General features: G+C 41.6%; 47 protein-coding genes and 3 pseudogenes. 10 read left to right on the forward strand and 40 right to left on the reverse strand.

Annotation, left to right across the window (positions count from 1 at the left end):
* Window positions 1-388 (reverse strand): MBL fold metallo-hydrolase (locus DSOL_RS18865; RefSeq protein WP_139314529.1); only part of this gene is annotated, 388 nt, incomplete at its 3' end.
* A 339-nt stretch (window positions 389-727) separates the two neighbouring features.
* Window positions 728-2,797, reverse strand: a complete 2,070-nt coding sequence (locus tag DSOL_RS18870; RefSeq protein WP_075366361.1) for a sigma 54-interacting transcriptional regulator — start codon at window positions 2,795-2,797, stop codon at window positions 728-730.
* A gap of 477 nt (window positions 2,798-3,274) precedes the next feature.
* Between DSOL_RS18870 and DSOL_RS18875 the strand changes: the two genes are divergently transcribed.
* Window positions 3,275-3,991, forward strand: coding sequence for a transposase (locus DSOL_RS18875; RefSeq protein WP_075366362.1), 717 nt, complete (start codon window positions 3,275-3,277; stop codon window positions 3,989-3,991).
* A gap of 769 nt (window positions 3,992-4,760) precedes the next feature.
* Here DSOL_RS18875 and DSOL_RS18880 read toward each other — a convergent pair.
* The 20 genes from DSOL_RS18880 to DSOL_RS30135 all read right to left on the reverse strand — a co-directional run bounded on the left by DSOL_RS18880 (window position 4,761) and on the right by DSOL_RS30135 (window position 25,512).
* The gene (locus tag DSOL_RS18880; RefSeq protein WP_075366363.1) at window positions 4,761-6,089 is read right to left on the reverse strand and encodes an amidohydrolase; all 1,329 of its coding nucleotides are present in this window, start codon (window positions 6,087-6,089) and stop codon (window positions 4,761-4,763) included.
* 38 nt (window positions 6,090-6,127) lie between these two features.
* Window positions 6,128-6,979, reverse strand: coding sequence for an energy-coupling factor ABC transporter ATP-binding protein (locus DSOL_RS18885; RefSeq protein WP_075366364.1), 852 nt, complete (start codon window positions 6,977-6,979; stop codon window positions 6,128-6,130).
* Between the two features lie 13 nt (window positions 6,980-6,992).
* Window positions 6,993-7,835 carry an energy-coupling factor transporter transmembrane component T family protein gene (locus tag DSOL_RS18890; RefSeq protein WP_075366365.1) on the reverse strand — a complete coding sequence of 281 codons (843 nt, stop codon included), beginning with the start codon at window positions 7,833-7,835 and terminating at the stop codon, window positions 6,993-6,995.
* Window positions 7,832-8,659, reverse strand: coding sequence for an energy-coupling factor ABC transporter ATP-binding protein (locus DSOL_RS18895; protein ID WP_075366366.1), 828 nt, complete (start codon window positions 8,657-8,659; stop codon window positions 7,832-7,834). Before DSOL_RS18895 ends, DSOL_RS18890 begins: the two co-directional genes overlap by 4 nt.
* A 56-nt stretch (window positions 8,660-8,715) precedes the next feature.
* Window positions 8,716-9,336, reverse strand: coding sequence for a hypothetical protein (locus DSOL_RS18900; protein ID WP_075366367.1), 621 nt, complete (start codon window positions 9,334-9,336; stop codon window positions 8,716-8,718).
* Window positions 9,337-9,536: 200 nt separating this feature from the next.
* Window positions 9,537-10,301 carry an IclR family transcriptional regulator gene (locus DSOL_RS18905; protein ID WP_075366368.1) on the reverse strand — a complete coding sequence of 255 codons (765 nt, stop codon included), beginning with the start codon at window positions 10,299-10,301 and terminating at the stop codon, window positions 9,537-9,539.
* 739 nt (window positions 10,302-11,040) lie between these two features.
* Window positions 11,041-12,033, reverse strand: a complete 993-nt coding sequence (gene hypE / locus DSOL_RS18915; RefSeq protein WP_075366370.1) for a hydrogenase expression/formation protein HypE — start codon at window positions 12,031-12,033, stop codon at window positions 11,041-11,043.
* Between the two features lie 79 nt (window positions 12,034-12,112).
* Window positions 12,113-13,372 (reverse strand): hydrogenase formation protein HypD, encoded by a 1,260-nt coding sequence (gene hypD, locus DSOL_RS18920; RefSeq protein ID WP_075366371.1) that lies wholly within the window; start codon window positions 13,370-13,372, stop codon window positions 12,113-12,115.
* Between the two features lie 38 nt (window positions 13,373-13,410).
* Entirely contained in the window at window positions 13,411-14,193 is a 783-nt protein-coding gene (locus DSOL_RS18925) for an ATP-binding protein (RefSeq protein WP_075366372.1), read from the reverse strand.
* Between the two features lie 95 nt (window positions 14,194-14,288).
* Window positions 14,289-16,196, reverse strand: a complete 1,908-nt coding sequence (gene cooS, locus DSOL_RS18930; RefSeq protein WP_075366373.1) for an anaerobic carbon-monoxide dehydrogenase catalytic subunit — start codon at window positions 16,194-16,196, stop codon at window positions 14,289-14,291.
* A 14-nt stretch (window positions 16,197-16,210) separates the two neighbouring features.
* Window positions 16,211-16,783 carry a 4Fe-4S dicluster domain-containing protein gene (locus tag DSOL_RS18935; protein WP_075366374.1) on the reverse strand — a complete coding sequence of 191 codons (573 nt, stop codon included), beginning with the start codon at window positions 16,781-16,783 and terminating at the stop codon, window positions 16,211-16,213.
* 22 nt (window positions 16,784-16,805) lie between these two features.
* Window positions 16,806-17,147 (reverse strand): hydrogenase maturation nickel metallochaperone HypA, encoded by a 342-nt coding sequence (gene hypA, locus DSOL_RS18940; RefSeq protein WP_075366404.1) that lies wholly within the window; start codon window positions 17,145-17,147, stop codon window positions 16,806-16,808.
* A 19-nt stretch (window positions 17,148-17,166) separates the two neighbouring features.
* Window positions 17,167-18,249: a hydrogenase large subunit gene (locus DSOL_RS18945; RefSeq protein ID WP_075366375.1), complete on the reverse strand. Its 1,083-nt coding sequence runs from the start codon at window positions 18,247-18,249 to the stop codon at window positions 17,167-17,169.
* Complete coding sequence (locus DSOL_RS18950; RefSeq protein ID WP_235838896.1) at window positions 18,242-18,781, reverse strand: NADH-quinone oxidoreductase subunit C; 540 nt, start codon at window positions 18,779-18,781, stop codon at window positions 18,242-18,244. Before DSOL_RS18950 ends, DSOL_RS18945 begins: the two co-directional genes overlap by 8 nt.
* Window positions 18,757-19,290, reverse strand: coding sequence for a 4Fe-4S dicluster domain-containing protein (locus DSOL_RS18955; RefSeq protein ID WP_075366377.1), 534 nt, complete (start codon window positions 19,288-19,290; stop codon window positions 18,757-18,759). The genes DSOL_RS18950 and DSOL_RS18955 overlap by 25 nt, the downstream gene beginning before the upstream one ends.
* An 11-nt stretch (window positions 19,291-19,301) precedes the next feature.
* Window positions 19,302-19,736, reverse strand: coding sequence for an NADH-quinone oxidoreductase subunit B family protein (locus DSOL_RS18960; protein ID WP_075366378.1), 435 nt, complete (start codon window positions 19,734-19,736; stop codon window positions 19,302-19,304).
* A 31-nt stretch (window positions 19,737-19,767) separates the two neighbouring features.
* Window positions 19,768-20,739 (reverse strand): respiratory chain complex I subunit 1 family protein, encoded by a 972-nt coding sequence (locus tag DSOL_RS18965; protein ID WP_075366379.1) that lies wholly within the window; start codon window positions 20,737-20,739, stop codon window positions 19,768-19,770.
* Window positions 20,732-24,544 carry a proton-conducting transporter transmembrane domain-containing protein gene (locus tag DSOL_RS18970; protein WP_083642762.1) on the reverse strand — a complete coding sequence of 1,271 codons (3,813 nt, stop codon included), beginning with the start codon at window positions 24,542-24,544 and terminating at the stop codon, window positions 20,732-20,734. The genes DSOL_RS18965 and DSOL_RS18970 overlap by 8 nt, the downstream gene beginning before the upstream one ends.
* Before the next feature lie 78 nt (window positions 24,545-24,622).
* Window positions 24,623-25,288, reverse strand: a complete 666-nt coding sequence (hypB, locus tag DSOL_RS18975; RefSeq protein WP_075366380.1) for a hydrogenase nickel incorporation protein HypB — start codon at window positions 25,286-25,288, stop codon at window positions 24,623-24,625.
* Window positions 25,285-25,512: a hydrogenase/urease maturation nickel metallochaperone HypA gene (locus tag DSOL_RS30135; protein WP_075366381.1), complete on the reverse strand. Its 228-nt coding sequence runs from the start codon at window positions 25,510-25,512 to the stop codon at window positions 25,285-25,287. The genes hypB and DSOL_RS30135 overlap by 4 nt, the downstream gene beginning before the upstream one ends.
* Window positions 25,513-25,523: 11 nt before the next feature.
* On the opposite strand from DSOL_RS30135, the pseudogene DSOL_RS26840 reads away from it, so the two are divergent.
* Window positions 25,524-25,914: pseudogene (locus DSOL_RS26840) on the forward strand (IS110 family transposase); the annotation flags it as partial.
* A 644-nt stretch (window positions 25,915-26,558) separates the two neighbouring features.
* Here the strand turns inward: DSOL_RS26840 and DSOL_RS29055 are convergent.
* The 10 genes from DSOL_RS29055 to DSOL_RS19040 form a co-directional block, all read right to left on the reverse strand.
* Window positions 26,559-26,819, reverse strand: a complete 261-nt coding sequence (locus DSOL_RS29055) for a hypothetical protein (protein WP_075366383.1) — start codon at window positions 26,817-26,819, stop codon at window positions 26,559-26,561.
* Window positions 26,816-27,094, reverse strand: coding sequence for a hypothetical protein (locus DSOL_RS29060; protein WP_235838897.1), 279 nt, complete (start codon window positions 27,092-27,094; stop codon window positions 26,816-26,818). The genes DSOL_RS29055 and DSOL_RS29060 overlap by 4 nt, the downstream gene beginning before the upstream one ends.
* Window positions 27,095-27,317: 223 nt before the next feature.
* Complete coding sequence (locus DSOL_RS19000) at window positions 27,318-27,806, reverse strand: PIN domain-containing protein (RefSeq protein WP_075366384.1); 489 nt, start codon at window positions 27,804-27,806, stop codon at window positions 27,318-27,320.
* Complete coding sequence (locus tag DSOL_RS19005) at window positions 27,803-28,099, reverse strand: UPF0175 family protein (protein WP_075366385.1); 297 nt, start codon at window positions 28,097-28,099, stop codon at window positions 27,803-27,805. Before DSOL_RS19005 ends, DSOL_RS19000 begins: the two co-directional genes overlap by 4 nt.
* Before the next feature lie 103 nt (window positions 28,100-28,202).
* Window positions 28,203-28,568 carry a hypothetical protein gene (locus tag DSOL_RS19010; RefSeq protein WP_075366386.1) on the reverse strand — a complete coding sequence of 122 codons (366 nt, stop codon included), beginning with the start codon at window positions 28,566-28,568 and terminating at the stop codon, window positions 28,203-28,205.
* Between the two features lie 100 nt (window positions 28,569-28,668).
* On the reverse strand, window positions 28,669-28,848 hold the full coding sequence (locus DSOL_RS19015; RefSeq protein ID WP_075366387.1) for a BRO family protein: 180 nt from the start codon (window positions 28,846-28,848) through the stop codon (window positions 28,669-28,671).
* 91 nt (window positions 28,849-28,939) lie between these two features.
* Entirely contained in the window at window positions 28,940-29,212 is a 273-nt protein-coding gene (locus DSOL_RS19020; RefSeq protein WP_075366388.1) for a hypothetical protein, read from the reverse strand.
* A gap of 358 nt (window positions 29,213-29,570) precedes the next feature.
* Entirely contained in the window at window positions 29,571-30,602 is a 1,032-nt protein-coding gene (locus DSOL_RS19025; RefSeq protein ID WP_075366389.1) for a DUF7309 domain-containing protein, read from the reverse strand.
* Between the two features lie 297 nt (window positions 30,603-30,899).
* Window positions 30,900-31,370 (reverse strand): UPF0158 family protein, encoded by a 471-nt coding sequence (locus DSOL_RS19030; protein ID WP_075366406.1) that lies wholly within the window; start codon window positions 31,368-31,370, stop codon window positions 30,900-30,902.
* 668 nt (window positions 31,371-32,038) lie between these two features.
* Window positions 32,039-32,155: a LysR family transcriptional regulator gene (locus tag DSOL_RS19040; protein WP_235838899.1), complete on the reverse strand. Its 117-nt coding sequence runs from the start codon at window positions 32,153-32,155 to the stop codon at window positions 32,039-32,041.
* A gap of 212 nt (window positions 32,156-32,367) precedes the next feature.
* Here DSOL_RS19040 and DSOL_RS26850 point away from each other — a divergent pair.
* The 8 genes and pseudogenes from DSOL_RS26850 (at window position 32,368) to nrfD (ending at window position 39,104) form a co-directional block, all read left to right on the forward strand.
* Window positions 32,368-33,089: pseudogene (locus DSOL_RS26850) on the forward strand (SLAC1 family transporter).
* A gap of 227 nt (window positions 33,090-33,316) precedes the next feature.
* Entirely contained in the window at window positions 33,317-34,492 is a 1,176-nt protein-coding gene (locus DSOL_RS19055; RefSeq protein WP_075366393.1) for an SAM-dependent methyltransferase, read from the forward strand.
* Window positions 34,493-34,971: 479 nt separating this feature from the next.
* Window positions 34,972-36,792, forward strand: a complete 1,821-nt coding sequence (locus tag DSOL_RS19060; protein ID WP_075366394.1) for an FAD-dependent oxidoreductase — start codon at window positions 34,972-34,974, stop codon at window positions 36,790-36,792.
* A 141-nt stretch (window positions 36,793-36,933) separates the two neighbouring features.
* Window positions 36,934-37,287, forward strand: a complete 354-nt coding sequence (locus tag DSOL_RS19065) for a chromate transporter (protein ID WP_075366395.1) — start codon at window positions 36,934-36,936, stop codon at window positions 37,285-37,287.
* Between the two features lie 9 nt (window positions 37,288-37,296).
* The gene (locus tag DSOL_RS19070) at window positions 37,297-37,707 is read left to right on the forward strand and encodes a chromate transporter (RefSeq protein WP_075366396.1); all 411 of its coding nucleotides are present in this window, start codon (window positions 37,297-37,299) and stop codon (window positions 37,705-37,707) included.
* On the forward strand, window positions 37,708-37,941 hold the full coding sequence (locus DSOL_RS30140; RefSeq protein ID WP_083642764.1) for a transposase zinc-binding domain-containing protein: 234 nt from the start codon (window positions 37,708-37,710) through the stop codon (window positions 37,939-37,941).
* A 325-nt stretch (window positions 37,942-38,266) separates the two neighbouring features.
* Entirely contained in the window at window positions 38,267-38,467 is a 201-nt protein-coding gene (locus DSOL_RS19080) for a hypothetical protein (RefSeq protein ID WP_075366397.1), read from the forward strand.
* Between the two features lie 217 nt (window positions 38,468-38,684).
* Window positions 38,685-39,104 carry an NrfD/PsrC family molybdoenzyme membrane anchor subunit gene (gene nrfD, locus DSOL_RS19085; protein WP_075366398.1) on the forward strand — a complete coding sequence of 140 codons (420 nt, stop codon included), beginning with the start codon at window positions 38,685-38,687 and terminating at the stop codon, window positions 39,102-39,104.
* Window positions 39,105-39,270: 166 nt separating this feature from the next.
* Here nrfD and DSOL_RS19090 read toward each other — a convergent pair whose 3' ends face one another.
* From DSOL_RS19090 to DSOL_RS19120, 8 genes and pseudogenes are all read right to left on the reverse strand, one after another.
* On the reverse strand, window positions 39,271-39,639 hold the full coding sequence (locus tag DSOL_RS19090) for a rhodanese-like domain-containing protein (protein ID WP_075366399.1): 369 nt from the start codon (window positions 39,637-39,639) through the stop codon (window positions 39,271-39,273).
* Window positions 39,640-39,841: 202 nt separating this feature from the next.
* Window positions 39,842-40,045 (reverse strand): annotated as a pseudogene (locus tag DSOL_RS29065) (glutaredoxin family protein); the annotation flags it as partial.
* Between the two features lie 141 nt (window positions 40,046-40,186).
* The gene (locus DSOL_RS19100; protein WP_075366400.1) at window positions 40,187-40,558 is read right to left on the reverse strand and encodes a DUF1634 domain-containing protein; all 372 of its coding nucleotides are present in this window, start codon (window positions 40,556-40,558) and stop codon (window positions 40,187-40,189) included.
* An 8-nt stretch (window positions 40,559-40,566) separates the two neighbouring features.
* Window positions 40,567-40,896 carry a TSUP family transporter gene (locus DSOL_RS19105; protein WP_345788405.1) on the reverse strand — a complete coding sequence of 110 codons (330 nt, stop codon included), beginning with the start codon at window positions 40,894-40,896 and terminating at the stop codon, window positions 40,567-40,569.
* Window positions 40,841-41,254 carry a thioredoxin domain-containing protein gene (locus DSOL_RS29780; protein ID WP_139314533.1) on the reverse strand — a complete coding sequence of 138 codons (414 nt, stop codon included), beginning with the start codon at window positions 41,252-41,254 and terminating at the stop codon, window positions 40,841-40,843. Before DSOL_RS29780 ends, DSOL_RS19105 begins: the two co-directional genes overlap by 56 nt.
* Before the next feature lie 68 nt (window positions 41,255-41,322).
* On the reverse strand, window positions 41,323-41,508 hold the full coding sequence (locus tag DSOL_RS19110) for a hypothetical protein (protein ID WP_075366402.1): 186 nt from the start codon (window positions 41,506-41,508) through the stop codon (window positions 41,323-41,325).
* A complete protein-coding gene (locus DSOL_RS19115) occupies window positions 41,495-42,184 on the reverse strand; it encodes a response regulator transcription factor (RefSeq protein ID WP_075366403.1) in 690 nt (229 codons plus the stop codon). Before DSOL_RS19115 ends, DSOL_RS19110 begins: the two co-directional genes overlap by 14 nt.
* 77 nt (window positions 42,185-42,261) lie before the next feature.
* The gene (locus DSOL_RS19120) at window positions 42,262-42,429 is read right to left on the reverse strand and encodes a peroxiredoxin family protein (protein ID WP_083642769.1); all 168 of its coding nucleotides are present in this window, start codon (window positions 42,427-42,429) and stop codon (window positions 42,262-42,264) included.
* Between the last annotated feature and the right edge of the window lie 9 nt (window positions 42,430-42,438).

Here is a 42,438-nt window from a genome sequence, read left to right on the forward strand (position 1 = left end):
CCTTTTGGTGGACGTAAACATCTGCATGCTCAAATAAGTGCATATTGCCTGCATGATCAAGATGGAGATGGGATAAGACGACCGTTTTGATGTCTTCCGGTTTCGTTCCAGTCAAAGCAAGTTGTGTAGCAAAGTCTTGTGATTCTTCGAAATAGTAAGGGAAAACTCCTTGCAGCCCGGCAGGCCAGTATCCCTTCATTGCATCCGGGTGACACCCTAAATCGTATAATATTTTGCCTTGGGGATGATCAATTAAGACCGCGTAGACAGGTATCTTGATCCAATTGACTTGGGGTGTCTTATTGCCCAACGAACCGAGCACTGATTGAGCAACCATCCAGTTCTCATCACATTCCAGCCATCCATTATTTAGAACATATACTTTCATTTTCTCTTCCTCCATTTTTTTGAGATTAATTTTTCAGAGAACTCGCTTCCTTCTTAATTCGTCAGGAGTTTGGAATCACTGAACGATAAGGTGTTTGAGTTTGGAACTTAATCATGAATCGTTAATATACACCTCCTTAGGCATACAAATACTTTCGATATATTCTAGAATATTGCAATAATGATACCAAATAAAATAACCCCTCTATTGAGGGGTTATTAGGATTAATTAATAATTTAATTGTCGCAGAATTGCATTCTAAATTTTCCGAATATGGTCTTTGATTGCTTAAGTAGCTCCTTTCGCAATATTGCAACTAAGTCGCAATATTGCGATGATTTACTTTAGTAATCCATGTTTTAAAGCTTTACGATATATGGTACTTTTGTTCACTCCGAGTATTTCAGCTACTTTAGTCCATGATTTCCATTCTTCATACGTCTTAGAGATAAGATATGCTTCTGCTTGGGCAGCAGCATCTTGAAGCTGTGTACCATATTCCGGAAGTACATCTTTTCGATAAATAGTTTCTGGTAACAGATCTACGGATAACTCATCTTCATTTGTCGTAATCATTAAACGTTCAATGATATTTGACAATTCGCGAATATTTCCAGGCCACGGATAATCAGATAATACATTGAGTAGTTGAGCAGAAGCGTGGTATTTGTAATCATAGCGATTATTTAGCGTATCGACGAAATGTTTCACCAATAGCGGAATATCTTCTTTTCGATCCCGTAAAGGCGGTAGTTCAATGGGGATAACCATCAAGCGGTAGTAAAGATCTCCTCGGAAATTACCTTCTTTGACCATCTTTGGAAGGTCACGATTGGTAGCAGCGATTATTCTTACATTAACATCAAGCGGTTTTGTTCCACCTACTCTTATGATTTGTCTTTCCTGAAGCACCCTCAAGAGCTTAGACTGGAGCAGAAGCGGCATTTCAGCTACCTCATCAAGAAAAAGAGTACCGTTGTGGGCCAATTCAAAAAGACCAGGTTTTCCTTCTTTTTTCGCGCCCGTAAAGGCCCCGGAATCATACCCGAACAACTCCGATTCTAAGAGCTGTTCCGGTATTGCTGCACAATTAATCTTAATAAATGGTTTGTTTATACCTTTTCCATGTTTGTGAATTAACTTTGCTAATAATTCTTTTCCAGTGCCGGATTCCCCGGTAATTAATACTGTAGAATCGACGTTAGCTAGTTTCAGACTCAATTCTATAATCTTGCTCATACATATGCTGCGATAAATAATTCCCGTATCCTCAGCCTGTTGTGAACGTAAATGTCTTAATTCCGTTTCATACAATAATGTTTGTTCCTTCGATTTTTGGAGTTGATTTTGCAAATTATAAAGTTCTGTAACATCACGCACATTGGTAACTATACGGAATATATAACCATTTTCGTCAAATATTGGGTTTCCAGTTACCAAAACTTGTTTATTGGTCTTCTTTATAGTTTGTGTAATAGTAATGTTCTTTCTTCCTTCCATTACCAAGATAGATACCGAATGGTCAAAAATTCCTGCTTCGACTAATTCATGCATCGTTCTTCCTACGACTTCGCTAGCGGAAATTCCGGTAATTCGCTGATAGGCTTCGTTACAATTAAGAGTTAAACATTCACCATCGGTAATATATATACCGTCATATGAAGAATTTATAATAGATCCTAACTCTCTAGTAAGTTTTTTTACTGAGTCAAGTTCGCTGTGAATTGCATCCATACTCGATAAGTCCTGAAACACACAGACAGCGCCTGTAATAACATCATTCTTTTTAACAGGAGAATAGTTCGCAAGTATTGGTGTCGTATTTAGTACAATTTTTTCACCGTAGAGAGATTGTCCCGATAATAAGATCTTTGGCATTAAAGAGTTTGAAATATATTCAATTACCGGATGACCAATCAGTTGATCTACCGGGATTTCAAGAATCTCGGCAACGACACGATTGGCAAGAATTATGTTTCCACTTAGGTCAACTGCAAGTATACCATTATGGGCTGATTCAATAACAGCATACATACGGTCTTTGAGATCATCAATATCCGAACGGAAAGCACGGAGAAAATCAATATTTCTAATAATACCCTTAACCTGGTTATCACTATTTAACACCACTGCACCGTTGCTACAAATAGGCATTATTTCTAATTCAGTGTCAGACCATACACAGGGTATGTATTGAGCAAGACAACCCTTTATACTGGCGTTATGAGTTAAACCGTTTAGGACTTCTTTCAGTAAAGAGTCCTTTGAAACTATACCCACGTATTTTTCTTCTTCATCAATAACCGGGAGAAAATCTGTATCGCTCTTTTGTAAAATATCATTTGCTTCTTTAATATTACATCGTATTGGCAATGGGTTTATCTTGTGCATTATGTCAGAAGCTTTCATTTTAACCAACTCCTTTGTCATAATGAAAAAATTATCCAACCGTCCGCAAGTATTTAGACTGAATAACAATTTATTTCAACTGCACGATTCTGATAAGGCGCATCCATGTTCATTTCGCATATGTTAACATCATATCACTATATCCGCACTCCTACCATTGCCTCGTTTGGTCAGTGTTCGTATCGCTCCGCTCGGAATCAGGAGGTATAAGAGGCTCGCCGAGATTTTGTCCAAGAGCCTTTTCGATCTATTCAGCGGAAAGAAAAAAGCGCTCCCATCGGAACGCCTTTTCTTACTAATATTAACTTTTGTTAAGTACATACTTTTTTCGTGGAAGCAATAACCTTGCCAAGCAATTTCATGGTTTCGTATACAAATATTATATTCCATATTTACCATATTCTATCTGAAGCTTAGCGGCTAAAACGAACTTACCTGTGACGTTCGATAACGCGAGCGTGACCGGGTACGGTAATTTTGGTCTTTTCGAGACTTTCAAAAAAGTGGTTTGGGCTTCAGGAACTCATACAAGAGCACACTGACATCAAACGCCCTCACAATTGCCTCTACACAGCCCACGAAATCATCGATACGATGGTGGATGCCGCAGCCCTCGGACTCTTACGATTCTCGCACATGGAAGCACTCAAACAAGACCCCGGATACCAAACGATTAAAGATCACGACACCGTCCCAGATGAACGCACGTTACGCTATTTGTTGGCCAAATTAACCGAGAAATTACGCAAAGTAAACGATGCTCTTCTTTCGCTCAAAGCCGATTTGGACGGCCCTCGTAGCGTTTGGTTGGATTTTGATGACTCTGTGATTACTGTCTTCGGAAACCAAGAAGGCTCCGAAGTCGGCTATAATCCCCGTTACCATGGTCGTTCCTCTTACAAAGTCAAAGTAACCTTTGTCTCTGGGAGTGCTGAATTGTTCAATGCTGACCTCTGTGGGGGTAAAACAGCCAGTAACGGCGGATTTCTAGAATTTCTAAAAGAAACGCTGGCAAAAATTGATCCCCGTAAAACAGTGGTTGAGGGAATACGCATTGATCGTGGATTTTTCGACGAAGCCAATTTTATCTATCTTGAAGACGAGGGGTTGCAATACGTCTGCAAAGGGAAAATGACAGGGGGTATGAAGAAAATCCTTGATTACCTCAATGAGCAGACGCATCGGAGTCCTTAGGCAAGACCTATGCAACAGCGGAAATAAGGATCCCCTTGCCAGAACTCCACTAGGATATTAAAAAGCAGAAAAACAAAATAAACCTACAGTTAGCAGGTCTATTTTGGAAGCATATATTTGCCAAATTAAATTGGAAGCATAACCTTGCCACCGTGGCAAAATTATGGGTTAAGTAACACTTTCTGACTGTCCTAATCGCCTATGTATGGCGGAGGCGAACTTACAGAAAACCCCAACAGTGAAGCTGTGATATCAAACCAACTCCACTGTTAGGGTTTTGGTATCTGTAATGGATTAGTATTATTCTTGATGCCATGAATATCCTAAGAGTCCTTACTGAATCCCCCCTGCTTATGTACATCAGAAACAGGAATTCATGTGAAGCATCATATTATTTTAGAAAACATTAGAAAATTTCCTTCTCGATAGATCAATTTTGGGAGATTGCGAGCCCCGCCTGTCCTTCCTTGCAGTTTTCTTTCTCTCAACTACAAGGGTAAGACTTATATTAAGTGCCGGCAATGACCATTAATATTGGGGATTTCACCGTTGCAAAAGTGGGGAATTTTAATTTGAAACTTTGTCCATTCCATAATGCAATAAGAAGGGCGGCGGATGCTAACCTAAAATAAGTGATAAGGACTTTCCAAAGAGGTAGACATCATAGGAGCCAAAGCCATCTACTTAATAGACATCTGACGTATGATCCTATGTTATTGGTATATTGAGATATTTAAACACATTATTTACTCCACATTAACACCTTAGGTTATATCCCGGCCCGTTCCCCGATTACCTTTAACCTTTTTTTTGCCTCAAACATTATCTTCTCTTCATCCAGTGTGAGTACTTCCCTGTTTTTCATGACTAACCGCCCATTGATAACAACATCAGTAACATCGTGAGCGGTAACCGCCTCTACCAATGTTTTTAGGATATTATGAGTCGGCAAAATATGGGGCTGTTCTAAATTTATCAATGATAAATCAGCCTTTTTCCCGATGTCAATAGAACCTAGGTCACCCAACCCCACAGATTTTGCCCCGCCTTGGGTTATCATAAGGATCAGTTGTTCTGCTGTCAAAACAACCGGATCGAAGATTGGCAAACCCCAGTATGCATGGATACCAGAACGAAATACTTTCATCTCGTCAAAAAGGCTTAGACTGGAAGTTGCCGACCCATCACTTCCTAATCCCACTGTCATACCCATTTGTAGCATTCTAGGCGTCTTTGGAAAACCATGGCTATCAAAATTATTCCTCGGACAATGAACAATTTTGACTTGATGTTTATTTAGTAGTTCCAATTCTTTCTCCGATAAAGCAACACTATGGGCTGCTAATAAATTGGGTCCTAGTGCATTCAAACTCTCTAATAATTCTGCAGGACGTAATCCATAGTTTTGCAGACAGAAACTAACTTCGTCCCTGTGTTCCGCTAAATGCATATGTATCCCAGTGTTTAGCTGTCGGGCTAGCTCAGAAATCTCTTTAATAAGTGTAGGTGAACATGTCATTACCTGCCTTATACCGCACCAAATACTGATTCGCCCATCACCGGCACCGTTATATTCAGCGAATAACTCTTCAGTTCTCTTTAAGTTATCTTCAATAGTATCTTTCATACTATCCGGTATAAATGCACCCATATCCATTGTCGATCGTGCTATAAATGCTCTCATTCCAGCATCGATCGTCGCTTCAACGGCCTGTTCCATATATCTTCCACCTGCGTCGGCAAAAGACGTCGTCCCAGATTTTATCATTTCGAGACAGGCAAGTTGAGTACTCCAGTAAACGTCTTCTGGTTCAAGATTACTCTCAAAGGGTATTAAGATTCGAGCCCAAATCATCGGAAATTCATCCAAAGTTCTGCCACGTAAAAATTGCTGACATACATGGGTATGCCCATCTACCAACCCCGGTATAACCAACTTACCCTGACCATCAACAATTGTATCTCCGCTTATATCAGTCCCTGAATCTGCAATGTCCGCTATAATGCCATTAGTAATGCCTATATCTTTAGATGACTCAACCATTAAATCTGAACGTAGGCAGGAACAGTTTCGAACGATGAGATCATATTTTTTCATCTTAAATTAACTACCTCTCTTCGAAAATCTTGCTTTTTCTAACGACTTAAATTAATCAACTTTATCGCCTCTTCTACGGTTAAAGGATATGGGCGCTGACCCCATACATTATACTCCTTATCCAGAATTTCAATAACCTCAGTCACTTGTGGTACATTTAATCCTGTCTGACGAACTATTTCTGTTGAACGAAATACACACGATGGGGTTCCGTCTAGAACAATCTCACCCTTGTTCATTAGTAAAATTCTATTCGCAAATTCTGCCAACAATTCGACTTCGTGTTCAACCATGACTACAGTTATGTGTTGCTCTTCGTTAAGGCTTCTCACTGCAGCGAATACCTCTGCAGTTCCTTGTGGATCAAGATTAGATGTAGGTTCGTCCAACACTAGAATATCCGGTTGCATTGCCAGTACCGAGGCAATCGCGACTCTTTGTTGTTCGCCTCCCGAAAGAGTAAACGGGGATTTGTTTCGCAGTCCTTCTATCTTCAAAAGAGCTACTAATTCTTCCACTCTTTTTAAAATTTCAACCTTTGGTATTCCTAAATTTGCAGGACCAAAAGCTATTTCCTCCCAAACTGTATTTTGAGATAATTGTGCTTCAGGATCAGCAAATACCATTCCCACAAATTTGGCTAACTCTACAGTCTTTACTTCCTGAGTCTTGTAACCTTTAACTATGATTTCTCCATCGAGCTGGCCGCTGTAAGAGTGGGGAATCAAACCACTTATGGCTCGGCAAATGGTACTTTTACCAGAGGAATTAGGACCTACGATACCAACGAATTCTCCTTCTTCCACTTCTAAGCTGACTTTTCTAAGCGCTGGGACATCGTTCTCTAAATAAGTATATGAAACGTTTTTAAATTCTATGGCTTTATTCATAGAACCTTACCTCCTATGTCCATAGCACATTGGTCCAGCTATGAAGATTATTTATCCAATTGAAATTACCAAGTTTAATCCGAATAATTACCGCGATAACCACTATCAAAACTGATAAAATTATTGAGACTATATCTTTAAGCCCAAAAGAAGTATCCAATAAGGAAGTTGGATTTTTACTGATACCAAATGCCCTTGCTTCCAAAGCCATCGCAGTTGTCTCCATTCGTTCCATTGAACTTACTGCCAGAGGTACAAAAAGCGGTATTAAACCCTTGATTTTGTCCAAAATGTTTCGTTCTACCAAGCCTCTGGACCTCTGTGCGGCAATAATTATTTGGCTTTCTCTAGCACTTATCGGTATTAGTTGAAGGGACATCAGAATCATAAAACCTATTTTATGCGATAGACCGAGCTTTTCTAAACCACGAACAAGGTCAGACGGATGAGAAGTTGAAACATATAATAAGCCTATCAGCGCGACGGCCATAACCCGAAATCCAGAAGTTAAACCAAAATAAGCTCCTTCAAGTGTAAACGGGCCGAAATAAGGTAACGAAATAACATGCCCCAAAAATAAAGCTGGTGTTTTCCCTAAGGGATTGGCAAATCCATGAATGATCGTAAAAGAAATCACCATTAAGATAAACATTTTTGTTAGGGTATTAGTAATCGCATATCTTCCTGTAGCGATTATATTTATGCTTAAACTAACTAATAAAAGGCAAAATGGGAAAACGGGATTGAAGAACAGGAACGCTAGGACCAAGCCGCATATTAACCATACTAATTTGCTGCGGCTGTCAAACTTGTGTATAACTGATTTTCCTGGTCGATATAACGTTGGAGAATTCATGAAACCATCCCTTCCGTAACGAGCAACTTCGCCATTTTTGGGGGATCTAAATCATTTTGTTTATCGTTAGCAATTGCAAGGCGTTGAGCCAAAGAAAAAACTTGCGGTGGGTGTAAATGAGCCTTTTGCATGACTTTAGTATTAGTAAAAAGCTTTGCTGGGCTACCGTCTTGAATAATCTCACCTTTAGCCATAACGATTACCCTTGTAGCAAACTTAGCTACAAAATTCATATCATGGGTAATAACAATGTAAGTGTGCCCCGCATTGGCTAACTTTTGAAGCAACATCCCGACTTTTTCCTTTCCTAGATGATCCTGACCGGTTGTCGGCTCATCTAGGATTAACAGTTGAGGCCGCATTGCGTAAACTGAGGCCAATGCAATAAGCTTACGGACTCCACTACTGAAAGATAAAGGTTGGCGTTCCCTATCTTTTGATAGGTCAAAATAATCCATTGTCTCCACAATTCTTTTGGTTAATTCATTACCTTTAAGGCCTATATTTTTTAACCCGAATTTAATTTCCTCTTGAACAGACCTACTAAATAACTGATAAGAAGGGTTTTGAAAGACATAACCAATAAAACTCGATAATTCACCTGTCGAAGTATTACATATATCCCTACCGTTAACTAGAACCTGCCCACAAGTGGGCCGAAGAAGGCCATTAAAATGTTTGGATAATGTTGTTTTACCACTGCCATTTTGCCCGACAATTGCAATCTTTTCACCTTCCTCGATACAAAGGTCAATCGATTTAAGTGCTTGTGTCCCATCGGTATAAGTATGATTTAGTTGTATTGTTTCAATGATTTTAGCCATAGTTCTCCTTCCTAGGAAGATGGGAGAAATAGTTTCTCCCCGTTAGTCCCTGTTCCTTAACTAGCAATTTTATTGTCCTTTGTTTTGCCGAAAGGTGTAAGTATCTGATATTGGACTGGTAATGCTCTGAGGATTGCCACATCTATAGCCAACAATATTCCCTTATCAACCCATGATGTCAGCATTTGAGAGATAAAAAGTCCCTTGAATATCGACCCAGTCGATTTGATAAATACAGCCGATAGTATATCGATTGCTGAACCCGAAAAACCGCCATAGATATAGGCATAAACGAAAGCACTAACTACTGACATAAAAGGGACCATGACAAATAATGTTAAAAGGAGTCCCAGCCAACTACGAGTAATACTATATCGTGCAGCATATCCGACGATAAGAGCACAAACGACACCAACTGGAAAGATAAAGATCATCATTGGGTTTAAAGTTATTGCACGAACGATTGCAGACAAAATAGCAACAAGTGCACCATACCATGGTCCGGCAATCAATGAAACAAGAATTGTACCACCGGTATCTAAAAATAGAGGAATTCCTACAGCCTGACGAATTGCTGTACCGGCAAAATTAAGAGCTACCGCGGTCGGAACTAGTGCTGCTAAATAAGTTGGATTAACTTTGGGAAAGTCTACTTTCTTAAGGGTAAGTAAACTCACGATAAATGACCTCCTTAAAATAATTTAATTATCACAAGTTGCTACCGAACGCCAACTTATTATGCTGTGCCAAGATGTTTGCTAGCGCAGGGCTTTTCTCATATATGTCGTATAACCTTGACTCGAAATGGACAAACAGAAGCGTTCACATGCCAAATCGCCTCCTTTCTGCGGTATTAACCCCACCGTGTGTTCTAAACTTAAACGCCTAACCACCCAAGACGACGTGATACCTGATCGCCCGTTTCGCAACACAAAGTAATATATTGGTTTAATTTTGGCTCAATGCGAAATTGTGGACCGACAATAGCAAGTGTTCCAATAACTGTATTTGTGTAATCACGAAGGGGTACTGAAACTCCTACCGAGCCTTCGTCCATCTCCCCATAAGTTAAGCTATAACCAATCTGCCGAATTTCTTCGATTTGCTTCTTTAATATGTTTGGATCTGTAGGAGTCTGTTTAGTGAACTGAATTAACCCCGAATTAATTACCAAGTCAGTACTTTCCTGGGGCATATGAGCTAACAGAAGCTTGGTATACCCAGCATTTAATGGAACCCTTTTCCCCACCCGTGAGGTACACTTAAGTCCTTCGGAGCTCTCAATCTTTTCAATACAAATCCCCGTTAATCCATCGACGATTGCTAAAAGAACGGTTTCTCCCGTTTCTTTAAATAATTTTTCCATAAAAGGTCGAGCCTCAGTACGAAGATCCATACTCTCATTTACGACCATTCCAAGTTCTAATAGTTTTACTCCCAGACGGTACTTTTTAGTTACAACGTTTTGGTTGACGAAACTATTGCTGTGTAGAGTATAAAGCATTCTGTGAACAACACTTTTGTGTAAACCGAGTTCTTCAGCCAGTTCCGTGATACCCCATTCCGGTTTGTCAACAGTAAAAAGGCTCAGTAAATTCAATGTCCGTTGAACTGTTTCTAAACCTTTATTAGCTTCTTTCATGTTACCTCCTTTGTTCCGCATATAGGAACAATGTTCTTATATGCAATATATTCTACAAGTTAATATGAAATTCCTTCTTCCAGTAAAAAAATCTGCCAAATTTGGCAGAGTGTTGTTTCCTATTGCAATTCCCAAGTTTTTAACATCGATGAAGAATTCTCCGTTACGCAACCAGATTTTCGGCCTAAAAAAGAGACAAAAAACTGCAAAAATCCGCATGAACACTACGTTTTTGGTATAATTAAGATGTCAATCCAAATCAACCAAAAATGAGGTGTTATCATGCGGAAACCTATCAAAGAAATTGAAAACGTGCTCCAAAATCATGGTTATTCGATTAACAAATGACCAGATGAACCTTTTTTCCTATATATTATGATAACCTCTTTATCACCGCTTGTTAGCAAGATATATCCGGATATCTTCTATTAGCTAATTCATACTCAGGCATTCTGCGATATACAGCCAATTTCCTGCTCTAGGCAAAAAAAGCGGGGAAACCTTACGAAAACTGTTTCAGAACTTTCATAAATATGTTACTGAGAAGAATGAAATACTGGATCAGCACTTGTCGTTAGCAGCCTAAACAGCGCAACGGTCAACTGTATAATCTTGTAAAATGCCTATCGATAGGTAGTTAGTTTGCTATTCTCTTTTTACAGCTTAGTTACATTGCCCCCAAAACAGGATCCGCCTCCCCTATTTGCCCAAGGAAATTTGTTTTCGAATCTACTCTTTCTCAACAAATACGGGGAAGGTGTTCCCCTTCAAGCATGCCAACAATCCGTTTTCCCCCGAGAGGGGTTTCTAATAGAACGAGCCCAAACTTTCCTTCTTGAACTTGCCCGATACGAGCAGCATTGCGCCCCAGTGGGTGTGCTTGCATGTTCAGGAGAACTTCCTCCGCCACTTCCGGGGCCACGATGACCAATACTTTTCCTTCGTTCGCTAAGTATAGGGGCTCCAGACCCAACATCTCACAAGCACCTTCTACGCTAGGAGAAAGTGGAAATTGTTCTTCTACTAAGAGCATACTTACTCCAGCCTGCCCAGCCAATTCATTGAGTGTTGTCGCTACACCTCCACGGGTAGGGTCTCTCATGCATTTGACTCCTGGCAAATAAAAGGCGTCGATAAGTCCATTTAAAGGCGCACAATCGCTCACAACCGGGGTTTGAAATTCAAGCCCTTCTCGCTCAGATAAAATCGTAATCCCATGATCCCCAATCGTTCCAGTAATGAGGATCTCATCACCTGGCCGAATCTGCTCTGGACCTACTAAACGATCTGTAATATACCCAATCCCAGTCGTATTTATGAAAATTTTGTCCGCACTCCCGCGTTCCACAACTTTCGTATCCCCACAGACAATCGCGACGCCTGCTTCGGTGGCTGTCTCAGCAATACTCTCAATAACTCGTTCCAACTCATCCATGGGTAAGCCTTCTTCTAAAATAAGTGCGAGCGTTAAAAACTTGGGGATCGCTCCACTAACAGCTAGGTCGTTGACCGTACCACATACTGCAAGCTTGCCGATATTCCCTCCGCGAAAAAACAAAGGTGAAACCACGAAAGAATCAGTTGTGACTGCCAATTGCTCTCTACCTGGCAATAAAGAAGCATCATTCATCTGATCGAGGTAAGGATTTCCTAAGTATTTTTGGAAAAGAGTACGAACTAATTCATGACTAAGCCGCCCACCGCTTCCATGGGCCAACATAATGCGTTCCATTAACCCACACTCCTTTGTGCGTATTGATGATAAGCTGCACAAGACCCTTGAATTTATAGGACTTCTCTCTAACCTTTTGTTACCTAGGATAACTAGCATATCGTATTTTGCAGGCACCTTCTGTAGTAGTCATACAGGGACCTTTAGGTTTTTCCGGTGTACACTCCTTATCAAAATAAGGACAATCTTTTGGTTGCTTTTCTCCTCGTAAAACTTCAGCACAGCAGCAAGTTTCCTCTGTTTCAGGCACAACTTGAGACTTTTGTAGACCAAACTTACTTTCTGCATTAAACTTTTCATAAATATTCTTTAAAACCAGACGGGACTCCGGCAATGTTGGCAGACCCCGCCAGGGAGCATTTTCCGCTTGGAAAACTTGAGCCAGTATCTGTTTGGCGGTTGGGTTTCCAGTATTCCTTACTACCCTGGAATACTGGTTTTCTAATGAACTGGCATTTTCGCGTAACTGACATACTACCTTTAGCACCGCTTCTATGACATCTATGGGTTCAAAGCCGGTAATAATCAAAGGTAATCGATATTTTTCAAAGATTTTTTCAAAGGGTTCGGAACCTGTAACCATGGCTACGTTTCCGGGACAAATTACAGCATCAATACTACTCGTACTCAGTACATATTCCATCGCCGGTAGAGTTAGTCTATGGGACGAAATAATTGAGAAATTGGTCATATCGGTTGCTTCCATGATCGCAGCACCCGTACTGGGTGCGGTGGTTTCAAATCCAACAGCAAAGTGAACTACTTGTTGTTTTACTTGCCTAGCTAATTGCAAGGCCTGATTTATATCACTGACCAATCTAATGTTGGCACCCTCTGCTCTCCATTGTTCTAATGAACCCCGGGGTGTGGGGATAGTTAACATATCACCATAAACAGTTAGAATTACATCATACTTTTGACACACATCCATAGCCAAGTAAATTTCACTAATGGGCGTAACACAAACGGGACAACCTGGCCCGCTCACCAAATTAATATTGTCCGGTAACAATCCTCGTAAACCAAATTGAGTGATAGTATGCTCATGAGACCCACAAAAATTCATAATCCGTATCGGACGTCCCTGTAGCTCAATGCATTTTGTTGCAATGGCGTCCAGCAATTGTCTTGCGTAGGCATCCGTGGCAACTGTATTCCGATAGTAACCAGGCAAGTCTTTCAAGATTTCCGTAGCGAATCCGGCATGTACCACCACATAATGTCCAACTTCCACTTTGGGAACCAGGACAATGGAGGTCTCCTTCATGGCACCGCGAAAACTACATAGCGCTCTTGTCCCTTTAATCTCCATCACTTGGCCAATCGCTGCAACACACACCTTTAGTCACCTACTTTATAAAATCAGAACATTTATTATTAACTTGTTGCTCTCAAATTTTGGATTAATTTATCTCTAATGTAGCCAACTTCTTGCACCACAGGTCCACCCAAATCAAAAGCGGAAACCCCTAACACATCTGACTCAGCTATCTCCTTACTCTTCGACATAATACCTAATACAGTTAGTTCGGGGATATTTTCTTTAATAAATTTCACATCAGAATCTCCGGTAACCTTATTACCCACTACAAACACCTGTCGGATACCCAAATCTTTGGCTAATTGTTGAATGTGCTTAGCTGTCTGGATACTCCTTAAACCAGGTTCCACCACCACAATTAAGGCCTCAACCATGCCGGCTGTTCCTCTACCTAAATGTTCTATGCCCGCCTCCATGTCCATGATTACTACTTCTTCTCTTTGCACAAGCAGGTGTTGCATCAAGCGTTTGAGTATAGTATGCTCCGGACAAACACAACCCGTTCCCCCTTGTTCAACAGTACCCATGACCAAGAGCCGAACACCTTCATGTTCTACCCAAAACATCTCGGGGATGTCATCCACTTTTGGGTTTAAGATAAATAGTGAGCCGTATCCGTCCTCGGCACCTGTTCGTTCTTTAGCTAGCTCTTTCATTTTAGAAACAGGTGTTATTTCTTTGAAGATATTCTCTGGGATACCGATGGAAGAAGCTAGATTAGCATCGGGATCAGCATCAATGGCTAAAACCCGATATCCGGATGAAGCAAACTGCCGAGCCAAAATCCCCGCCAATGTTGTTTTACCTACGCCACCCTTACCCGTAATCGCGATTTTCATGCTATATACCCAATCTCTTCCTCATTTAATTTCTTCCTGAAATATCTTGCTTCACAGATTAAGATTTATACTCTTACGATGCCTTCTTTTCTAGATTAAATGTTTAAACCCTTACGTTTTTCCTCAATGACAGACAGTAATTTTTCTGCAGCCTTTTCCGGGTCTGTCTCTACCAGGAAGTATCCGCCCACAAGGTCTTTCAGTTTATCAGTGAGAATTTCCGTTACCACTTTTGACCCGGTTACTTGGGGGATAGTACCTAAATGAGTCGTTAATCCTAAAGAAACTGCACAGGTTCCGATAGCCATTGCTTTTTCTGACATTGTCTCCGGTGCTGATACTACTAGCGGCAATTTGTTCAGGTCGACTCCCAGCTTTTGGGCCACGGCCACAGCGACGGAAATGGCCCGTGTATTATCAACACAGGATCCCATATGCAATACTAGCGGTAACGGACCATTGAGCCCATTCGCTTCCCCTATGGCAGTTAGAACTGCTTTCAAACCTTCGCCGGCATACTTTAGCGTAGCCTCCTGAGTCATCAGGCCATGTTTGGAGAAAGCACCGGCACCACAACCGGTTGCTAATAACAGAACATTATTAGCCGCCAACCGTTTGGCTATTTCTATGAAGTTTTGGTCCTGCACCACATTGGTACTATTACAACCAGCGAACAGGGCAATCCCCTGAATATTTCCATTCACAATGTTGTCCAGTAACGGTTTTAAGGGGTCTTCAGGGTTAAGCTTGCTTAATGCACCAATGATAGCCTCAGCACTAAAGCCGACTACCGCTGTCTCCTTGTATTGAGGAATGTTAATTCGTTTTGGATCTCTACGTTGGTAGGCTTCTATGGCAAGTTCCAAAATCTGCTTAGCTGCATCCATGGCCTTCTCTTCGGTAAATTCCACATGAGTGGCGCCAGGAATTTTGGTGGTGGGCATGGTAGTGATTAATTCAGTGTGGAAACACTCTTTGATTACTCCCAAGGAGGGCATGATACATTGGACATCCACCACCATAGCATCCAGGGCCCCTGTTAAAATCGGCATCTCCTGAGAGAGATAATTAGTAGCCAGAGGTACTCCGTGCCTCATCATCACCTCAGTACCCGTACAACAAATACCTACAATGTTAAACCCTTCAGCGGCCCCAGCCTTTTTAGCGGCATCATTTAGTAATAGTGCAGCATCACAGACTATCTCACTGAGCAGGGGATTATGACCGTGTACCGCGATGTTAATAGCATTTTCTTTGATAACTCCCAAATTGGCTGAGGTTACCGACGGTTGAGGTGTACCAAATAAGACATCCGATAATTCGGTTGACAAATACATTCCGGTATAATCCGCCAGGGCACCTTTTAAACCTCCCAATAGGATATTAACCGGATCAGCATCACAACCCACATGGGTTCTGCTCATAATCTCTGCTACAGCGGCATCGATATTATGGGGCATGACACCGAGATTACTTAACTTTTCGGCACGTTCTTTGGTCATGGTAGACACTGCCCACTGACAAGGCACTTTGGCGTTTTGCCGTGAGAAGTCATCTAAGCTAACTGTAGCCACTTCCTTAGCTATTTGTTGCAAGTTCTTACCATCGGTTTTGATACCGAGACGTTTAGCCACTTGCTGTAATTTGGCTTCATCCTTTATTTTGTAGGCCGATGCATGCCCCTCGCCTACTTCAAATAGAGCCATGGCAATATGACGGCCATGATCGGAGTGTGATGCCGCTCCGGCTGCTATACCTCTGATCAGATTGCGCGCCACAATGGTATGTGCATCTGCTCCACATACTCCCCGCTGGGGACCATTACCGAAGGGATCTACCCGGCAGGGGCCTTTCCAACAAATCCTGCAGCACACACCTAGCTTTCCAAAACCGCACTGGGGTTGTTGAGCTTTAAATCTATCCCAAACCGTTTGTATATTATTTTTTTCTGCAACAGGTAAAAGTTGTTGAACTGCTCTATCAATTGAAAATTTAAAGTTCATAAATTTTCTCCTCCTTACGTCCTAATTGACCCGATAGCCCTTGATTTGGCTATTTCTTGAACTCTAGCTGCTAAAACCATTTGCCGGTAACTTTCATAATCCACTAAGGCCAGAGCCTGTGTAGGGCAAGCTTGCACGCAGGCACAGGCCTCTTCGGTAACTTTTTCATGCCGACTGAAGCAAAGATCACATTTCAGGGCTCTAGCCTTGTTAGTTCTTTTTCCTTCAGTTTTTTGTACCGTTTCAGTTGTCATTACTATAGATCCAAAAGGACAAACCATAGCACATATTTTGCATCCTACACAATTTTCACGATTTAGCTTAACTAAACCATCTTCCTGGCACAACGCACCGACAGGACAAACATGGGCACAGGGAGCATCATCGCATTGGCGACACTGGATGGGTACCACGGTAGCTTCGACCTGTACTACAATGTTTCTGGGCTTCAATTGCATTTGTTTGGCTACTGCTGTCTCTAAATCACAACCGGCATAGGCCAAGGCACAGGCAATTTCACAACTCTTGCAGCCCAGACATTTATTAGGGTCAGCGTAAATAAAATTATTTTCTTTTAGATTTGCCATTAGGCGCCACCTCCTTTAAAGCTCATTCCGCTAACAAACTGTCAATATAAAACTCCTTCCCGGAAATCACCTCCACCGCATTGTCACTACACTCGGGGCAGATAAATCTATAATTTTTTACTTTGAAAGTATGTCCACACTGCCGGCACTTGCCGCGCAGAGGTACTCTTTCAAAAATCAGCTGTGCTCCTTCAGCAATAGTATCTTTGGCAAAGACCTCAAAACAGGCAGATAAAGTCATTTCTTCTACTGCCTTCATTTCCCCAATCACCAACTTCACCTGACTGATTTTTTCTAACTTTAATTCCTTGATTTTAATATTTATAATTTGAAAAATACTATCTACGAGAGCTAATTCATGCACAATCAATCGCTCCCTTCAGCTACCTTTCAGTGCACGAAATACATGGGTCAATGCTCCCTACTATTACCGGGATATCGGCCAGCTTACATCCTGGCATCATAACCTGCAACGCTTCCCAGTTCATGTAGGTGGGGACTCTCCATTTGATGCGCTCGGGAATATCGGAACTGTTGGTTTTGACAAAATAAAGTAATTCGCCACGGGGGGCTTCTGACTTGGCAACTGCTTCACCGGCTGGAATAACGGGTAAATGATCGGGACAGGTGGGGCCTTCTGGCATTAATTTGACAGCTTGCTCAATAATACTGATGCTTTGGCCAATCTCTTTGAGTCGTACCAAGGCCCGAGCATGCACATCACCGCTTGTTTCGGTAATTACATCAAAGTCCAAGTAGTTATATGCGGCATAAGGGTTTTCTTTGCGGACATCATAAGCTACATCCGAGCCCCTGGCTACCGGGCCGACAACTCCATACTCTATGACTTTATCTCGAGGCAAGACCCCAACCCCTTCGGTACGTAACCGGATTAACTTATTAGTCATGAACAATTTAATGATTTCCTTCAGAGGCTTTTTGAGCTTTTGTAGATTGGTCGTTAAATATTTAACTTGCTCTGCCGTTAGATCGTATTTAACACCACCGATACAATTGGCCGCCAGATCCATGCGATTACCATACAGGGTTTCTTTGACGTCTTGCATAATCTCCCGGATTTGCATGATGTGCATGAATAACGAATCAAATCCTATGATATGAGCCAGCATCCCCGCATTAAACAGGTTGGAACCAATTCTTTTAATTTCATCGGCGACCACTCGCAAGAATTCTGCTCGCACCGGCACCTCAATCCGGGCGATTTTTTCTAAAGCCATACAGTAAGTGAAGGGATGATTATTGGAACACAGGGAACAAACTCTTTCAGTCAGCGTAATATTTTGATAGATATTGCGCTGCATGGTCAAAAACTCCATCCCCCGGTGTACGTGACCGGCAGTAATGTCGACACCCTTTACCGTCTCGCCTTCCACTGCCAATTTAAAATAAATTGGCTCTTCTAACACCACATGGATCGGACCTATGGGCACAGTATAACTACTCATCCTTACCCATCCCTTCTTTTGGAGAACCCATGACCTTTTCCCATAAGGTTGTGCTGGTAGCTCCGCTCATAGCCATGGACAACGGCACCATAGTATCTTCTGTTAGGTTAATGCTGTCGTCTAAAAACAACCTTTGGGGATTTGGATGCCCTTCAACTGTGACGTGATACATTTCCTGCATTTCTCGTTCGTTCCAATCAGCACTTTTTAAAACAGGCGTTATGGACTTCACTTTATGCAATCCATCCTTGAGAGCGATTGTACTGGTGATGGTTACACCACGAATATCAAAGTGATACGCTATACTTAATTTCTTTGGAGTATCCTCCTCACCGTGTAAATAAGGCGTAATTGTAATTACCCTACCTCTAAAGGCAGCTACTAATAGAGCTACTTGGTGAATCATTTCCGGATCAGGTAGATAACAGTGCCCCCAAATCGCCTTCTTGGTGTCTTCTTCCCAAATCATGCTCACATCAGAGCCAAAGGTTTTATACATCTGAGTATCTATCTCTTTGATTCTTCCGTCCAACGCTTATTTACCCCGCTTTCCGTTGAGATTTGACGACGACAGCCTTCACATAGGTTTTCAAAAGCTTTAGTCGGACCTTCTAGATCTCCGTAAACTCTCGATAGTAATTCCTTTACAACCGGCACCATGGGTTGGCCACACCGCCGACAGGCCACATATTTAATAAACCCAGTTTCAACATAGTTATATTTATCTGCTTGTCTGTGGGCTGTATGAAAATCTGTCGTCAGGCGAATGGCTTTGGTCGGGCAATAATGTTGACACAAACCGCAAAAGGCGCAGGTATTATGCCAAAGGGTAAAATTCAACCCGCTTTTATCCTCAGCCTCAGTAATTCGAATGGCTCCACCGGCACAAACATGCTCACACATCCTACAGGCCACACAAGCCTGCGGATTATACTTGATCTTTCCTCTTAAACCGTCAGGGGTAAAGGTATCCCCAAAGGGATACGGGTCGGTAGCAGGACCCTTACGAAGGTTACGCAAAATAATTTTTAAAAACGACATGAAATCCTCCCCTACACGCGCTGTTTCCAGATTTCCACGGCCTCTAGAATACCATCAATTATGGCCTGGGGCCGGGGTGGACAACCAGGTACATTTACATCTACGGGTATATATTGATCCAAAGGCCCTTCTATAGCATAGCTATCGCGGAACACTCCGCCCGATATAGGGCAAATCCCTATTGCCACCACAACTTTGGGATTGGGAATCTCGTCATAAACCCGTAAAACTTTTTCTTTAACCCGAGCCGTTAAGGGACCGGTAATTAACACGATATCGGCATGCTTTGGGCTACCACAATACTTACATCCCAGTCTTTCTAAGTCGTAACGGGGAATGCAAGCTGTTGTGACTAATTCCACATCGCAACCATTACAGGAACCGGCATTGATTCGATAAAGCCACGGCGATTTTTGGACGATCTTTTGTAAAGTTGACTTATACACCCTAGTCGCCTCCTCCCTCCAGAAATTGTGCCTAAGCCCGACCTGTAAGCGTCAATATTAAACTGATAGCAGCAAGCCCAGTAGGCAAAAACAGGTAAAACTTAAAAGCTTGATCAATCCGTAACCTGCCTGTAGATGTTCGTACCAAAGTAATAGCAAAAATCATGAGTAAACAGATTTTAAATACAAACCACAACAGGTTACCAAACTTGCCAAAGGGCAGTATTGCGGGAAAAAACAATGCAACAGCAATAGCTAAAACAATATATAGCTTCATTGCGTTCATAGCTTTGAAAAAGGCCAGTCCAATCCCCGAATACTCAAGAATAGGTCCTTCAACTATTTCCGTTTCGGCTTCTGGAATATCAAATGGTACCACCCCGATGGTTCCAGGTATATAGCATAAAAGTGCCATTACCGCGGGCAGTAGGGTCAAATCACCGATTAGGGAACCATTGCCCAACTGATAATTGACTATTTCACTCAGTGAAAAGCTGACTGTAATTCCTTGCAATATACCTACTTTTAAGGCCAGAGTTAGAAATACGATAACTAGTGGAATTTCATAAGCCATCACCATCATCATTTCCCGCGAAAATCCGATTGCTCCAAAGGGGGAAGAAGACGCTGAGCCAGCAAGCATCAAGGCCAATGCTGGAATGGTCAACAAATAGAGCAGAATCAACAGATTGTTTACCTGACTCAACCCGTTATACACCCCCGGAATGGGTATTAACACGGCGGTTGCGAACATTCCCACGAATCCTAAGATAGGAGCCAGCTGAAAAGCTGTTTTGTGGGCAGTTCTTGGGATCATCAATTCTTTATAGCAAAGCTTCACCATATCAATAAAAGGTTGATATAGCGGGGGGCCTACCCTGCGCTGCAGCCGAGCTGCTACCTTGCGATCAACCCCCAATAGCACCAGCCCTATGATCAGGGCAAAGAGCCCGCCTGGAAAGACTACCGTATTAAAAATGAGTATTAACGTATCTTTAAGCATCCCCCTGCCCCCTATCCTGGCCAAATAAGAGTTTCAAACCGACTAACTCGCTTTTTATCAATTGTTTAGGTGTTTCATAGAGGTGATGGGAAGAAACTTGCAACTCTTCTGGTTTTAAATCAACATTCCCGCACGTATAAACTTCAGTGTATCTGACCTTCCGGCTATAAGCTGAATAAACCGCCATACTGATTAACCCTCCTACCAATAAGAGGATTACCAAGATACCAAAAGACCACAATCCATTAGCTGAATACAGGTTAAATAGATTGGGATCGATTGCCGGTTGTCCAATCTCCCTTTGAATTTTGGCAATAAAGCTTAAGGGTAAACCAGGTACTACCCCAAATAATATACATAAGCCGGCTAAAACAACCATCGGCGCTAACATAGTAGCGGGAACTTCCCGAACCTGGCTCAACTTCTCAGGTAACTGCCCGAAAAAGGCCGAGTGCAAGAATTTTACAAAAGATGCCATGGTTAAAACACTGGCGATTAAAGAGATGAGTGCCAGACTAGTTTCTCCCTGCTCCATGGCAGCCTGGTAAATCAACCATTTGGAGACAAAACCACTAAAGGGAGGGATTCCGGCAATGGAGAAAGCACCGATAGCAAAAACCAGAGTAGTGACGGGCATTTTCTTAGCCAGTCCCCCAACCTCATCTAAACTCTTGAACCCGGTACGATAAATGATGGCCCCTGCACCCAGGAACAGGAGGTTTTTAAAGAACATGTGATTGACCAGGTGCAAAAGCCCTCCGGCGACGCCTAAAGCCGTTCCTAAACTAACACCTAAAACAATGTAACCCATCTGGCTCACGGTGTGGTAAATCAGAAGCTTCTTCATATCACTTTGGAGCAAGGCCATGGCTACGGCCCAAAGTATCGTTAATCCACCAACCCAAGCCATGGCTTCCCTTATTTCAATCCCCAGCATGCCGCTCAATTTAGCGATTAAGGATACACCAATCGTGGCATAAAGCAGTTTCATAATCCCAAAGGGGGCACTCTTTAAAAGAACTGAGGAGATATATCCACTCACCGGAGTAGGCGCTGCGGGTGGGTGCATCTGGTAATCGATGCGAAAAGGCAGCATGGCTGCTTTCATGAGAAAGCCAGCAGTGATCAACAGAAGGGCCACTGTCAACTGAGCCGGCGACATAGTGGCCGCCCGCTCCCCCAGTAAACTAAACTCGAAGGTTCCTGTGGCAACACTAAGGATTAGAACTCCAAAGAGCATCAGGGTTGCTCCTGCATAGTTAAAAATGAAATATTTAAATCCTTCCCGGAGGGCCTCCCTGGTTTCTTCATGCACAATGGTAAAATATAAGGCCCAGCTGCTCATGATTTCCCAGAAACCAAAAAAGCTGAATAAGTCTTTACTTAAGGCAACCCCGATCAATCCACCAATCATGGTCAGGAAAAAGAAGTAAAACCGGTTTTGGGCATGGCTGTGGTCCATATACCCCACTGAATAGAGAAGGTTTAACACACCAACAAAAGCAATTAATAAGGCAAAGCTTACCGACAATACTGAGGCATTGCCATTAGAAACCAGTAAGCTGATAGTTGTAGTTACCAAAGTTGCTACTCCAAACCAACCGCCCCATTTTGGACTGTATCTCCCCGCCAAATAAGCTAATGCTCCACCGACCATCGGGATTACCACCGCTAAAGGCCAGGTTATCGTTAGGTTGGGTATGGAAGTTGTCGGCATATGGCTAGCCCAAGCCACGGTATCAGCTGCAGGTTTAATTAGGCTTAAGGCATATTGCGGGAATAAACCATTAAAAACTACCAGGACAGCTAAACCTGCCAAGGGAAGCAACATGGCCTTCGGACTTTCGGAAACGGCTGGGCCATCATATTCTTCAAAATACATGGTTTTGATCAAGCGCAAATAATAAAAGCATCCGATAAAGCCACCTAAAAGAATCACACCGGCGTATAGCCACTGCCCGGTTTCAATCAAACCATACAGCATCATGAATTTGCTCACAAAACCGGCAAAAGGCGGTAACCCCATAATGCCCAGGATCCCGATGCTAAAACACAAGGAGGTTACGGGCATCTGCTTGCCGATCCCTTTTAGTTTGCTGATTTCCTGGCTCTTCACCCGGAATATCATCGAACCAATGGCTAAAAATAGTAAGTTTTTCATGACGGCATGATTTAAAACGTGACTCAAACCACCCACCAGACTCAAGTAATTGGCACTCCCCAAGGCAATTACAATTTCCCCAACTTGAGCCATGGTAGAATAGGCTAGCATTTTTTTTACGTCTGTCTGTTGTATGGCTTTTAAGTCACCATACAACAAAGTTGCAGCGCCCAAGAAAGCCATTAAGGAACCAAATTTGAAGTCTCCCAGTAGGTCAGTTTTGGAGAGTAATGCCACTCCAAACACCATAAAGATCAGCTTTAAAACCCCGTAAATGCCTATCTTAGTCAGTATCCCGGACATGGGAGCCGAAATGGAGGAAGGAGCTACCGGGTGAGCCGCCGGCAACCAGCTATGCACCGGTACTAAGCCTATTTTGATGCCAAAACCTAGTAAGAAGCCTAACGCCAAAGCTAATACTAAGGTTGGAGGTAACTTATCAGCATTTTTGGCAATTACATTTAAGCTAATGCTACCCACCTGAATCTGCAGGGCAAAAGCCGCAATCAGCAATGCATAGGCTCCAGCGGTACACATCATAAAGTATTTATAGCCGGCCTCCAAGGCTTCTTTGGTTTGCTCATGAATAACTAAAAAGTAGGAGGAGCAGGTCATTAATTCCCAGAACGCATAAAAGTTACCCAAGTGGTTAGTGGTTGTTATACCAATTAGACTAGCCTGCATAATCATCAGGAAGAAGAAATATCTGTCCGAAAAGCGCTTATTTTTAAAGTACGCCGTTGAATAAAGGGTTACTAATAAACATACAAAAGTCATGAGTAGGGCAAAAAGCCTAGATAGCCCATCAAGATCATTCGTTTGCCACACCAGCACAACACTTACTACGGAAATAACTACAGCCACTATATTTCTTAATGAAGCAGAAGTCTTACCAAGGATATAGACAATAAAACCACCTAAATAGGGGATTAAAACCAACCACGACCAGTGTGATTCCAGTTTAGCCAGGGTTTCAAAGTTAATATCATAAATTAAACTTAGTACGTTGTTAGCCATCAAGTGCATGATTGGCTCTTGAAATAAAGTAAGCAACACAGTTACCAGACCGGTTCCCAATAACAGCAGTTTGGTTGGGCGTGATGTTTGTTGTTGCTCTGAACTCTCACCCAGGCAAAGCATGTGAAAAATCTTTAAGAAGCATCCTGCTTCTATCAAACTTGCCAATACAACTAGAACAGCTAGAAGGTAATGCTCAGTACTCACTGCGGAATAAATAATCAAAAGTTTACTCATGGAGCCTTTAAATGGCGAGATCCCCATGGCCGAAAACAAACTGAAACCAAAAATAGTAGCCACAAAGAACTGCTTACTACCCAAACCTGTTAAATCTTTAGTGTTGGGTGAATTCCCTAACCTAATCAACTGCATTGCCGCCAAATACATTACAAACCTGACAATCAATTGATACAGGAAATGAAAACCTGCCCCTACTATTCCATTACTGTCTCCTAAACCAAGACCCACAAATACAAGACCCATTTCTGCCACTGCGGATAGAATAATAAATTCCCTAATCCGATGAAGGCGTGAGGCTGCATAAACCTTACCCAGCAATAGTATCAGTACACCTATCACTGTTAAGCTTGTGATTGTGGAAGTATTCACAAAATTACCTAAGCTCACCCGTTAACTCTCCTTCCTTTCGCTAACCCTTAATGTATGTTCTGATTTTACCACCGGCACGAATTTGTTTATGTCTACTTAATGACGCTCCCTTAGTACGACACGCTCTACTATACGCCGGGTCCAATCCTCAACGCCCCGATCTTTGGATGCCGAAACGTAAAAAATCTCCAGACCGTGATTAAGACCCTTAACATCATGCTCTAATTCTTGAACGCTAAAATCGGTATAAGGAAGAAGATCCATCTTGTTCAAAACCAACATTCCTGCTTCCTGAAACATCAAAGGATATTTAAGAATTTTATCATTACCTTCCGTGGTACTTAAGACCACGACGCGCAAATCTTCCCCAAGGTCAAACTCAGCTGGGCAGACCAAATTACCCACGTTTTCCACAATAATCAAGTCTAAGTTTGCAAGGTCCAGACTATCCAGGGCTTGGTAAATCATCCGGGCATCCAGATGGCAGGCACCATTCGTATTAAGCTGAACCGCAGGAATCCCCTGCGCCGAAATCCGATCTGCATCACGGGTTGTCGCAATATCACCCTCGATAACAGCAACTCTTAGCTGTAGTTTAAACCATTTTAAAGATGCCTCCAAAAGTGTCGTTTTTCCCGCCCCTGGGGAACTCATAATATTTAATAAATAAATATTGTTTGCTTGGCATAACGTACGGATTTCTTGCGCCGCCTGCTCATTGCGTGCTAGTAGTGGCGTTCCTAATTCAACTTTAATAGTCATTCCGCCGCGATCTCCTCTCCTTGGTAATGCTCAATATATAGCTCCCGCCCAGAAAGGACCTCAGCCCGTAGATCTTCGCAAGACGGACAAATGAACCAATATTTATCAGTGATAGTAAAACCATTCCCACAAGCTTGACATTGACAGGTAGTTTCTCTTTCTTCAATTTCCAATCTGGCATCAGCTCTGAATAAGGGTTCCATTTTTAAGGAATCAAAAGTCATTGCCAATGCACTCACCTAGAGCTCTTCGTGAAGCTGACACCGATGTTCTCACTCTGTTAATCTCTAAAACCAGTCGTAAGAGCTCCGAGTGGGCCTCTAACAAGGTGGCGCTGCTTCGTGACTGTGCTCAGCTTGCTTCTTCTATGCCCAGTGAATTCTCATTGCTTGATACTAAGATCAAGTTTCATATCGATGGGATAGAACACATGCAGATAAGCTTAAATAGATTTCTACACGTCAAAATGCGTCAGCAAGAAGAAAAAGGTGGCTCTCGTGGCCGTCATGCACAAACTTCTCCACTACATCTTTGCTGTTCTTCGTGATCAAAAGTCCTTTGAAAAGAGAAAACCTGAAGATCATCAATCTTGGAGAAAAACGATTGCTTTTGTAATTGGACTTTAACAGTTCCACTTTCAAATTATAAAATAAAAGAAATAAGAAAACCGTCAGGATTCTGATGGTTTTCTTATTTCTTTTTACAATTCTTTTAGTTTTCTTCCATACAATTTTGTAAGCAGATAGCCAATATCATGACAGCCGTTGAAAATGGATTTTTTCAGGAATCCTTCAAGACTCGCATGACGGAACTGGAGAAAGAAAAACAGTCCTTGGAAATATCCCTACAGCAACTGAGTATTAAGAATAGACCACCTTGAAGTAACATTCAATGTGGCCTTTTCTTTTGAGCAGAAAAATAAAAACTACTCATTCAAGACATCTGTTGAAATATCCAATCTTTTAAAGACTTACAGAAAGGCTGCTGGAATGTAACTCATAATCATACAAAATCATTGACGTAGTAGTACGGTAGTAGTAAAAATAAATGCTTAGAAATATCTCCAAATGAAGCATTGGAATTGCTCTTTGTAGAGATATGCAAACATTTGATTTGTGGGGAGGATATAGCCCTTTCGATAGCCCCAATAATTTGGAAGATCCCTCTTGTTGGAGAGTTGAGTGAGTATCAAATTAATTTAGCAGAAATCTTTCGTCACGTTAGTTTTGCCGGGCAAGAGAAAGGCCTTTATGGTGTTTTCATAACATTGCTATTCATCCAGCATTAATTTGGTTTTTGACTTTTTTAGTTTCTTTATCTGTTCCCTCTCAATTTCTGTGATACTACGGGTTGGTGCGGGCATATCTTCCGGCAATGTGCCTCCTACTCGTTTGATTGTTCCCCGCACCTCACTTCCTACAATGAAGTGCACTTCATTTGCCGCATCAGCAGTGGAAATTTCATCTTTTTTAAGTTTTTCTTCTGTTTGAGATATTCTGAATAGGTTGGCTATCAGTTCTGTGCTACTCATAAAATCAAGAATTTTTCATTCTCTTTAAGATCTATTTTAGCGAGCATTTGATTCCATTGCTTAACATCTCCGCGCACAACAAGCCGTTTATTATCTTCATCAAGCTGGTTGAAATAGTCCGCAACCTCTTGCCGCCTAGTTTGAATTGCAAAATAAGTCTGCCCAAGTGCTATTACTTCCTTTCGAGGATCACCGTTTTGTACAATAAGGTAACAAGCATATCGAGTAAGTTTAAAATCTAATACGGGCTTTGAAGATACACCGGCTTCAACCATTTTGCTGACCTCAGCAAAATAGTCGTCAATGTCATAAAATAAATGACCTCCCGCAACATTTCCGATAATTGCAGATGGTCAGCTATGCATAAAACGATCTTCATTTATTAAGATAGAGTCGTCGTCGTTATTACCAAAGTTTTTTATAATGCTGCGCATTGTCCGTCAGCCCAGCTGCACAGGCGGGAGAGTAAAGGATAAAAAATAAATTCGCAGTTCCTGCTTAATTTAAATCATCAAGTATTCTTTGTAGCAGGGTAGGCGATATTCTAAAATCTACATTCATTAGCTTTGCTATATCGGATTTAAAATCTTTGATTATACCCTTTTTATAAGCGATTCTCAGTATGCCAAGAGTACCTATGCTGTTTAAATCAAATTGTTCTGCTTTGTTTCGTGCGTGGAGATCATCAAGAATGACTTCCTTTATACCAAGTTCTGATGCTCCAATAATAACTTGAACTTCTCCAGGATGCAAACGACCTGAAAGAGCCTTTACCGCCAACTCATTCTGTACATTGAACTGGATAATTTGCCCTTTTGTAACAAAATGAGCAATCTGCGAAGCGGCATCATCAGTTTTGTGTGACAGCACAGTTTCCTCATATACAGCATAAGGAATGTATATCTTATTGAATATCTGGGTTAGTACATCCAGCCTGCCTATCTTACTCAGAAATATCAGCGGGCTGGAATTTGATACAATATTCATACACTGGGCCTCTCGCTTTCGTGATTGGACATAAATTTCAGGTCATCTTCATACATTTCCTCTGTATATTCAACAGCAGGAATATTCAAATGGTTAAGGATATTGATAAATTCTGATAAAGACTTGCCTGCAAGTTGGGCTGCCTTTCCAAGGCTTATATCTTTGGATACGAAAAGACCTATGGATAGGTTGAGTTTTAGTTTATCCTCAAGGGTTTTGCCCTCTATATGCAGTGAGTTTATCTCCAATAACACATCCTCAGGCAGATACATGTTGACCGCTATCTGATTCATAATTTTTCACCATCCCTTCACCTTTTTTTAATCATTCCACAATTTGCATTATTTTTATCATAAATAATTCAATTCTATGTGCTGCTCATTGTGATGGTGCAAGTCACTGATTATTTCCATTATAACACAATTCAAACTGGAACAAGTATGAAAAATGGCTGAACAATTTTAATACAGCTACTTTAGGACTGTTCTCCAAGAATTGCGATCGGCATGACCATTCCCCTGTTTCCTGATCAATCTGACGGATGCCTACCTGCTTGACACTCATTCTCACACTTCCAAGGCCAAGCGGTTTGGCCCTTCCTATTTTGTGGGCGCAGTCAGGATCATCAAAGGTCAGGGACCAGCGCAGCCGGTTCAATTCTTCCTTAGTGATATTCTCAAAATAAACACGAAACTTGAAAACCGTGGGTTCATTTTTCTCTTCTCCCCGTTTTGCCCTTAAAGACCGGATTCTCTGCTTCATCTCTGTAGGCTTCATTATTATTTACATACTTTTCCCATGCATGCACTCGGCTTGGGCTCACCCATTTCGGGCAGGGTCATTTCCGGCCAATAACATTCTTTCATGTGATTTTGATCCGGCGGGTTTTTTTTACTTTGTCTATTATTTTTGCAAAATTCCTCCATTGTGCATATTCAAGCACGGAAGCAAGGTCTCGAACATACCAAAACTCGGAACCATCTTCTGAAATATGTTTTATACTCTCAAAACTTGCATATTCTTTAGCATCTAAGTTTGGCATACTTCTGCGCCCCCTCAAAGGCCCAGCCATCCATTATCCAATTTATTATTTCTTAACTTGAATTATTCTAACCTACGGAATCCTGTACCCCTTATTCATTTATAAGTTTGGTTGATCCAATGGTTAAATTAAAATTATTTTCATGCTCTGTAATCACATAATCAACAACAAACCTTCTATCATTCTTAAAAAGAGTATCTTTCCTAAAAATCAAATAATCATAGATTTCATTAAACTCATCCTCTATTTGTTTATCCTTGACTAATCTTTTTATAATGCTATCTTTTTGTTTTTCTCTATCCTCCATTGGAAATAATGATATGTTCCAAACCAGAATCCCAAATTGTATCATGCTTTTATTCATTTCATTATTATCAATTCTTTCAGATAGAGGTTTAATAAAACGCGATAAAAAGAAAAAGACGTTTATTCGATGTCACTACGTCTAAAAAATCTACGAACTCCCTCTCCCCACTTCCACCCGGTTTAGTCTTTTGAATTTCCAAGAAACCAAAACTCCCGATTCCCTCAGTACCCTTATTCCGACCTTACCCGAGACACCCAATCCACCAACATTTCAAGAAAGCCGCAGGGTGTTTGTACTGCTTAATATGTAGCGGTGGAACAGGTGGTCAAGGTATTATTGCTGACCAGTCTTCTGGATTCCCTTGGCATGGATGCATAAGAGATTATGATTGCTGCTCGTGAAGAATTTTCCCTCTTCACCGCTCGCTGTCATGGGTGTCCACAAACTGATCAAACACTCCGTTGCGAAATTCCTCGGCATATTCAAGTTGTTCAACCATCTCAATCGGTAACCCAAGCTGTTTGCACACATCCAAGTAAAGATAATAGGTTTCCACTCTTGCTACAAGTAACTTAGTTGGCATATTTTGTTCGATAAAGTCTACGAGCCTATTTATACACTTGTATCCTTCTTCCTGAATGTCCTTCATCATTTCGAAGGAAACGACCAGACCGCTGTGATGGTCGAGGAGTACACCTACTTTCGGGAAGTAGGGCCTATCGTTTTCTCTGACTGGAGTTGGAACATAAAAAGTATCCGCTTCTAATATCAGATTTTGCTTGGGTTTAAAGGTTTTAAGTTTTTTAAGCCGGATTTCATCCTGGATATGGAAGGAAACGAACTCCGGCTCGTCAGGCTCTGCCGTTATATATTGGTCTACCCATTCCCCAGATTTCAGGCAAACTCTTATTAAGAAAGTAAAAGGTGTTTCATGATCTAGAATCTCCTTGCCGTTCCGACAACACAAAGCCACCTCCAGAGCTTGTCTCAAAATATGTGTAAGAAAACGGCATTGGGTCGCACTGAGAAACCAGGGTGCAAAACCCGGCTCGTGATATCTGAAAAGCGGCCATTCATTTCTACCACGGAATTTCAACCCCATTTCTTTGATATTTTTTAAATCTTCCGCCGATAGGAGTGATCTGTCTTCAAAAGAACACATCAGGCACTTTTGGATAAACATGCTTTCGGAACTCTCTGTGTCGATTTCTCCGGAAAGCAGTCCAAGTATCCCACTTAAGCCTTCAGTACCGAGATATCCAGCAACAGCAAAATGCTCTCCACCATTGCCCATGATGCAGCAATAGGCAGTTTCCCTAGTTTCAGGGTCTACCACCCCAAAAATATCATCGTCATACATCCATTCCCAACAGGCCGAGCGTTTGAAATCTACTGCGGCTTGGTATAAAGAGTTCCATTCTTCTCTGGTCGGTTTTGCTTGGTTCACGTTGCTTTTCTCCTTCCTGTAGGACACTCAGAACGATCATTTGCAATTTAAAGATTACTAAACCACAAGTTATAATCATGAACCAATTGATAGTTCTTGCTGTCCTTTTCGACTAATTCCAGCAGGCATAGGAAAACATATATTGTTTTCGGCCTTTTCGTGCTTTTCAACTATGCGTATAAATCAAAAACACCGTCTACCCCTGTAACCTTAAGAATATATCTCTATTATTTGATCGGCTTAAGTGATCTTGGCGCACTGTCAGACTTCGGAGAACGAAGTTCTCATCGCAACAACTTATTTATAGTCAATTTCATGAAATTCGCACCATTCGCGGACAATTTCACATAATGTCTCATATTTGTACGAATCCCATTCTTTTTCTATCCCATGCTTAATGATCACATCTCTGAAGCGACGAAACGCGCCTTTACCATCAATTGAGTAACACAGCTTATTTCGCAGTTTGTCATCTTCTTGAGAATAACAAAAGTTTTCCATAATCCGATATTCGTTAACTTCTTCCCGATCGGGTAGTTCAAGATAATCGCCCCAGTTATCCACCACGTCCACTGCCTCGCGAATAGCATCCTGCTCCCAGTCCTCATATTCACTAAAATCATCATCATCTTCGGATTCTTCGGCAATGCTTAAATACTCCATTTGGATTTCGACGATATCACCTGTCTTTTTGTTCAAATAATGGTTCCATCCATCCATGATGCAATCCAGTCTATCGACAATTTCTTTCAAGCTGACTGGCTTCATATCTTGATCACCTTTTCCTTTCCCTAACTTGCCTGCAACCCTACACATATTATAACCCACTGAAACCATTTAGAGAATTCTTAAAAGGCTGTTCCTTGGTTCGTATTCTCCACCTCACCTAAGACACCCAATCCAACAACATTCTTTTAAGGCCGCCGGGTGTTTGTACTGCTTTATTGAGAACGTTACTAAAATGGGACTAACTGACTACCCCCTTGAAATATTTTAGTCGCAACAGTCGTGCCCTTGTGATACTCTTTTCACCGTATTTCTTATTAACTAAATCAATGACCTTGGTGAGAGTATCATTATCCCTTTGCGGCTCAAAAATAAGATACACCGGTTTCAACCATTTTGCTGACCTTAACAAAATTGTCGTCAATGCAACCCGCAAATAATTGGATCGTTTTAGTTCGCCACTCCTATTGGCAAATAAATATATGAAAACGACCTTGTCAATGATAAACTTTCTGGATTGACTAACTTTAAGGTGTTCAAAGAAAGCTCTTTACGAACAGTCCAATTGGAAAGAACCGAAATGCCCAATCCGGGCTTCTTTAATAATTTGAATACTCCCCAATTCAAGAACTCTTCAAGGGCCTTTTCTGCTACTTTCCTGGTTCCCGATCCCTTTTCCCTTAAAATCCATGTTTACGTTGCTAGTTCCTCTACATATGCTGTGTAACTGCTGGTTGAGTAATATGCAGAACAATGGCTGCCCGTGTAAAACTTTTTTCTTCTGCTACCGTTACAAACGTAAGGAGACGATGGTCCAAATTTATCACCTTCTTCAAAAGACATGACTCCCTTAATTTTTACAGTATTTTGGGACACACACACTATTGATAAGATATCCTTATTTATCAGATAATAACTAATGATTTTACTTATACTATTTTAAGTTTTATGCTTTGGATAGTCAAATAATTAAGAGGTGATTTATGCGCGTGATGATTTCCGCCATCCATCACGCGCCATATTTTATGGTGCTCTAGCTATGGCTATCAATGTAGTCGGAAACGCTTACTTTCTTGTTGGAACCCATCTTTTGCCTTTTGATCAGGCCTTGGTCATCAGCAAATCTTTATGGTTAATTGGAGTTGCTGTTTCTTGTTTTTCTGTCATTACCATCCCATTTTTGTTATTTGTTAAACACGAGGTAAAGCCAGAGGATGCTTCAGCCAGTTGGTTGATCCCCGTCGTTCCACCCATTGTGCTGCAGCAACTGGTGTAAATTTGCTGCCTTATGTCGGTTCTCTGCAAATACCCATGACTTTTTTCATTATTGCCCTGTTTGGAGTTACTTTCTTTTTATTTATTATGGTGAGCGGTCTGGTCTATTTCCGTCTTGTCTATCATAGCCACTTATCTGGGCAAACAGTACCGAGTTTATGGGTAGAAATCGGCCCGATCGGTATGGCCATGTCTACCTTATATACCATGCTCCACTTACGCAAATCCGGCGAAGGAATCTCCTTCGATTTAGGTTGGTGGAGTTATGTGTTTCCTATTGGAAGCTTTACTAGTGGAACTTATGCTTTAGAAAAACTTACTGGAAGCAATTTTTTTGCAGTTGCAAGTACCGTACAACTAAGTATTTTATGGATATGCTTTATCATTGTCATTTGGAATACCTCCTCAGGAATTATAAATGGAAAACTTTTGAAAAGCAGAATTCCACTTTCCGAGACACGCCATTTATCTTTAATAAACAAATGATTCCAGTGCATTAACGCTTTATCGTCTACGTTTGCTTACGCAAATTTTGCTTAACCTGCTCTCGCTGCAATATTGCTTTTGCTTTTCTGCAGCGAGAGCAGGTTAGTAAAGCGTTTATACAAGAGTTTATACCCTTCTTCCGCCATCGGTGCCATTAAAATTATGGCATCGATGCTATATTTAGTTTAGGTGATGGGGAATGATTAAGAAGAAAGGTGGTAGGTTTAATGAATGTTGACAAACTATTTTATGAAAATCTTTTCGAGGGTCTATTTTCTGATCCCTGCCAGGTGGAATTCTGGGATGGAGATATCAACCAGTTTGGTGAAGGGGATACGAAGTTCCGAATCATTTTGCGTGAACCTATTCCCAAGTCAGAGATCATCGGGGATTCTTCCCTAGCTTTTGGCGAAGCGTATATGCAGGATAAACTCGAAATCGAAGGAAGTGTCCGGGAGGTCATCGAATCTCTCTATAAGAACCAAGAAAGCTTTTTGCATAAAAACCCGTCCTATCTGAAGTTGGTGAAATTTATTTCCAATGGCGTTAGAAAAAGCAAAGAAAATGCTCAATATCATTATGACATTGGCAATGATTTTTACCGTTTATGGCTTGATGACACGTTAACCTATTCTTGTGCTTATTTTAAATCTCCAGAGGATAATTTACTTCAGGCTCAGAAAAATAAAGTAGATCATATTCTGCGCAAACTTAATCTTCAAAAAGAGCAGCGTTTGCTGGATATTGGCTGCGGTTGGGGCGAATTAATCCTTACTGCCGCTCAAAAATACCATGTTAAAGCCCTAGGAATCACGCATAGCCAGGAGCAGTATGAGCATGTTAGGAGCCGTATTGAGCATGAACATTTAAAGGATTGGGTTGATGTGCAACTGTTGGATTATCGTGAGATTAAAAACCAGGTCTTTGATCGGATCGTTAGCGTAGGAATGCTTGAGCATGTTGGAAAAGAACATTTGGGCGAATATTTTGCCACTGTCCAGAAATTACTGGTCGATGGCGGAATTTCTCTGCTTCACTCCATCACAGGACGAGACGAAAAGGGCACAAATTCTTGGATTAATAAGTACATTTTTCCTGGGGGCTATATTCCTATGGTCTCTGAACTGATTCGTCAGATGGAAAGTCACGATTTTTACTTACTTGATGTCGAAAGCCTGAGAAGTCATTATACCCGTACTTTAGAACATTGGGCCCAGAACTTTGAACAGGCCTTGCCTTTGATTCGCGAGAGCAAAGATGAATCCTTTATCCGTATGTGGCGCCTCTATCTTCAATCGTCTGCTGCCTCCTTTAACTGTGGGAACCTTGACCTACACCAGTTTTTATTCAGCAAGGGTCCCAATAACCACTTACCATGGACCCGCGATTATATCTATAACTAGACTCCATATGTTTGGCAAGTATAAAATACTGAATTCGGCAGCCATTTTATGCATAGCCCTTGCCAACGATAAATCATATTTGGATAGTTTTCACCGTAGCATAAGCAAACGATCAGTTTCATAGCCACCATCGGTGGAGGGTTACGGCGCTGGACCGAAGAAACATTTGTCCTCTAGCTTGTCACATGAGCTGTTGTCCATGAGATCGGAGCATTGATTATCTTTTGCATTTTCTTCCTCTCTTGTTTGCTGATTATTGTAAATCTAGCTCTCGATTAAGGTTGGCCCTAATTCTATATCTCTACTCGTTAAAGCTAATACGGGCCTAAATCCAGTACAAACTTCGTAAAAGCGTTGAAGAAAGCACAGAGGAATTACCGAAGATAGGTCCTAACGGAAGTAAGATAAAGAACCCCACGGTAAACTAGTTAATTGAATAACAAGTTTTAGTGTTAAAATTAAACTATGAGGTGATATAAATGTTATTTAACGAAGGAAAAATAGGAAATATCAATTTAAAAAACCGATTGGTTATGTTGCCCACGGTAACAAATCTTGCACAAGATGGATTTGTTACCAATAGAGAAATAGAATACTATAACAGGAGATCAAAGGATGTATCATTGGTCATAGTAGGAGCAAGTTACGTAAATATTTTTGGCAAATTTTTTAAAAATCAACTTGGAATAGACAGCGATGAAAAGATTGACGGACTTAAAAAGTTAGCAAATATAATCCATCAAAATGGGGCAAAAGCGGGAATACAGCTTGCCATGCATAATCCAAAATTTAAGCCTGCAGATTTTTCAAGAGAAGAGGTACAGGGGTTTATAGAAGATTTTGCGAAGGCAGCCGTGAGGGCAAAAAAGGCCGGTTTTGACATGGTAGAGCTTCATTTTGCCCATGGATGGTTTGTTAATCAATTTTTATCACCAGATGTAAACAAAAGGGCAGATGAATATGGCAGAAGTTTTGAAGGAAGGGCTAAGTTTGCTCTGGAGATACTGCGCAAAGTTAAGACTTATGTCCCTGATCTAGCGGTCATATGCAGGATCAATGCCGACGATTTTACAGGTGGAGGATTTAATATCGAAGAAAGTGTTGAATTTGCAAAAATGCTTGAAGCAAACGGTGCCAACGGGTTTGACCTTTCCGCGGGTGTGGGTTCCACGTCGGAATACCATATATCGCCGATGAGTGTAGAGGACATGCCTTTATTGAATCTTGTAAAGAGGATAAAAAACAATGTCGGCATACCCGTGATAGCGGCCAACAAGCTTGGGTTTGCAGAAAACTGGGAACAAATATTACAGGATAATGCGGCCGACTTTATAGGAATAGCCAGGGGCCTTATTGGCGATCCTGATTGCGTTGTAAAGCTTAAAAAGGGAAACGGCAATGACATAAGATATTGCATACACTGTAATCAGGCATGTATAGCATATATCTTAAAGGGGCTTCCCGTCTCCTGTATGATAAACCCGGAGGTGGGAAGAGAGAAAGAATTTGAAGTTAAAACAGATCATCCATTAGACATCGCGGTGATAGGCGGTGGCCCGGCGGGTATGGCCGCGGCCGTGTATCTTGCGAAAAAAGGTCATAGAGTCGAGTTGTTTGAAAAAAGTAATAAACTTGGTGGTCAGTTGAATATAGCAAAAATACCGCCGCATAAAGGAGAAATAGGCAGGGTTGTAGAGTATTTAGAGAGAGAACTAAGAAAAAATAATATCGCCGTACACTTGAACAGGAACGTAACAGTTGAAGAAATAAAAAATATGCCTTTTGACAAAGTTGTGATTGCAGCCGGTTCTGTTCCCAGGAAAATCAATGGGGATATGGACATAGTCTCCTATCAAGCCTTCGATGTTTTGTCCGGCGATTTGCCGGAGGACACAGGTATTATCGTAATTGGCGGCGGCCTTACAGGCCTTGAAACCGCCGAATTACTTGCGGAAAAAGGCAAAAGTGTGACCGTGCTGGAGGCAAAAGATGAAGTAGGGGATGGAGTATTTCCGATGGTAAGGAAGCTCCTTTTAAACAGGCTCAAAAAACTGAATGTGAGCATCATTACGAAGGCCACAATAAACCATATATCGGATAAAAAATTATCATATAATGTGGATGAAATCGAAAAAGTAATCGAATTTGACGATATTGTTATAGCAATAGGGAATAACCCGAATAAGACCTTCAATGAATTAAAAGGCAATGATAAGTACAGCTTTATAGGCGATTGCAATGTAATGGCAACGGCCGTCGAAGCCATAAGAGATGGAGCCGATCTTTCATTGAAATTATGACGATTCGTTACTCGAGATCGTTACAGAAAAGCAAAACAAAGGACACAAATTCCTCGCTACGGATATCATGGGGGATTCCAGTGATTATGATCTAGCCTAGGCTAAAAGGATGGGGAGTTTAATGACGGAGGAGTAAAAACCATGGTGTTAGCCACTGCTGCTCTTATTCTTCCTTCATTCTTAATTATTGTCCTTCTGTCCGGACTTTTTTTAACTTGGGAAGGTAACCACTTGGTACGCGGGGCAATGGCAGGTTTAACAGCAGGAGTGGTTGGATTGATGTTAGCTGTGGTGTGGGCGCTTGTTAAAAAGTTCCCTCGCCGCTGGTATTATTATATGAGTACCAGCTGTGCCCTTTTAGCAAGTCTCTACTTAAAGCTTAATCCTATTTGGCTAGTGTTGCTGGGGGGGGGACAGGAGCGGTCAAGGTATTGGTTCAAAGAATTTGTGTTAAATCAAGACCTTGAAACACAACTTACCTCTGAAAGGATGTAGACGTTAATCATGAAAATCTTAGCAGTCCTGGCATTTTCTTTTTTAAAAGTGGGCCTTTTTAGCTTTGGCGGAGGTTTTGCCATGATTTCTTTAATGCAGAACTTAGCTGTTGGGAAAAACCATTGGCTTACAAATTCGCAGTTTTCAGCGGCCATTGCTTTGGGTCAAGTAACTCCCGGACCAATATCAATCAGTGCTACATTTATTGGGTACAAAGTCGCGGGATTGCTAGGTGCATTCATTTCTACGATTGCAGTCTTTTTACCATCATTGGGTGCAATGTATCTTTTAGAAAAGTTTTATCTTAAAATCAGGGGAAACCAATTTACTCAGTCTATCATGCATGGTGTACTGCCAGTTATTGTCGCTCTTATTTTAAGTGTTGCATTTTCATTGGGCAAAGAGAACATTTTACGATAGATTTTTCTCGATAAACATAGGCATTGGAAAACGTTCGTAGGGAAATATGGAGAAATTGTACGATCCATCGTTATAAAACAGGTGGAGAAATTTCACAGATGCGGGGATCCAAAACATGGATTCAAACTTCTGGTCTGTGAAACTTGCCATGATGTAAGGCTTGTGCCATTTCGTTGTAAAGGACGGTTTGCACAACTTGTTCTAGTGGCGAAACAGAGGAATGGAGCTGAATGATCGCTGAAGGGGTCATACAAGTCAATCATCGTCATGTCATCTTTACCATCGACGAAGGTCTAAGAGCAATCTTCTAGATGCATCGAGAACTCTTAAAAGACCTCATGGATGAATCAGTAAAGATTGCGACATGTGCGGTTAGACGAACCAATAATATTAATTCTGCATTTCGCAAATAAATCATCAAAATGTAATATATTAACATAATTGTCATTGTGTTACCGAATAACCTATTAAAATAATTCGGATTCATTGTTCAGCTATTTCCCAGATATATCCATAGTTTAAATATTTTCTTCATAAATTCGCCGTGTGCCCGCCGGCCTTGGCCATTGATGAAGATATCGATTTCATTCATGATTATCCGGTCCTTCTCCTAAATGGCTATAAAAACCACTGCGCTTCCAAACTGGCCGGGCAAAAGCGCAGCAAGCTCGGGGCGAAATCCCGGATGACCATTGGAAAAATGACAGAAACGGCCTGTTTTGTGACAATGGAGATACCCTTCACGGAACCTACCCAGTAGTCAAAACCCTAGGGGCTGCCCTTGTCCCCATTTTAAATACCTTAGGCCTTGACGCAGGAACCGTCACAGGGAATTTGCTTATACGCCCAAGGTTCTCCAAGAGCGCGCCGCAGCGCTCACCTATCCGTTGTAAAGATCTGGCTAAAAACTAACCGGCTTCCTCCAGAGCCTGTATAAACTGCTCACGTTTGGTAAAACGGATCTCTCCGAGGCCGCTTTGGTTAAAGATGCCAAAATTGTCAAATTCCTGTTGACACTGGGCGTGCCGCTGGCTTTGATGGTACACGGCTACACCGGGTTTATCCTCGCGGATATTCAGTCCCGGGCCCTTTGGCACACTGGCCTTATACCTCTCATCTTCCTTATGTCCGCTATGCGCATCAACTTCGTCATTGGCGGCCAGCAGATCCCGTTAAGTGGGGACACCTTGAACCCTTATACCGTGGATCTCAAGCACCTTATCTTTATCACCCTATTTACCATCGCAGAATTGACGATTCTTTACCTAGCCTTTCGGATCCTGCCGGTCTACGGCCTGCTCAAGGCCAAATCCACACCGGACCTTTACCAGAAGGCGGCCCTGTCCAAGGGTTCCTCCCATATACGGAACAAACCGTCAAAATATCACTCTTCATAGTATTGATGCCATGCGGATGTATTTGGCACGGCATCACCCGCTGAACGTGGAATTGCAAGGGACATTTGTACCCATCTAGGCAATTAATATAGCAAGCCCTGGGTGATTATCCCTGGGCTTGCTGAAAATTCATAAGATGCTACCCAACACATTAATCATACAAATACTAGTAGACCGTAGGCTTCCCTTTCTTTCTCCACGCATCCATTCCCCCTTTTAAATGAGAGACATTTTGAAATCCGAGTTGAAACAATGCTGCCGCTGCGGATTGACTTCTATGCCCGGTTTTGCAAATTAGAATCACAGGGCGATCTTTTTCTACCTTTAATGCGATTTGCTCCTCACTGCCTAATGGAAAGGACATCGCCCCATGGATATGTCCACCCTTATACTCAACCGTGGTGCGAACGTCAATCAGCGCAACTTCCGATCTATACTCATGATTTCGGATGCGTTCTTCTAGTTCATCCGGCGTCAAATCGATTAGATTTTCGGGGTAACGAAACAAGTTCAAAAGGTTCTTAAAAAAGCTCATGCATTTTACCTCCAAGACTAATTTGGCTGATGAACGCGATCACCACTCCATGCAATGCCAACACATTTCTGGGGTGAGAATCCGTTTTGCTTAAGTTTTTCCAGCTAGGTAGATTGTTTCCAATGATTGTTAGCTGCTACTAGGGGCAGAGTAATCTTCGTCCTTGGCAGAGATATAATAGGAATTGATAACAGATTTTCAACTATAGAAATATACCGGATCGGTACGATTGAAACGCCTGCTCAAACTCTGTCTGTGAAAAACCCACAAGCACCCGGTCTGCCACTTTTGTGACCGGTATCGTCATCGCATCCGTCAAAGCTCGCATTTCTTTGCGCGCTTTGGGAAATATTATATTTCTTTCTTCGAATTTAATTCCTTTACCCGCAAGGAACCGCTTAGCGCGTGCACAATGCGGTCAGAGAGGTGCCATATACATTATTACTTCAGCTTCCACTTTTCCTACCTCCCTTGTATTGAATTCAATATCCCCAATAATTAACAAATGTTATTAACGTCTTTCTGTTCCTCCTCTTTTAGGTGATTTCTACAAAGCTTTACCGAGCATAAAGCTTATTATGAGGACACAAAGGACGAATAATGTAATTACAGTATATAAATGATCTTTTTCTAAAACAAATAACAAGACTGAGGCGGCGACCCGGAAAACGGGTGTAACTATCAAAAGCAGAAGTCCCAAGCTAATAATGGCTGACGGGTTAAAGTGCATGGTTTCAGACAAGACCCCTCCCACGGTTGTGGGAAATTGATCGGTTTGATAACCGGAGCTACTCGTAGCAAAAAACAAAATCATTCCGATGACAATAACTGCAGCGGAAAGATAAACTCCCAAGCGCAAGCTGGAACTGATAAATAATTCAGCATCCAATAAGTCTTTACTGTTTGTTTCCTTACTCATTTTATAACCTAGCCTTTCCAGAGCATTGCCAGAGCGATATAAATTAAAATGGGAATAAATATGAGACGAAGGGTTTTACTGTTTAAGTATTCCATGATTTTCGTTCCTACTTGGGCGCCTATAAGAATTCCCAGAGCTACCGGTCCGGCAACCAAAGGATTGATATCTCCTCGTGAAAAATAAACCCCTGCACTGGCTGCCGCTGCCACCCCGATCATAAAATTACTGGTGGCCGTAGATACTTTCATCGGTAGCTTCATAAAAACGTCCATGCCCAATACTTTAAAAACACCGCCGCCGATTCCCAACAGTCCGGAAATAACTCCGGCACCATACATAATAACCGGGGTAAATCCCGGACACTTTGTACTCAATGTTTTGTTTAAGGGCTTTGTCATAATACTCGCTGCTAAGATGAAGGCGCTTGGCCAATGGATGCTCCTTAACGCCCGTTGGCAATTCAATCTTCTTTTGATTAATTTTGTTTATGGTATCTTTAACAAGGTTTGTTTCGTGGAAACCTTCCAGACGGTATAGCTCTATGCCACTTTCATCGACAAAAAGCGTCGTGGGATTTGTTTTAATCCGGTAATGATTAGCTTCTTCCACTTGAATTTCAACATACACTGTTTGAAAGTTCAACTCAGGAAATAAAGCAGCTACTTCTCTCAATACTGTTCCCATTGACTTTCCCATTGGACAAGCACTTAGAGTAAAAAGGATGATTTTCTTAGTTAAGGAATGATTTATGTCTATATCTCCTCTCATGCATCTGCTAAAGGAACTGTAAACCAAAAAGAATGTTCATCTTGCCGGGAAATTAAACCGACCTCCCCCCGGTGTTGGTCAATAATTTCTTTGATAATAATCGCAATGATCAGCAGATTAATCAAAATTAATTTGGCAAGAATACTTCTTCGCCCAAAAAACCAGTTTTTAAAACGCGACAAAGCGATACCCCATTCCCCTGATCGTTTCAATAATCTCACTGTCCCCGTCATATTTAAGCTTTTCCCGTAATTTGCCGATATGCACGTCGACTATTCTTTCCGTAACAATTTTTTCCTGATTCGGATAAAGTTCTTCTACAATTTGTTCTCTGGTCAAAATCTGGTTAGGATGCCTCATGAGAAAATACATCAAACGAAATTCATGGTGCGTCAAAACAATGGGTTCTCCCTTGCAATGAATTTCGCCCCTTAACGGTTTCAGAGTGAGTCCCCGGTAGGTTATTTTGCTGCAGTGCTGAGCGGTCCGCCGTAAGACTACCTCGACTCTTGTGACCAATTCCTGGGGGCTAAACGGTTTAGTGACATAATCATCCGCACCCATTCTTAATCCCTGAATACGTTCAATCTCTTCTACTTTGGCTGTCAGCATGATGATCGGAACATTGCTTTTCAAATCCGTCCGGATCGTTGTACAGACTTCTTCCCCGCTCAATCTGGGCAGCATTAAATCTAATATCACAAAACATGGGTCAAATTGTTTAAATTTTTCTAAAGCGTCTTCCCCGTTTTCTGCTTCCAAGGCCTCATACCCTTCTCTTTCCAGATATACCTTAACAAGCTGGCGGATTTTAGCATCGTCTTCTACAATTAAAACAGACTTCCCCTTAGTGTTCATGAACATACACCTCCATCCGCTCGCTATAAATCCTGAACCATTACATCTGAGCTCCGTTAACCCTTAAAACAATAGCCTTATTTTAGCGTACCCAACATCTCTTGCATCGAATCGTAGGTCATAGGTCCGACAATTTTCTCTCGAATCACTCCCTGAGTATCAATAATAAAACTGGCAGGAATCGATGATACATCGTACAACCGGGCTGCTTCCCCGTTTTCGTCCAGAAGCACTGGGAATGTAATACCGTACGC

Source organism: Desulfosporosinus metallidurans, from assembly GCF_001936615.1.
Lineage (GTDB): Bacteria > Bacillota > Desulfitobacteriia > Desulfitobacteriales > Desulfitobacteriaceae > Desulfosporosinus > Desulfosporosinus metallidurans.

Bases quoted from the DNA above. Each gene is read 5' to 3' on its own strand.
- DSOL_RS18870 (WP_075366361.1), bottom strand. From the start codon at position 2,797: ATGAAAGCTTCTGACATAATGCACAAGATAAACCCATTGCCAATACGA.
- DSOL_RS18925 (WP_075366372.1), bottom strand. From the start codon at position 14,193: ATGAAAATCGCGATTACGGGTAAGGGTGGCGTAGGTAAAACAACATTG.
- DSOL_RS29060 (WP_235838897.1), bottom strand. From the start codon at position 27,094: ATGGTTGAAGCCGGTGTATCTTCAAAGCCCGTATTAGATTTTAAACTT.
- cooS (WP_075366373.1), bottom strand. From the start codon at position 16,196: ATGAACTTTAAATTTTCAATTGATAGAGCAGTTCAACAACTTTTACCT.
- DSOL_RS19100 (WP_075366400.1), bottom strand. From the start codon at position 40,558: ATGAGTAAGGAAACAAACAGTAAAGACTTATTGGATGCTGAATTATTT.
- hypE (WP_075366370.1), bottom strand. From the start codon at position 12,033: ATGGAACGCATTATGTTGGCCCATGGAAGCGGTGGGCGGCTTAGTCAT.
- DSOL_RS18905 (WP_075366368.1), bottom strand. From the start codon at position 10,301: ATGAAAGAAGCTAATAAAGGTTTAGAAACAGTTCAACGGACATTGAAT.
- DSOL_RS18890 (WP_075366365.1), bottom strand. From the start codon at position 7,835: ATGAATTCTCCAACGTTATATCGACCAGGAAAATCAGTTATACACAAG.
- DSOL_RS18935 (WP_075366374.1), bottom strand. From the start codon at position 16,783: ATGGCAAATCTAAAAGAAAATAATTTTATTTACGCTGACCCTAATAAA.
- DSOL_RS19070 (WP_075366396.1), top strand. From the start codon at position 37,297: ATGAAAATCTTAGCAGTCCTGGCATTTTCTTTTTTAAAAGTGGGCCTT.
- DSOL_RS19065 (WP_075366395.1), top strand. From the start codon at position 36,934: ATGGTGTTAGCCACTGCTGCTCTTATTCTTCCTTCATTCTTAATTATT.
- DSOL_RS19005 (WP_075366385.1), bottom strand. From the start codon at position 28,099: ATGAATCAGATAGCGGTCAACATGTATCTGCCTGAGGATGTGTTATTG.
- DSOL_RS18895 (WP_075366366.1), bottom strand. From the start codon at position 8,659: ATGGCTAAAATCATTGAAACAATACAACTAAATCATACTTATACCGAT.
- DSOL_RS19015 (WP_075366387.1), bottom strand. From the start codon at position 28,848: ATGCCAAACTTAGATGCTAAAGAATATGCAAGTTTTGAGAGTATAAAA.
- DSOL_RS18955 (WP_075366377.1), bottom strand. From the start codon at position 19,290: ATGTCGTTTTTAAAAATTATTTTGCGTAACCTTCGTAAGGGTCCTGCT.
- DSOL_RS19090 (WP_075366399.1), bottom strand. From the start codon at position 39,639: ATGAGCTTTTTTAAGAACCTTTTGAACTTGTTTCGTTACCCCGAAAAT.
- DSOL_RS19055 (WP_075366393.1), top strand. From the start codon at position 33,317: ATGAATGTTGACAAACTATTTTATGAAAATCTTTTCGAGGGTCTATTT.
- DSOL_RS19105 (WP_345788405.1), bottom strand. From the start codon at position 40,896: ATGTATGGTGCCGGAGTTATTTCCGGACTGTTGGGAATCGGCGGCGGT.
- DSOL_RS19010 (WP_075366386.1), bottom strand. From the start codon at position 28,568: ATGAAGCAGAGAATCCGGTCTTTAAGGGCAAAACGGGGAGAAGAGAAA.
- DSOL_RS30135 (WP_075366381.1), bottom strand. From the start codon at position 25,512: ATGACTTTTGATTCCTTAAAAATGGAACCCTTATTCAGAGCTGATGCC.
- DSOL_RS19115 (WP_075366403.1), bottom strand. From the start codon at position 42,184: ATGAACACTAAGGGGAAGTCTGTTTTAATTGTAGAAGACGATGCTAAA.
- DSOL_RS29055 (WP_075366383.1), bottom strand. From the start codon at position 26,819: ATGAGTAGCACAGAACTGATAGCCAACCTATTCAGAATATCTCAAACA.
- DSOL_RS18965 (WP_075366379.1), bottom strand. From the start codon at position 20,739: ATGCTTAAAGATACGTTAATACTCATTTTTAATACGGTAGTCTTTCCA.
- DSOL_RS18880 (WP_075366363.1), bottom strand. From the start codon at position 6,089: ATGAAAAAATATGATCTCATCGTTCGAAACTGTTCCTGCCTACGTTCA.
- DSOL_RS29780 (WP_139314533.1), bottom strand. From the start codon at position 41,254: ATGGGAAAGTCAATGGGAACAGTATTGAGAGAAGTAGCTGCTTTATTT.
- hypB (WP_075366380.1), bottom strand. From the start codon at position 25,288: ATGACTATTAAAGTTGAATTAGGAACGCCACTACTAGCACGCAATGAG.
- DSOL_RS19020 (WP_075366388.1), bottom strand. From the start codon at position 29,212: ATGAATAAAAGCATGATACAATTTGGGATTCTGGTTTGGAACATATCA.
- DSOL_RS18885 (WP_075366364.1), bottom strand. From the start codon at position 6,979: ATGAATAAAGCCATAGAATTTAAAAACGTTTCATATACTTATTTAGAG.
- DSOL_RS19030 (WP_075366406.1), bottom strand. From the start codon at position 31,370: ATGAAGCCAGTCAGCTTGAAAGAAATTGTCGATAGACTGGATTGCATC.
- DSOL_RS18945 (WP_075366375.1), bottom strand. From the start codon at position 18,249: ATGAGTAGTTATACTGTGCCCATAGGTCCGATCCATGTGGTGTTAGAA.
- DSOL_RS19060 (WP_075366394.1), top strand. From the start codon at position 34,972: ATGTTATTTAACGAAGGAAAAATAGGAAATATCAATTTAAAAAACCGA.
- DSOL_RS19000 (WP_075366384.1), bottom strand. From the start codon at position 27,806: ATGAATATTGTATCAAATTCCAGCCCGCTGATATTTCTGAGTAAGATA.